The sequence below is a fragment of the Brevibacillus sp. FSL K6-2834 genome, assembly GCF_038592925.1.
Taxonomy (GTDB): Bacteria; Bacillota; Bacilli; order Brevibacillales; family Brevibacillaceae; genus Brevibacillus; species Brevibacillus borstelensis.
In genome coordinates, this window is the sequence record NZ_CP151945.1 from 1,192,384 (window position 1) to 1,248,940 (window position 56,557).

Here is a 56,557-nt window from a genome sequence, read left to right on the forward strand (position 1 = left end):
TATACCTTTAGGAAATTTGTGTAATTTTGAATGTGCAACTAGGAATAAAAGGCACGCTCTTTTTAACTTAACATCGTTACATCAACCAGGTCGATTATGGTCAGATACCACTATAATTGACCTGGTTTTGTTATATTAACTTTTCTTATTTTATCTCGGTCCAGACCGTGAAAAACACGGCACCCGTCCGGGCAATCGCAGGGTTCACGCGAAAAGCAGGCACGCAAATCAGCCAGGGCTTCCGGCAAATCGGCAGTGCGATCTCGCGGAGCTTGGCAACGACGGTCCTGCGGAGCAAAACGGCGGGGGCTGGCGAAGGCTTTGCGGTTAGCGTGATGGATGACCGGGCGCGCGGGGAAAAGGTGAATTACCGCAAAGCCGTGATTGCTGCGGCCATCGGGGCGCTGCTGGTGACCGGCGGATCGATTGGACTAAACAAAGCGTATTCTACCGGGCAGGAAACGGTACAGGCTGTGGTGAAGAGTGGTGCTGAGCAGGTCGAGGATAGTCTGAAGGCTGTGCTGCGAGGTGAGGGAACGGGCGACCCTTACGATCTTCTGAGACAACATGGCGTACCGACGACCCTGACGGATGAAGAGATTGCGGCGGCAAAAGCTGTGGATTTGCGGATGGAGATGAAGGGAGAAAAATCCCCCAACGTAGGCACTGTAACACTTTGTAAATTAGAAAAAAGGTCCAACTCGCTTGCCAAATTAGAAAAAAGGTCCAACTCGCTTGCCATCAAGCGGGCTGGACCTTTTGAACTGATTAGCGGGAAGTCTGTAACGGCTCTCCCTGATACAGGTCGACTTGCAACGGGGCTGAGAGAAATTCCTGGGCTTTAGCTGTGAAGGCTTTGAAGTGATCGCTTTGATTGTGGGAAGCGACCGCGTCAGGGCTCTTCCAGACTTCGGCCATCAAGAAGGTATTCTCTTTTTCCGCGGATTGATAAAGGTTGTACGAGATGTTTCCAGCTTCCGCTCGGGAGGCTTCGATCAGCGGCTGGATTTCCTGCAAAAATGTCTCGGTCTTCTCCGGATTTACGTGCATGGTGGCGTGAATGATGATCATGGTGCGTTCATCCTCTCAGCGTGTCGTTTATTCGTTACTTCCAGGTTGCGACCTTGTCCACCGGTAAACGGTAGGACGGGTGACCGCTATCGGCCGCTTTCCCGATGGAGATCAGCATGACGGGGAAGTAGCGCTTCGGATCGAGCCCGAAAGCTTCGGCAATCTTGTCTTTTTCGTATCCGCCGATCGGGTTCGTGTCATATCCGTGGGCGCGGGCGACCAGCATCAGCTGCATGGATACCAGGCCGCAGTCAATCAGGACGGTCTGCAGATTGACCTCGGGAGTCATGTTGGCGTAATACTGGGTGATGGATTCCATCAGTCTTTCTTTGACATCAGCCGGCATGTAGCCAAGCTCCACGGCTTTTCCGTAAATCTCCTCGGCATAGGCAAAGCTGTCGAGATCTCCAAAGACGGCAATCACGGCAGATGATGTTTCTACCTGGGTCTGGTTGAACCGGGCGAGGGGAGCAAGCTTCGCCTTCCCTTCAGGGCTGTCAATCACCAGGAAACGCCAAGGCTGCAAATTGACAGAGGAAGGAGCCATGTTGGCTTTCCTGAGAATTTCCGTCATTTCTTCGCGGCTGATTTTGACGGTGGGATCGTATCTTTTAATGGAACGGCGTCCGGTGACGATTTCTTGAAAATCGTTATTGAGTACTGAAGTGTTCATCTGTCATTCCCCTTCTGTGTAGTTTCGTATGTTGGATTGCATGCGCGCAAGCATCCGGGAAAGCTGCTGCTGTTCTTCCATGCTGAAATCCTGGAGCATTTGCGCCAGGAAACGCTCCATTTCCTTTCGGTAAAGGACGATTTCCTCCCGCCCATGATCCGTGAGGCGGACCAAAGTGACCCGGTTGTCGCTCGGGTTCATCCGGCGAGCGACAATGCCGTCGGCTTCCAGTTGCTTCAGATGCCGGGTAATTGCCGCACTGTCGATCTGCAATTCCTTTTGCAGAGCAGCCTGGCTGATTTCATCGGCATGGTAGAGCTGTTGAAGCAGCCGAAACCGGGACGGGCTGACACCTGTGCAATTTCCAAATTGGGCGCTTAGCAGGAGGTAGAGATTTTGAAGTTTATCAATAATGGAAGTTTCTTTTGAATCCGTCAACAAAACACCTCCCCCGTGAACACGTGCAGCCAATCGTTGACCATGTCAATAGTTGACGCATCAAATAATAGTGCAGGCATAAATATTTGTCAACGGCAGAACGTGCCAGATTTCCCTAATCTGGATAAATCGGTGTTGTATAAGATGGTTACTTGCTGTCACAGAAAATAAAGTGCGTGGCTGCTTCGGCTGATCTGTTGCATTTGTTGCAAAGAAAATCTGTTCCCATGGCATTATTTTCACCGAACAGCTCACAGGAGATTACGGAAATCCAAAATAAAAACGACCATGATAGACCAAGGTCGTTTTTATTTTGTGCAATTCCCTGTTTAGCGTACCCATTGCGCAACTTCTTCGATGGGCCTGCGTGTTTTTTCGCGTGGTTCCTGGACACGGTAGCCGAAAGCCACCATGCATGCGATTCCAAAATGGCCGTCTTCCATGACGCCGATTTCACGCAGAACCTGCTCGACCTTATCCTTATCGAAGCCTTCAATCGGGCAGGAGTCGATGCCGATCTGAGCGGCGGCTGTCATCATATTGCCGAGAGCGATGTAGCACTGTCTGGAGGCCCACTCGAACATAGCCCTTTCATTATCGAGGAGATGGAAGTCATGCTCCAGGAAATTGTGATAAATCTCCCCTTTGCGCTGAACAACTTCCGGAGGCAGCTGCTGCACGTCCTTCATGATATGCTGGATGTATGGTGAATCCGCCAGCAGATCCTCCTTCGTCCGTCCCAGGATAATGACAAAATGGCTCGCTGTTGGAAGCGACCGCTGTGCTCCCCAGGTGACCGGCAGCAGCTTTTCACGTATGTCTTGGTTTTGCAGCACGACGAATTTCCAGGGCTCAAAACCGAAAGAGCTCGGAGACAAGCGTCCTGTTTCCAGTACAAAAGCGAAATCTTCCTCGGAAATTTTCCGTCCGGGATCGAACTCTTTGCAGGCGTGCCGGAAGCGATACGCCTCCAAAATCTGTTCTTTATTCATGCGATCATCCACTCCATTTCTGTTGAATATCCATCTTTTCACAGTCGATTATAAGAGTTATATTGGGTCTACGTAAGTACGCACATTTTTGATAGGTAGTATCAATTTTTATACCAGGGAGGAAGCAGGATGGGGAAGATGTCTATCGGATTAGGTCCTTCCAGCCAAGGATGTCCCGTTGAATTTACATTGAGCGTCATTGGGGGCAAGTGGAAAGGAATCCTGTTATATCATTTGATTGACGGGCCCAAACGATTCAATGAGTTTCGGCGAATCTGCCCGAATATCACCCAGCGGATGCTTACGCTGCAGCTTCGCGAGCTTGAAGAGGATGGCATCATTCACCGGGAGGTCTATCAGCAGGTGCCTCCCAAGGTGGAATATTCCTTAACCGACTTAGGTCAAACGTTGACGCCGATCATTCTCCAGATGAAGCAGTGGGGGGAGCAAAACCGGGGGGCTGTAGCGGCTGAAAAGTGACAACTACAGCACTCCACATGTATGGAGGTTACAGGGAGTATCGTGTTAGAAAAGAGGAATGATATCGGCTCAAAGAAAACTTATCTTGCCTGACCATGCTTGTCAGTGAAGCTGGTTTACTATTAAGTTGCACAAAACTTTACCAAGGAGGGAATCACTTTGAAGGAAGTGTTGATTTTTATAACGGATGGTTTTGCTGATTGGGAGGCAAGCTACGTCAGTTCAGAGCTGAACAAGCCAGAAACAGGATATCGTGTAAAGACGATCGCGATTGATCGGGAGCCCAAGGTTTCGATGGGGGGATTAACAGTCCTTCCTGATTACAGCGTAGGCGAATTCAATCCGAATCTCGATATCGCAATGTTGATCATCCCTGGTGGAACGGGATGGAGAGAAGCAAAGAATCAGCAAGCAAAAGTAATCGTTGACTATTGTGTGAGCAAGGATATTCCTGTCGCGGCGATCTGCGATGCGACCACTTTCTTGGGAAACCACGGATATTTGGATAATCATAAACATACAGGCAATACGTTGCCTTATTTGAAGCAAGGAGCTCCGAACTACAGAGGGGATCAGCATTATGTAGATGCGCAGTCTGTCCGTGACGAGAATCTCATCACTGCGAATGGGAGCGGTGCATTGGAGTTTTCAAGGCATATCCTGGAGAGATTGGGTGTATTAGAAGGCGATGAATTGAATGAATGGTACGAAATATTTAAAAAGGGCTACTTCCCCTCATAATATTTACGTATGATAGGAAAGCACGAGAGCGTACACGGCTGAAGTGCTTTCCTATTTTTCAGCTCTCAAATCAGGCAAGCCTCACAGATGCCTCTACATGGCTTGAGTGTCGGTCACTGTAAATGAAGCCGAAAGAAGAGGGTAGGGGTGAATTTATGATGAATGTTCACCGAGCCATCAGCTTTATTGAGAGTGGTTCTGCATACTGCTTTCGGTTGCAAAAAACACTTCACCAAACTTACCCGTAAAGTTGTTAAGAACTAGGTCACTTCGTCATGGAGTTACTGCTGCAAGATTTGAATCAGGTTGCCGCATGTATCGTCGAAGACAGCTATTGTGACTTCGCCCATTTTTGTCGGTTCCATTGTAAACGTTACGCCTTTGGCGATTAATCGTTCGTACTCTTTTTGAATATCGGCAACGCCAAACATCGTTGCTGGAATGCCATCGGCTAATAACCTCTGTTGATACTCTTTGGCGGCAGGGTGGTTGTTCGGTTCGAGTACAAGCTCGGTACCGTCTTGTTCTTCGGCAGAAACAAGCGTTATCCATCTAAATTCTCCTGCGGGAACGTCATGCTTTTTTACAAAGCCCAGCTTTTCAGTATAAAACTCGAGTGCCTTGTCTTGGTCGTCTACGAATATGCTGGTGACAATGATTTTCATCATGTTTTGCCTCCTTTGATATTTTGACGCTGGTTCCCCCTCTGCATTTTCCCGCCGATCCATCTCCCATTTTCTTGTTCTTTCTCACCAACAGCGATACCGCCTCCACATGCGCCGTATGCGGAAACATATCCACCGGCTGCACCTGCACCAGCTCATACTCGGCCAACAGCTTGGCAATATCCTTCGCCAGCGTAGACGGATTGCAGGATACATAAACAAGCTTCTTCGGCTGTACCTCCAGCAGCGAACGGATCAAAGCGTCGTCCAGCCCCGTTCGAGGCGGGTCCACCACGACGACGTCCGGCTTTATCCCTTGCTTGGCCCACTTGGGCATCAGCACCTCGGCGCGGCCTACATGAAACTGTACGTTCTGGGCCCGGTTGCGCTCGGCGTTTGTCCGGGCATCCTCCACCGCCTCGGGGATCAGCTCAATACCCCGAACCTCACGTGCATACGGGGCCAGCCAAAGCGAGATCGTTCCCGTCCCGCAGTATAAATCCAGCAAAAGCTCGCTGCCGGTCAGTCCGGCGGCTTTTTTTACTTCGTCGTACAGCTTGCGGGTCTGCTCCGGATTCAGCTGAAAAAAGGCCCGGGCCGACAGGTCAAACGAAAGCTCGCCCAGCTTTTCGGCGATGGACGGCCACCCCCACAGCTCGCGGGTCGTATCGCCAAAGATGACCGAAGTCTTTTTCGGATTGACGTTCTGCACGATGCTGACCAGCTCAGGCAGGCGCGTCCGCAGCTCGAGGATGAGCTCCTTGACTCGCGGAATGTCAGGTGTGGCCGTCACAAGCGTCAGCTGCGTTTCACCGGTGGCAAACGCCACACGTGCCACCACCGTCCGGATCACGCCCGTCCGCTTCCGTTCATCGTAGACGGGGATTCCCAGTTCCTCGATGACCTTTTTTGCCGTGCGAACAATGGTCGTAGTAGCTTCGTGCTGCACCTGGCAGGTCTCCAGGTCCACAAGCTGATGAGACCCGGTCTGATACAGTCCGGCCACCAGCTTTCCGTCCTGTCTGCCGACCTGAAACTGTGCCTTGTTGCGGTAGCCCCAAGGGTTGTCCATACCGATTGTCGGGGCTACCGGGGGATTTTCCAGACGGGCGTACTTTCGCAGCGATTCGATGACCAGCTCCTGTTTGGAGGCGAGCTGTGCCTGATAGTCCATATGCTGGAGGCTGCATCCGCCGCACTGTTCATACACGGGACAGGGCGGTTCGACGCGAGCCGGCGATTTTTCTACGACACGCAGCAGCTTGGCGACTGCGTATTTTTCCTTTACCTCGGTTACCTCTGCATGGACTACCTCACCTGGCAGCGCCTTTTCTACGAACACAATTTTTCGCTTGAAATAGCCGATGCCTTCTCCGTTGATGCCCAGACTTTTGATCGTCAGGGTCATCTGCTGGCCGACCGCGAGTTTTGCGTCCGGTTGTTTATCATTTCTGGGACGAGTGTTATTCTGATGCTTGCCAGGTGACTTCATGGGGTGCAGCTCTCCTTACTTTGTGATGATTCTATTATACCTTGTCTCAGCCCTCTGACCCAAGCTTGGCAAGCAGGCAGGGCAAGAATGGCTTTTTCCTCGGGAGGGAGGAAGCTGTTTCGTACTCATTTGATCCATTGCAGAAAAAAATGATGGAAATAGGGAGAAAGATAATGCCGGTTTATCCGTTATAGCTGATGAACAGACAAAAAGGCTAAAAACTGCGCAGTCACCTTTTTGGATGGGAGGATACCACATGCAGGAGGAATGGGAGCTGATCGAACAGCTTCGAAGGGGAAACAAACAGGCGTACACAGAGATTGTCGAGCGCTATAAAGGGAAAATCTACGCATTTCTGTACAGAATGATCGGCCACTCGCAGGATGCTCAGGACTTGACGCAGGAGGTATTTATCAAGGCGTATTGCAAAATTGGCGATTATCGGCCGGACTTCCGCTTTTCTGCCTGGCTGTTTCGGATTGCCGCCAATCATTGTCTGGATGAGCTGCGAAAGCGAAAGCGCCTGCCTGCGACAACAGCGGAAGAAAGCGAACTGGTTCATGAGAATACACCTGAACGAATTTTGCTGGCCAAAGAGCAACATGAAGTGCTGCACGAGAAACTGCTGGCACTGGAGGACGATCATCGGGTCATTTTGCTCCTTCGTTATGTAGAGCAGCTAAGCTACAAGGAAATTGCAGAAGTCCTGTCCATTCCGGTAACGACGGTGCAGATGCGGATTTTTCGGGCACATAAAAAATTGCGACAGTATATGATTCCCGTGAAAGGTGGTGGTCCTGTTGAGGTGCGTGAAGTCTAATCAACTGAAGGCATATCTGAGCGACGACCTGCCTCACTCGGAGAGCCTGCTGGTAGAACGTCATGTTGAAGAATGCAGCTATTGCCAAAGCGAGTTGGAAAAGATCGGAGGAGAACTGCGAGAGATCCGGGTTTTGGGGGACATCCCGCCGTTGCCGGATGCGTTCACGGAGGAAGTGGCAAACAAGCTTGCGCATCTTCCATTTCCCTTTCAGGCGCAGGATGAACGAATGCAGGTTGCCTTAAATAAACCAATCAATTGGAAGAAAAGGAGCATGGATATTATGAAGAAGACAGCGATTACCGTAGCCGGTCTTGCGGCTGCCGTTACATTCGGAACGATGGTTTCACCGACGTTTGCCAATTACGTAAACAGTTTGTTCAATACCGTAAATCAAGCGGACGGCGGCATGAAAAATGCGGCGGCCGAAGGCTACGTACAGGAAGTAGGCAAGAAAGTGACAGACAAAGGCATCACTGTAACTGTCAAGGAAGTGCTCGCCGATCCGACGCGTATCGCTTTGATCTTTGAAATGGTCGATAAAGATGGAAAGAAGCTTGACTTTAAGGCAGGCGAATACGGTGGGGAATTTACGCTTACGGACAAGGCCGGGAAAGACCTGAATCCCGAGGGAGATGGCTGGAGATGGGGAAAATACGGGGATTACATGCTTATTAGCAAAAACCTGCGTGATGTATTCGACAGTGCAGAGAAGGTACCTGACGAGCTTACGGTTGGATTTGCGTTCAATAAAATCCGGGGCACCGAAGGATCATGGAAGCTGGATATCCCTATTGATATGAAGAAGGCAAAAGAAGTGGCAAAAACGATAGAGATCAATCAGGAGTACACATCCCCGCAGGGAGTCGTCATCAAGCTGGACAACATCATGACCGTGCCCAGCGCCAGTCTGCTCAGCCTGGAGACGCATTGGAACGAGCAGAGAAACAAGGAGTATTGGAAGCTGATCGAGGAGAAAGGCTGGAATGATGCGCCAGAGGAGCCAAGGAAGGAAATGCGGTTAACCCCTGGAGAGATTATGCAAGACTTTTTGACTAGCTATAATCTGGCGTATGAAATTCTCGACGAAAAGGGAAATCGGATCGCCGGTCGGGATGATACGTTTTTCAAGACTTTGAACGGTATTGAAAAAAATAGCGTACACAGCATAAGTTCAGGAAGAGGAGAGGGCGATAGCCAAACAATGGAGTGGTGGCACGGATTTACACCGTTTACAGGCTATGAAAAGCTGACCTTCAAGCTCCATTCGATCTATCTGAATGAACCGGCTTCCTTCGAGGCCAAGATTGCCCTCGATGAATTGAACAAGCAGCCGGTGACGGTTGAAAACAGCGGAAGCACCTTTACCTTTAGCAAATTCCACCTGAAGACAACGGAAGCAGAGGAAAAGATCGGAGGGTACAAGTCGGAGGGGAAAGGCGGGATCATCGAGTTTGAGGCAACCCTGCCAAAGGACATCGTCTACATCACCGATTGGAAAGCAAAAGACGAGGCAGGCAACGTATACAGTGTGAGCATGGACCACAGCGACGGTGAGTACATCCGCGGCAAAGACGGACGCGTGCAGTTTAAAAGCGCTCTGTTCATAGACGGCTTGGAAAAGCAGCCGAAGGAGTTGACGATCAGCTACGGAATTCAGGAACACCAGTACCGCGACGTCAACTGGGAAGTACCCATCCAGCTTGACAAGTAAGGCAAGCTTTCGCTCTCTTTTTGCAAGAATAGGGCAGCGAAATTGCGGGGGGAGTTGTAAAATTTCTCCCCTCCCGCGTGAATATCAAATTTCGACGAAAAAGAGGGCGTGATGTCCCTCTTTTTTTGTTATTGTCTTTCCGCACCGGCAAGCGAACTGCCTCCACCTGCTGTAATCCTCCTACTCCCCCCTAACGTTAAAACATCAGAAAGCATACTCGTTCAAGAGCCTCCCTAAAAATTTCCCTAAGATTTGAAAGAAAAGGATGAAAACGTTCGTTATACTTCATGAACACAGCCAAACAGTCTGCCAGTATCAGCCGCATGCCTGAGGAGCGGCGACGATAACCTGGATGCAAAAAGGGATCAGCCAATTTGGTTATCGGAAGCCAGCGGGACAATGGCGTCTGGAACAGCGGCATTTCCGTTAGGGAAAATTTGCAGACCTGTTTTGGCAAAAAGGCAATCGCTGCGCAGCAAGCCTTTTGCATAGGAGGAAAAGAAAAACATGCAGGACGATAACGAGCTCGTTCGTCTGGTGCTAGGGGGAAACCAGCAAGCCTATGCACGACTTGTCGACAAGTATAAAGGAAAAATATTTGCCTACCTGTACCGGATGATTGGACAGAAGCAGGATGCCCAGGATTTGGCCCAGGAGGTTTTTACGAAGGCGTATTTCCAACTAGGCAAGTTTCAACAGGACCGCAATTTTTCAGCGTGGCTCTACCGTGTTGCTGCCAACCACTGTCTGGATGAACTCAGACGGCGGAAGCGCACCGTTAAAACCACTGGCGAAGAAGTGGAACTGATCGAAATGGAGACGCCGGAGGAAGCTTTCTTGCAAAAAGAGCAGAAACAGGTGCTTCTCCGCCGGATTATGGACTTGGAAGAGGAATACCGGTCAGTGTTCGTGCTGCGCTACATCGACCAGCTCAGCTACAAGGAGATCAGCGAGGCGCTGGCGCTTCCGATGACGACTGTCCAGATGCGGATTCACCGGGCGAAGAAGAAGCTGCGGGAGAGCTTGGAGAAAGGGGGGACTTCCTTGTATGAAATGTCACAAATCTGACCAGTTGAAGCCGTATTTCGACGGGAAGCTCTCCCCGCTGGAATCAGCCAGGCTGGAGCAGCATGTCGATCTATGCATCCCTTGTCAGGAAGAATTGGCTCACATCATGGAGGGTACGCCAGAAGCGGAAGAACTGCTGGCAGAGGAGCTGCTCTCTCCTCGCTTTACAGAGCTGGTCATGGAGGATATTGCCAGACAAGAGAAAAGCAGGAACAAAAGAAAAACGTGGAAGAAAAGGAGCATGGATATTATGAAGAAGACAGCGATTGCCGTAGCCGGTCTTACGGCTGCCGTTACATTCGGAACGATGGTTTCGCCGACGTTTGCCAATTACGTAAACAGTTTGTTCAATACTGTTAAAGATGTGGACGGGGGCTTGAAACAAGCAGCGGTCGAGGGCTACGCCCAGCAAATCAACAAGCAGGTAACGGATAAAGGCTACACCGTGACCGTCAAGGAAGTGCTCGCCGATCCGACGCGCATAGCCCTGATCTTTGAGATTGTCGATAAGGATGGAAAGAAGCTGGATTTCAAGGCGGGCAATTACGAAGAGAGCTTTACGCTTACAGACAAGGCCGGCAACGACCTGAATCCCGAGGGAGATGGCTGGGCACGTGGGAAATACGGGGATTACATGCTTGTCAGACAGGATTTGTATGACATATTTGACTCAGTAGAGAAAGTGCCAGACGAGCTTAGGGTCGGCGTTGAGTTCAATAAAATCATGGACACCGAAGGCTCGTGGAAGCTCGATATTCCCATCGATATGAAAAAGGCAAAAGAAGTGGCGAAAACGGTAGTGATCAATCAGGAGTATACTTCGCCGCAGGGGGTCGTCATCAAGCTGGATAACATCATGACCGTTCCCAGCGCCAGTCTGCTTACCCTAGAGACGGCTTGGAACGAACAGAAAAACAAGGAGTATAGGAAGCTGATCGAGGAGAAAGGCTGGAATGATGCGCCTGAGGGGCCCAGGAAGGAAATGCGGCTAACTCCTGGAGAACTGATGCAGTACTACTTGACTGATTACGGTCTGGCCTATGAAATTCTTGACGAAAAGGGGAATCTGATCGCAGGTCGGGATGATACCATGTTCGAAACCTTGAACGGCATTAGAAAAAATGAGGTGCGCAACACCAGCAAAGGCAAAGGAAAAGGCGAAGGACAAGGAAGGGTGTGGTGGGACGGTTTTGCACCGTTTACAGGCCATGAAAAGCTGACCTTCAAGCTTCACTCGATTTATCTGAATGAACCGGCGTCCTTTGAGGCCAAGATTTCTCTCGATGAATTAAGCAAACAGCCGGTGACGGTTAAAAACAGCGGAAGCACCTTTACATTCAGCAAATTCCACCTGAAGACAACGGAAGAAAAGGAGAGGTTCGGAAGGCACGAGTCTCGTGGCAAAGGCGGAATCATCGAGTTTGAAGCAACCCTGCCGAATGACATCGTATATATTACCGATTGGAAGGCAACAGACGACAAAGGCAACGTATACCGTATGAGCATGGACAACGGCGACGGAGAGTATACCCGCGACAAAGACGGACGCGTGCAAATCAAGAGTGCTCTATTCATAAGCGGCCTCGAGAAGCAGCCGAAGGAGCTGACCATCACCTACGGCATTCAGGAACGTCAGTACCGCGACCTCAATTGGGAAGTTCCCATCCAGCTTGACAAGTAATGCCAGCTTTCGTGCGCTCTCTCTTTTTGCTATAATAGGGCAGAGAAAATTGAGGGAGTTGTGACGGAGGATGCAAGAGCTGTTTGACAAAATGAAGGAATACTTAAATATGGACACGGAAATTTCCTTTGAAGAGTTTGACGGTTACTATAAAAAGGTGACAGCGTTCCTGAACGACAACTGGACCGGCCTGGGCGAGGACGACACCATGCATATGCTGTTCATCCTAGACAACCTGAAGTCCAACGGGGAAGACCGTTCCAAGCGCAAGACCAAGGAAGCCAAGAAGTACGCCAAAATGGCACAGCGCTGCGAAATCTGGGCGACCGCTCTGATCAATCGTCTGCGTGAAGCAGGCCTGACCGACGAAGAAATCGGCAAGCGCTACGAAACGATTTACGAAGCCGTATAAGCAAATTGTGAAGCCGCATAAGCAAATTGCGAAGCGGTGTAAGCAAGATGCAAAGCAGTGTAAGCAAATAGCAAGGCAGTGTAAGCAAACCGAGGGGAAACCCCGGAAGCAACTGAGCGCACAAGAAGGCGGAGGATGCGGCAAGCATTCTCCGCTTTTTATAAAAAGCTGGTTGCGACCTCTAAGTTGAGCCTTTTAAGTTGAGCCCTTTTGAGTGGCTCCCTTTTGCTCGGACTCATGATAGACCTGTTCCCTTGAAATAAGCACATCCTATTGACAAAGAGCAGACAAAAATCTATAATTTTTAACTAATTTAAAATATTACGTAAGGACGAAAAGAAGCGTAGAAAAGGAAGAGTAGGAGCAAAGGCGACGCGCAGAGAGCCATCCCCCTGTGCTGAAAGGATGGACGTCAGCTTGCTGTGAAAATCACCTTGGAGCTGTGTTCTTGAAAGTTTCGCGGATGCGATTCGAGTAAAGGACAACGGAAGCCGCCACCGTTATCCGGCGGAGTCTCTAGATTTCACCGGAGACTCTCAAAGTCTGTTTTTCGCAAGGAAACAGAGAAGCTGAGTGGTACCGCGATGCCCTCGCCTCAGCCAGTCGTGCGCAATTTTTGCACAGCTGGCCGACGGCGGGGGCTTTCTTCTTTTCGAAAAAGAAACAGGGTGTGCACCAGGAGAGGAGCAAGACCATGAAAACAGTAAGTATGGAAGATATCATCGTTGCCAATCACGTACTGAAGGATGTGATCGCAAAAACGCCGCTGCAGCTAAACAAGCGGCTGTCGGAACGGTACGGCTGTCATGTGTATCTGAAACGAGAGGATTTGCAGGTAGTCCGTTCCTTCAAAATCAGAGGGGCGTACAATCTCATCCGCAATTTGTCCGACGAAGAACGCCAAAGGGGTGTCGTTTGCGCCAGCGCAGGCAACCATGCGCAGGGTGTGGCCTATTCCTGCCAACTGCTGCAGATTCGCGGCACGATTTTCATGCCGGCCACGACGCCCAGGCAGAAGGTAACACAGGTCAAGCTGTTTGGCGGAGACTACGTGGATGTTGTCTTGGGCGGAGACACGTTTGACGACTCGTTTGCGGAAGCCATGACATTTTGTCTGCAGGAAAACATGACCTTCGTCCACCCGTTTGACGATCCGTACGTAGTGGCCGGACAGGGGACGGTAGGGGCAGAGATCATGAACGACATGGACGAGCCTGTCGATTATGTCTTCATGAGCATCGGCGGCGGAGGGCTTGCCGCAGGTGTGGGAACGTATGTAAAAGGAATCAGCCCGTCCTCGCGGATCATCGGCGTGGAGCCTGCGGGAGCGGCTTCCATGACAGAAGCGCTGGCCCACGATGATGTGGTTACGCTTGACGAAATCGACAAGTTCGTGGATGGAGCGGCGGTCAAGCAGGTGGGACAGCTTACGCGGGAAATATGCAAGGAAGTGCTGGACGACATCGTGCTTGTTCCGGAGGGGAAGGTCTGCACGTCTATTTTGGAGATGTACAATGAAAATGCCATCGTCGTGGAACCAGCCGGAGCCCTGCCGATTGCGGCTCTTGATCTGTACCGGGAGCAAATCGCAGGGAAAAACGTCGTCTGCATCATCAGCGGCGGCAACAACGATATCGACCGGATGCAGGAGATCAAGGAACGCTCGCTGTTGTATGAGGGGCTGAAGCACTACTTCATCATCAACTTCCCGCAGCGTGCCGGAGCCTTGCGCGAGTTCATCGACGGGGTACTGGGGCCGCATGACGATATCACCCGGTTTGAGTACACAAAAAAGAACAACAAGGACAACGGCCCTGCACTGGTCGGGATCGAACTGAAGTCTCAGGAGGATTACGAGCCCTTGATCGATCGGATGAAAAAGCACGGCATCCGCTATGTGGAAATTACCCATGATCCGTATCTGTTTAATCTGCTGATCTAGGCCCGGGATGCCTGAAATTATTGTACAAACAATTGTTGTAATACAGTAAGGAATAGTCAAAAAAGTGCTAATACAGAGAAAACAGGAGCAAACAGAAGCGAGAGCGAGCAAGTCTGTGATAATACAGCATAATGTTTTATAACAAAGTTTTATAAAACAAGTGCTGTTATAATACAATAACCTCAACGAACAAAATCGGGGGGTTATGGTCATGACGCCAATCACGACGTTCTTTCGCAATCTCGAATCGAAATGCTGCGCAGCTTGCGGCCAAACGATGGTCGAGCAGGCCGAGTCTTATATGACAGAGTGCTTTGCTTGCCAGGAAAAGGCCACACACGATGCATACCTGTATTATCACACAAAGAAATAGGCAGCCCCGCGATAGCATATGAGGAGCAACTGCCATGTATATAGAAAGAATTCAGCGCTTGCAAAGAAATGGATAGAGCAGCAGAGAAATGTCTCTGTCGACTCTATCCATCTTTTTTTCAAATCGGTTTGGGGAAGACAAGTCTTCTCGTTTTCGCTACCTTTTGTTCAAAACGACTTTTTCTGCCTGTTCCTTGACGTAATCGATCAAGCCGAGCTGAAAACCGCGATTTTCGAGCAGCCGTTTTGCTTCATACGTTCCCGAGTAATAAGCGAGTACGTGAGGATCAGTTTCCAGCACGTGGCGGCACGCTTCATCCTGCCACAGCTCCTGGTACCAGTCAGCCTGCTTGATCTTTTCGATAAGCTCTTCGTAGGGCGGCTCCGGCTTTTTCCACGGATTCAACCGGTGGAAAATTTCTGCCACGATCGCGACTACGACCAATATTCCGATTAAAAACATGCTAGAAGGCCCAGTTGCCGCCGCGGAACAGAGGCTCTCTCGTACCGTCGGCAGCAATACCGTCGATGTCCATTTCATCTGATCCAATCATGAAATCGACATGAGCCAGGCTGGTGTTGATGCCTCGCCTGTCCAGCTCCTCAGGCGACAGGCTGGTTCCTCCCTCGATGCAGACGGGGTAGGCATTCCCGATCGCGAGGTGGTTGGAGGCGTTTTCGTCAAAGAGCGTGGAGAAGAAGATCATATTTGACTGGGAAATCGGAGACTGATGCGGAACCAAGGCGACTTCCCCGAGATAATGGGAGCCTTCGTCCATCTCGATCAGCTGCTGCAATACTTCATAGCCCGTTTCCGCAGAGAAATCGACAATCCGACCGTTTTCAAAGGTGAGCGAAAAATTCTCGATCAGATTTCCGTTGTAGCTGAGCGGCTTCGTGCTGCGTACGACACCGGAAACGCCCGTCTTCTTCGGAGCGGTGAAAACCTCTTCTGTCGGCATATTGGCCATGAAGGGGACCCCTTTGGCGTTTACGCCGCCTCCGCCGATCCAGATGTGAGATGTCGGCAGTTCGATCGTCAGGTCGGTACCCGGCGCCTTGTAGTGCAGGGCGTGGTACTGCTTCGCATTGAGATATTCGACTCTTTGGTTCAGATTCTCCTGATGTTCTCTCCAGGCCTGAACCGGATCGTCCTGATCGACGCGGGTAGCGCGGAAAATGGCCTGCCAGAGCGCCACGATTCGCTGCTGCTCGGGAAGGTCGGGGAAGACCATCGCCGCCCAGGCAGGGTTCGGTGCGGCGATCACGGACCAGCTCACCTGATCGCTCATCGTATAGCTGCGGAATTTGTTTAACGCTTGACCGGCTGACTTTTTCGCGGCAGCCAGACGCTCGGGGTGAACGCCCTTCAACAGATTCGGATCGGAATCGATGATGCTGAGAAAGGCCGCCCCTTCTTCTGCCATCGTTTCCATCCCTTTTGCTTTCCACAGCGGATACTCATGAAAGGCCTCGTCCGGTGCGAGATCGTACTTCATCCGTGTCAGCTCGTCATCGCGCCATTCCATATGTACGTCTTTTGCCCCTGCTTCGTACGCTTTTCGTGCAATTTTTCGCACCAGATCGGCGGAGGAAAGGGAAGCGGTGATCACCAGAGTCTGTCCAGGCTGCACATTTACGCCGACTTTTACCGCCAATGACGCATACCGGTCCAGCATGGTATCGAATGCATTCATGAAAAAACCTCCTCACAACAACGGATTCTCTTTTTCAGGGATCGCAGTGATGAATGAGCTTATTATAACAGAGCGTAAAGCTGGCATGCTCTTGAACTTGAGACTTCGCTTGCAATGAAAAGAATTTAGGGGCACTCTATGGAGAAAGAGGTGCAAGGGAAAAGGAGGAGCGGACATGTTTCACCCGCTTGTTTTTGACAATATCAAAGTGGTGCTGGAAGGAGCCGTGTACGACAGGGACTTTGAAGGCAGCATCACGATTATCGGGCGTTCGGACGCCATGGATCTGGCGACGTTCCACAGGCAGTTTCAGATCGATTTTCGGCTGGCAGACGAATTCGGGGAGGCAAAGGGTGTCTTCGCCCAGATGCAGCTGCGTACGTCGCTTGCCGATATTGCGGCCGAACAGCTGGAGCAGCCTTTGACAGAGCATATCGGCTGTACGATCTGCATCCATTTTTTCATGACAGTCACCGATGTGCAGCGGGAGACAGAAGCCGTGGCGCAGATGCTGAATGATATCTGGGGGAATCGGCCGTACATAACGCAAACCATTAAAGCCAAGCTGGACGAGTATCAGCTCCACTGGCCGCCCAAACAGTACGAAAACCAGATCACACTCGACTTTCATCGCAAAATCGACGAGGGCAACATCGAGGATCTCCGCGGCTTGGTGGATCATACAATCGCATCGCTCACACAACTGCATGCCGTCCTTGCGAAAAGATCGTGAAGTAACTGTTTACAAGCAGAAAAACAGGCAGTATCATTTTGTTAACGCACTTTATTTTTAAGTTGACAAAATGGAGGCTATCATGAGAAACGAACGATTGAAATGGCTGGTGCTTTCGGCCATCTTTGCCGCTGTAACGGCTGTCTTTTCGCAAATTACGATTCCGCTGCCGCTTATTCCGATTACGGGTCAGACGCTGGCTGTCGGCTTTACCGCGACGATTCTGGGGAGCAGGTGGGGGACCGTAGCGATTCTCATCTACGTCCTGCTGGGTGCAGTAGGCCTTCCTGTATTCTCAGGTGCTAGCGGTGGACCACAGGTATTGGTAGACAAAACCGGCGGTTACATTTTTGGCTTTATTTTTACGGCTTTTGCCACTGGTCTCATTCTCGAAAAAACGCGTTTTACCTTTACATGGGCTCTGGTCGCCAATATTGTCGGCATGATTATTACGCTCATCTTCGGGTCGGTCCAGCTCAAGTACGTTCTGGACATTCCGTGGGACAAGGCTTTTGCCGGAGGAGCCGTACCATTCCTGCTGGTAGGTGTCGTCAAAGCCGTCCTGGCTGCCTGGATCGGCATCAAGGTGCGCGAGCGGCTCGTATCCTCAAATCTGCTTCAGGCACACAGCAGACCGCTATCCTGAAACAATCCAAATCGCTCGCCGAGTTCGGGCGATTTTTTTTATTGCCCGAATCCTTGTACCCACATTTTGATGGTTTACGGCAGTTCAGTCCATTGTCCGTGTCCTCGGTGGTTGCGAGACCTCCTCCGACAGCAGCATCGACAGTCATTTCTCTCAGACATGGCACTCATGGTATAAACGGCCAGACTGGTTGGATACTACAAACAGTATTGGGAAAAACACGACTGAGAATGGGGGAATGATCGTGAATATAACCACCATACCTGGCCCAAAAGGACTGCCGATCTCGGGCAACCTGCTCGCCTTTCGCCGGGACCCGCTCCGCTTCCTGCGCGAAGCTGCGAAAGAACACGGCGATGTGGCCCACTTTCGCTTTGGCCCCTCGCGGCATGTGTATTTGATCAGCAATCCGGACATGATCAAGGAAATTCTGGTGAGCAAGCAGGCCCATTTTCGCAAAGGAAAAGGCTTGCAGGTCGCCCGGGCGGTCGTCGGTGACGGCATCCTCACCAGCGAAGGACAGAAGCACATACGCCAGCGCAGGCTGATGCAGCCGGCATTCCACCGCGAGCGGATCGCGACCTACGGCGAGTCCATGGTCCAGCAGGCGATAAGCTTGATGGATGACTGGAAAGCAGGAGATGTACGCGATGTGCATGAAGACATGATGAAAGTGACGCTGGCGATTATCACAGAGACGATGTTTGGCAAAGGTCTCAAGGAAGGCGCCGACCAGATCGCCAGGGCCATCGATGTGGGCCTGAAATACGTCTCGACGAAAGCGTCGTCCTTCATCGACATTCCGCTCACCGTTCCGACCTCAAGCAACCGGCAGTTCCGCGAGTCAGCCGAGCTGCTCGACAAGACGATTTACAACATCATCGAAGAGCGCCGCCGTGAAGGAGATCAGGGGCGCACTGACCTATTGGCGATGCTGCTGGCGGCAAGAGATGAGGATGACGGCAAAGGAATGACGGATGAGCAGGTAAGAGACGAAGTCATGACCATCTTTGTCGCAGGCCATGAGACGACAGCCAACACGATGTCCTGGATCTGGTATCTGCTGGCGACCAACCCTGAGGCGGAAAAAAAGCTCTGGGCCGAGCTGGACGCGGTGTTGGGAGGACGGCTGCCCACGGTAGAGGATATTCCGAATCTGAAGTATGTAAACCAGATTATCAGCGAAACGCTGCGCTTGTACCCGGCGGCTTGGACGATCAACCGGGAAGTCGCCGAAGAAGTGGAGATCGGGGGGCATACGTACAAGCCCGGAGATACGCTCATGATGAGCCAGTACGTCATGCATAGAAGCGAGAAGTACTACGACAGGCCGGAGGATTTCATCCCGGAACGGTTTGAGGGGGACTTGCTGAAGCGTATCCCGCAATACGCCTACTTTCCGTTTGGCGGAGGTCCGCGCATCTGTATCGGGAACAACTTTGCCCTGATGGAAGCCGCGCTGCTGCTCGCTACGTTCGCACAGAAGTATCGCTTTCAGCTCGCCGACCCGGGCAAGCCCGTGGAAGCGGAGCCGCTTGTCACCCTTCGCCCGAAAGGCGGTCTGATGATGAGGCTGGAGGCGCGGTCGCAATAACGAAAGGGCACAGAAAAAGACACGGACCATTGACGGTTCGTGTCTTTTTGCATAAAAAAAAGGCATCTGCCCACCATTTTTGCAATTTCCGCTAAGGTGTTAGATACCGAACTGGGGTTATTTATCACTGAAAGCAACATGCTATACAAGATAATCTACCAGACAATTATAAAGGATATATTAACTGAGAATAAATCTATATAAATTAAGATTGGAAAAAGGGGATCGTAAAGGAAAAAGAGCTCCCCCTCCCCAGCTCGCTGCTGACGGAAATCGAACCGCCGTGACGCTGGACGATGCTTTGGCAGATCGTCAGGCCCAGGCCGGTTCCGCCATTGTTGCGATTGCGCGATTTTTCCGCGCGGTAAAACTTGGTGAAGATTTTGGTCAAATCCTCCTGCGAGATGCCTTCACCCTTGTCGATCACGGAAAAGAGCACATGCCCCTCCCGCTGGTCGCAGGTGAGCAGGATCGATCCGTTCGGCTTGTTGTAGTAAATGGCGTTGTTTAACAGATTTTCCAGTACGCGGCGGAGCTTGGTCTCGTCCGCCTCGATGTACAGATCATTGGAGATGCGCAGCTTCCACTGGAGTGTTAGTCCCGATTCCTTGATCTTGACCAGGTAGTCCTCAATGATTCCTTTTGCAAAGCTCTTGACGTGGATGCGGCTCAGGTTCAGCTTCAGCTCCGTACTTTGCTGGGTAAAGTCCTGCAGTTCGTCGAGCAGCTTGTCGAGATCGTCCGTCTTCTGTTCGATCTTTTTCATCTGCTTCTTGATCCGTTCCAGATCGGTTACCCGTCCTGAGGCGATGTAGGAGGCGTATCCTTTGATTGTTGTCAGCGGTGTCCGGAAATCGTGAGCGATCGCGGAAATCAGCTCGGATTGACGCTCTTCGGAAAACCGGAGCTGATCGACCATGTCGGAGAAGTAGCGAAACAGACGGCCAAATTCGTCTTCTGAATGGTACGTAAACGAAACCAGCCGTTTTCCTTCGCGAATTTCCTGCGTTACGCGGGACAGCTCGTTTACCGGCCGGTGAATCCAGCGGACGAAGAAGCCGAGCAGGACAAGTCCGACCAGGGCAATGCTCCCGTAGATGTACCAGAGCATCATGCTGACCCCTTTTGTTGCCATAATATCGGAGTCATCTGTGTAGAAGTAGATGATGGTTTCGCCTTTTTTCGGCGGTTCGTGTTGAAAATGGTATTCCGCCACAACCTTCAGATCGGTATTTTCCTTTTTTATTTTCCTCGGCGGATTTTTCAAATTGTATGCCTGGGATGTCTTGATGAAGATCGTGTTGCCGTTGGCGTCCTTGACTAACATTTTGTATACCAAATCCTCCGGCAACTGCTTTTCCAACTCGCTGCGGTCTGTCGGGTCCTTGAAATTGCTGGCGCTGAGCAGCTGATTGACGCGAACCTTTTCAGCCGTTTCCTTTTCATAGCGATATTGATTGTGGCGATCCGTTTTCAGTTGAACGACAATAATATCCTCGAAGACAAACTTGAAAACGAACAGGTTCAGCGCAATCAGTGCGAAGAACGAGAGGAACAGCTTGTTGCGGATGCTCATCTACACCTTCTCCCCGATGAAAACGTAACCCGTCCCCCACTGCGTTTTGATGTACTGCCGCTCCCGTTCCAGCTTTTCCCGCAAATTTTTGATATGAACCGTCACAGTATTGAGGGAGCCGTAGCCGTATCCCCATACCCGGTCGTAAATTTGTTCGCGGGTAAACACAATGCCGGCATTTTCGGCCAGAAAGGTGAGCAACTGAAATTCTTTGGTGGAAAGGTCAATTTTTTCTTCATTTACATACACCGAGTACGTTTCCTTGTGGATTTCCAGTCCTTTAAATTTCAAAACGGTAATGGAGGAGCCGGATGGGTCCTTTTCGCTGTGCTCTTCGGTATGCTTGCGAATCCGCTCGTACCTTCTCAGATGCGCCCGGATGCGGGCGAGCAGCTCTTCCGTGTCGAATGGCTTCGTGATATAGTCATCGGCGCCGATTTCAAAACCGACGACTTTGTCGACCGCTTTTCCTTTCGCACTGAGAAACAGGATCGGCAGGTCCGATTCGCGGCGAATTTGCGAGCACAGCTCATAGCCGCTCATATTCGGCATCATGATGTCCAAAAGAATCAAATTGGGCTTCAAGCCTTGCTTCAACAAAGTAAGGGCATGCTCCCCGCTCTCTGAAAAAGTGACCTCATACCCTTCGTTTTCCAAAATATCTTCAAGAAGCTCTATGATTTCCTGATTGTCGTCTACAAGCAAAATATGGTCTTTCACAGGTACTCCCCCAGTAACCTCAAATCTCCTGAATATTTGTATTCTCTCCTATCATAACACGGTTTGACTGGTGAAGGACAAAGAAACCAAACGTTACCAGCGTGTTCCGGCAGGAAAAAGGACATATAATGAAGAATAGCGGGTGTTACTTCCTATTGACACCAGGTACTAAATTTCGTCAGAAAAAGCCAGAGACCTAACGTCCCTGGCTTTCATTTTTGTGCTTGCACTTACTTGCTAGGCTGCGCTTCCGGCTGTTGTTCCGGCTGTGGCACTGTATGTGTCTCAACTGGTGTCTCAGCTGCAGCTGCTGCCTGCTGCCCAGGCTGTTGCTCTGGTTGAGCTGCCTCGGGCGCTTTCGCTTGTTGTTCTGGTTGTGCTTCAGGCAAGGAAGCCGCTTGTACCGCTTTCTTGGCTGGAGGAGTGTCGGTGGCTTTCGCCTGGAGTGCCGGAGCAGCGATTCGCTTGGCTCCTACATAGCGTTTGCTCCAGTAGTAGGGGTCGCTCAATTTGGTATTGACGACGCCTCTGCCAGATTCCGAGTGCACAAACGTGTCATTGCCGATGTAGATTCCTACGTGGGAAATGCTTCTTCCATTCGTCTTGAAGAAGACGAGGTCGCCGGGCTGCAAATCTTTGCGGCTAACCGGTTGGCCGACTTGATACTGAGAAGAAGAATTGTGAGGCAAATCTACACCTAGCGCATCAAACACATAGCGTGTAAAACCGGAGCAGTCAAAGCCTTTTTTCGTGGTTCCGGAAGACTTGTAAGGGACACCGTACAGATCATTGACGACAGTCATCAGGGGGGTTCCCTCCTGAGCATGCGCCGCACCGGTACCCATTGCAAGCAATCCGGCAATAAGCAAAGAAACTACTGTCTTGCGCAAAAGATACTGCTCCTCTCCTGAGCCTACGAGGTTAGCTGAAGGGTTCGGTCGAAAGGAATGCCCTAGACTGCGAGAGCGCAGCCATTCACCCCAAAGATAGTGGGTCCCCCGTTTCCGCATAGCGGAACTCGGCTATTTTTCGATATTTTTTTACACGCACCTCCACACAATTCAACACTTGTCCCACTTTTCCTTTTTCTACCCTTGTTTGTTCACGATTTCGTCACAATATTTTGTCATAAGCTGTAACGTTTCGTCAGTACCGTGCAAACGACATTTTTCTTCTATATGTAATGGAAACCATGTGTCGGACTTTTCTTCTCCATGACGGCTCGCCCTGCGCCGGAAAAGGGCTGAATCCAATCAAGAGGGATCCTTGTCCGATTGGGGGACGACACTTTATCCGTCCAGGGACGGAGGCAAAAACCAACCGCTCGCCCGTTATGTCGAACACTCGCCCCGTCTAGAATAAAGGCATAAGGTTGACACACCAACAAATAGTCGATTGGAGGGAAGCATTTCATGAGTGAGCGGTCTGGCAAGGTGCTCCTTGGACTCGCATTGCTGCTGACCGGAGGGTTTGTCTTATTGGACCAACTCGGTATCGACGGCGGCGATTTCCTCGGTGTGCTGATCCCCGGGCTGATCATGTTATACGGAGCCCGTAAAGTGATTGGCAGCTCCGGTTCCCGCTTCTGGGGGATACTGGTCTTTCTGTTCGGGCTGTTAATGTTGATCGGCAAGCTGCATTTACTGTTCAATGTCGTACTGGCTATCGGAGTGATTTACCTCGGGTACCGCTTTATCCGCCGCAGTGACAAGACGCATGATTCCATGCCGACAGTATGGGAGCGGCAGTGGGCAAGGCAGGTATTGAAAGAGGATGCTCTGGACGGCTGGGAGCACAGAATGGCCAAGAAGCAACAACCTTGATATCGATGACAAGTGATGAAACAAACCTGAAAAGTGCAAGGTACATGACAATCAAATTTCTTGTGATATGATAAGGAGGACTAAAAAATGGGTATTTTTAAACGACTGCGTGACTTGACGGTGGCTTCTGTGAATGACGCTTTGGATTCAATGGAAGATCCGGTGGTTATGCTCAATCAGTACATGCGTGACATGGAAGTGGAGATCGGACAAGTAGAAGTGGCAGTAGCCAAGCAAGTGGCCCTGGAGAAGAAATTCCACCAGCAATGGGAAGAGGCAGTGGCGCTTGCGGAAAAACGCGATCGTCAGGTGAAGCTGGCGCTGACCGAAGGGGAAGACCTGCTCGCGCGCCGGGCTTTGGCCGACAAGAAGCAATACGAGCTGCGTGCCCAGGAATACGAAGCCCTTTATCTGACAGCATCGGAAGCCGCTCAGCAAATGCGCGAGAAGCTGACCGAGCTGAAAGAAGAATTTTATAAAATGAGAGCGAAAAAATTCACTCTGATGGCAAGAGCGCAAGTAGCGAAAACGCAAAAACAAGTGAACCATGCAATTGTCGGCATGGGCAATCAATCTGCCGGCAAAGGCTTTTCCCGGATGGAAGAAAAAGTGCTGCGGATGGAAGCGGAAGCCAATCTGAGCGGCCAGTGGCGCCAGACCAGCGCTGGTTTGGAGCAAGCTCTCGAGTCCCTTGAAAAGAATGATCTGGATGAGGAGCTGGCCCAAATCAAAGCGTCTTTGCAAAGCAAAAAGGATGCCGAGCCTGCGAAAGTTCAGGAGTAACGACAGGAATCAGGCATCTCGTGTAGAATAGGAAGTGGCAACCAGGCAGCCTGTCCAAGCAGGCTGCTTTTCCCCTAGGAGGTTCTATCCTTGGCAGACTTTATGGTCTTTTTACGTCGATTTTTTGCGGAGCCAGGACGTGTAGGAAGCATCATTCCCAGCTCTCGTTTTTTATGCGAAAAGATGCTGTGCAGCGTGGACTGGAATCAGTCTGACGTGATTATAGAACTGGGGCCTGGAACAGGCGCCTTTACGGAAAGCATTCTAAAGAAAAAAAGGCTCGATACCAAATACATTTTGGTGGAGAGAGATCCGTTGTTTCGCGAAATGCTGACTCGCCGATTTCCCGGCATCACGATGTGGGATGAGGCACTGAAGCTGCAAGAGTACATGAGTAAGGCCGGGATTGGCAAGGCTGATGCCATTATCTCCGGACTTCCGTTTGCCAACTTTCCCGCGGAATTGCGGACGGGGATCTTGGATGAAGTCCAGTCTGCCCTTGCTCCGGGTGGCCTGTTCATCACGTTTCAATACTCCCTCCAACTGAAAGCTGAGCTGCAGACGCGCTTTCAGCGGGTAGAAACCACATTTACGCCGTTGAATATTCCGCCTGCGTTTATTTATACTTGCCGTGACGGAAGTGTAGGAAATTAGCCGACATGGGGCGTAAGAGAGGAGACCTTTGTGAAATTGTCCCGCTTACAAAAAATGACGGTCGGTGTCTTGATCATTTTGACAGGAATTGGCCTTTTTCTTGACAGCTTGCATATAATCACGTTTGGCCTCTTTGATTTGTGGCCGATGGTTCTCGTGTATTTCGGCGTACAGATGTGGGGAAATCACAAGCGTGTTCGGGGAGGCCTGCTGGCCGGGCTCGGCATCATGATTGCTTTGGACATGTGGCTTCATATCGGCATGGATGATCTGTTCCAGCTTGTAATCCCGCTTTTGTTCATTTACTTTGGATTTCGGCTGATCCGTGGGCGTTCGGCTGACAAAGGAATCCGGCCGACAATACCGGAGGCTGCCGAAGCAGCCGATGCTGATCCGAATTTTGCTTCAGCGGAAGATACGGCAACAGGCAAACAATCAGGGCATTGGAGACAGAAAGCGGGATACCGCAATCCATTTGGAACGGAAAGAAGCAGATGGACTGCTTCATCCGCGGGCCCTGGCAGCATTTTGTCGCCCAAAGATTCCCGCAGTTCGCTGATCGGTGATTTTCACTTGACATCCGGCCGCTTTGAGCTAAGCCAGTTGCATATCTGGCACGGAGTCGGGAATGTTGTCATAGATCTGTCCCGGGCGATGCTGATGGATGATGAAGCGTTTCTGATAGTCGACGGTTGGGTGGGGGACGTCACTATTTACGTTCCGGTAGACATGCCAGTAGCCGTATCTGCGGAGGTGCGCATCGGCGATCTGGAAGTGTTTGGCCATAGGCAGGGGGGCATCAATCGCAGCGTGATGATCCGCTCCGAACAGTACGAACAGGAAGCGCAAAAAATCCATGTACAGATTTCGCTGCTCGTCGGCGATGTTAAAGTCAAGTACATCTAGGGGGTACTGACAAATGCGACGACAGCGGTTGGCAAGTATCCAATGGCAGTACGTGCGCTACGGTTTGCTGCTGGCCGTAGGAGCGGTTACCGCCTCCTTTTTGTGCAGTTTGATTCTGTATTTCGTGGTGGCCGGGGACCCGGACGTCACGAGATGGCTTGCGACCTACCTGCATCTCTATTTGCCGGAGAAGCTGGATTGGAAAACACAACTGGCCTCGTTTGCATTCGCGATCCTGACAGCAAGTGTCGTCGGGTTGGTCGGAGGCTACATTTTCGGGAATTTGCTGAAAAAGAGACTGCAGGTGCTTTGGGAGGCAGCCACCAGCCTGGGGCGCGGCATATTGTCTTCGCGCGTCCCTGAGCTGGGCGAGGACGAGATCGGTGAACTGGGCTGGCAGCTGAACCGTCTGGCGGCCCAGTGGGAAGAACAGGTCGCTTCCCTGCAACGGCTGTCCAATCACAACGCCGCTTTGGCGGAACAATTGAAGCATACAGCGGTCACCGAAGAGCGGCAGCGACTGGCCCGCGAGCTGCACGACGCGGTCAGCCAGCAGTTGTTTGCCATCGCGATGACCACTGCAGCCTTAAAAAGACTGATCGAAAAAAATCCGCAGCGAGCTGCCCAGCAGATCGAGCTGGTGGAAGAAATGGCCGCGGCTGCGCAGGCGGAGATGAGGGCGCTCCTGCTGCACCTCCGCCCGGCGACTTTGCAGAACAAGGCACTGAAGGAAGCCATTGAAGATCTGCTGGAAGAGCTGACCCGCAAAAATGCGATGGAAATTAGCTGGGAGATCGAAGAAGTGGACAACCTGCCGAGCGGAATCGAGGACCATCTGTTCCGCATTTTGCAGGAATCACTCTCCAACACGCTCCGGCATGCCCGTGCCAAACACATCGCGGTCAAGCTGTTTACGCTGAAGGGGCAAGTCAGGCTGCGCATCGTAGACGATGGCGTCGGCTTTGATCCGGAGGGAGAGAAGCTGACTTCGTACGGATTGAGAAGCATGCGGGAGCGGGTGGCAGAGCTCGGCGGCTCGCTGGATATTTACTCGGCAGTCGGAAAAGGGACGCAGATCGAGGTGCGCATCCCGATCATGCTGCAAGCGGAAATGGAAGGGAGAGAGCTGACATGATACGCGTATTGCTCGTGGACGATCATGAAATGGTGCGAATGGGATTGGCTGCTTATCTGTCTACTGAAGACGACATTGAAGTAGTAGCCGAAGCATCCAGCGGTGAAGAAGGAGTGAAGCTGGCTGTCGAGCTGCAGCCGGACGTGGTTTTGATGGACCTCGTGATGGAGGGGATCGGCGGCGTGGAAGCGACCAGGCGGGTACGTGAAACCTGCCCCGCTAGCAAAGTCATCGTCTTGACCAGCTTCATTGATGATGAAAAGGTATATCCCGTCATTGAGGCAGGAGCGTTCAGTTATCTCTTGAAAACCTCGCGTGCAGCCGAAATTGCCCGGGCGATCCGGGCGGCAGCCGCAGGCGAGCCGGTCCTGGAGTCTCGCGTCGCCGGCAAAATCATGGCCCGCTTCCGTCATGGACAAGAAGCGCAGCCGCATGAACAGTTGACGCCGCGCGAGCTGGAAGTATTGAAGCTGATCGGCCAAGGCAAGTCCAACCAGGAGATTGCGGACGAACTGATCATCGGCATCAAGACCGTGAAGACCCACGTCAGCAACATCCTGTCCAAGCTGGGCGTCGAGGACCGCACACAGGCGGCCATCTACGTACATACGCATCATCTGGATTAGTTGCTTGCCCTTCTCCTCTATTTCCATAGGCTATCCCGTTTTCCGCTAATTCGGACTCACCCCCTTGGGTGAGTTTTTTTGCTTGAATTTGGCAATCATAGAATGTAGATGATGCGGAAAGGAGAACGGGCTATGAGGCACAAACCGCGTACACGCTCCAGGGTGATGGCTGCCGATCAGGGTGTCGACATTGTCGGCGATGTCCATGCTTGTTACGACGAGTTTATGGAACTCTTGCAGCGCTTGGGATATGAACGTTGTCACGACGGGACCCACCGGCATCCTGAGGGCCGGAAGCTCCTTTCTCTCGGAGACATTACAAGCCGCGGGCCACAATCGATCAAGATGCTGCAGTTTTTCATCCGGCATGTGGCAGCGGGCCTGGCGGAGATGGTGGACAGCAACCACGGGTGGAAAATTGCCCGCTGGCTGGATGGACGCCCTGTCATGCTGGCGCATGGTGACGAGAAGGTAGCTGACGAGTTTCAAATATTCGAACGGGAGTACGGGGCCAGGAGGGCCGATCAATTAAAGGAGCAGAGCAGGAGACTCCTGTTTTCCTCCCCTTCGCACATGATGGTGCACTATCAGGGACGGCTAGTCCTCGTTGCGGTTCACGCGGGGATACGCGATGATTACATCGGAAAAGAATCTCCTTCCATCCAGAGCTATTGTCGGTACGGAGATGTAGCCGGGACAGGGGCCGACGGGAGACCGATCCGCAGGGATTGGGCAGCCGAACGGGTAAAAGCCGAGCCGCTTATCGTCTGGGGACATGATCCTCGTCCCGAGCCGGAAAGAAAGAATGGCACGCTCAATATCGACCAGGGATGCGTGTTTGGAGGGATGCTTACCGCCTATCGCTTCCCGGAGGACGAGATTGTGAGCGTACCAGCACGTGAAAACTACTCAGGCTTGGCAGAAACGCCGTTGACACGCTATTTGGCCGAGTTTGGATGAGTCACACTCTCCAATCGGCTGAAGTTGACCCGGGTGAGGCGGCTGTCTCCCCCTGCTCCTTTGCCGGGGGGCTGCTTTGACCGTTTCGCTTGCGGAGCAAGGTGACCTGCTGCATCGTATTTTTGGCAGTCGAGTGGATGCCGACAGCGGCCAGAGCAGCCGTCCCGCCTTCCAGCAAGGCAATTCGCCAGTCGAATCCCGTGCTGTAGATCCATTGATTGACCATGTAAAGACCGAGGATGAGCACCATGGCGACCCAACCGCGCAGCTTTTTTGGTATGCGGAGAAAATCCGACATGCTTGCAGCGGCGGCCAAAGCCAGCGCAATGATCAGACCGAGGTCAAAACCCATCAGAATCCCTCCTTGCTCAAGGTGTGCGCAATTTTTCGAACAGCCGTTTCAGGATGACCGCTTCCGCCCACAGAGGCAGCGGTTTATCCGGCTCATGGCGCCAATCTTCGTTTGTAAGCAAGCCTTCTTTAAACATCCAATCTATCGCTTCTTGCTTCCATTCAGGCACGTTTGCTCCTCCTCCGTCTCCTGGATTTGTCTGGGTTGGCGGCTTGTATGGACGGTTGGTGTATTCGCAAAAGGAACGGACCACGCCCTCTGCGAGCTCTCGCCAATCCCGGTCCAATTTTTCCGCATCCAGCGGATTGTCGGCGAAGCCGTATTCGATAATCACTGTCTCCACACTGCCGGTCTCCCGGTGCATGAAGTAGTAGTCTTTGCTCGGGTTGTTGGGGAGTGTGCGGGTAAAGATGCGGCGGCCCGGCATCCCTTCTGCTTCCAGGTCATCGAGGATCAGACGGGGAAATGTAGGGGAGGAGTAAATCGAGTAAATAACCTCCGCACCCCGTCCTCCACCGGCATTGACGTGGTTGGAGATACAATAGCGGGCACCGCTGTTTCTGACCAGAGTGGCGCGATCATCGCTCGTCAGGGTGGTATCGCCGGTTCGGGTGATGGCAACAGGAATGTTCAGGGTCTGAAATCTCGAGTATTGGTAAAGGGAAATCTGCAAATTTTTCTCTTTTTCTGTAAAGAGCTGATTGGAGCCGCCGCCCGGATCGATCCCGCCATGCCCCGGGTCTATCACCAAAATGGGGGTCATATAAAGTCACCTCCTGTTTCAGCATATGCGAAAAGGTGCGAACATGCCGAAGGACAGTTCGCTCATTTTCCCCGGGCGGCGATGTACAGAGCACGCAGTTGTGGTACAATAGGAGAGATTTAATTCCCAAAAGAGGATGGTAATGTATTGATGGCTTGGTACAACTGGGTAATCCCGATCGTGACATTGATTATCGGCCTTGCCGGAGGATTTTTCGGCGGCACGTACTATCTGCGCAAGCAGGTGGAAAATATGCAGATGGATGACAAACAATTACAAGCGATGGCTCGTTCCATGGGCGTTAACCTGAATCAAAAACAACTGAAGCAAATGAGCCGCAACATGAAAAACATGAAGATGCCTAAAAAGTTTGGCAAGTAATTGGCAAAGGGGATGTCGACATGGGTCCGACCCGTCTGCGTTATACGATGATCGGCTTCATTGTCGGCGTCGTCGTTGTTTATTTAAAAGGGCTTCCGATCAGTGAAGGAGTTCGCTTTGCTTTTCCTTTTTACGGAGCGGGGCTTGGTTTGTTGATTGACGGCATCATCTTGCGCCTAAAGCAGCGCAAGGGGAAAAATGAGTAGCCGTAAAAGAGCTGACAGGAGCATACGCAGTACAAAAAATGGATAGAGCAGCCAGAGATTTCTCGGCTGCCCTATCCATTTTTCAGCTTGTAAAGAACAACTCATAGACCATCTTGGTAATCAAGGTGATGGACACCAGCAAAAACAAGGGACGAACGTAGCGCACACCTGTTTTGATCGCAACACGGGCACCCAGCGTGGCCCCCAGGAGCATCGCCACACCCATGGTCAGCCCGGTAATGAAAATCACTTTGCCCTCCAGCATAAAGACCAGCAGAGCCGCGATGTTGCTGGCCAGGTTCAGGATGCGCCCATTGCCGGCGGCTATGACAAAATCATAGCCAAAGAGAAGAACCATCAGAAAGACGAAAAACGATCCGGTGCCGGGTCCGAAAAAGCCGTCGTAAAAGCCGATCAAAAACGTGACCGGAATCCCCAGACCGAGCGTAAACTTGGTGTATCCCTTAAACGTGGTGTTTTCGCCAAACCGCTTGTTCAGCAGGGTATAGACAAAAATTGCGGCCATCATGATGATGACCAGCACCTTGAGAAATTCTTGCGGGACAAACAGTACTGTTTTCGCCCCGAAATAGGCGCCCACAAGCGAAACGGGGAACAGGATCGCCATCAGTTTCTTGTCAAATTTACCCATGCGAATAAAGGTGACGGAGCTGGTGGCCGAGGAGATGGTGCCTGCCAGCTTGTTTGTTCCCAAAGCCAAATACGGCGGAATGCCAAGCCCAAGCAGTGCAGGGAGCGAAATTAAGCCTCCACCGCCCACGGTACTGTCGATAAAGGCAGCGACAAAACCAAAAAAGGCAAGAAACAGAATCGTTGATAAGTCCAAGTCCATAGAAGATCACCTTGCTTGTTGAATTGGGTTCATGAATAATCCAAGTCTAGCACGGCTTTTGTACATTGCAAGATACTATTTACTGATATAGGGGGATTTTGAAGATTACGATACTTAGCATACCGATTTGTTGTAAAAGTGAGCGGTTTGCATTATAATAAAAAGCGAGCTTGAACTACATACCATTGAGGAGGAATGTTATCATGGCACATCAACTTCCTGAACTGCCTTACGCACACAATGCGTTGGAGCCTCACATCGACGCGCAAACCATGGAGATCCACCACGGACGCCACCATGCTACTTATGTAAACAACCTGAACGCTGCATTGGAAGGCCACGCTGACCTGCAAGCGAAATCTGTAGAAGAGCTGATCAGCAACCTGGATGCATTGCCAGAAGCGATCCGCACTGCTGTACGCAACAACGGCGGCGGTCATGCGAACCACGCTCTGTTCTGGCAAATCCTGAGCCCGAACGGCGGCGGAGCACCTGCTGGAGCACTGGCAGATGCGATCAACGCAGCATTCGGCAGCTTTGACAACTTCAAAGCTGAATTCGCGAAAGCGGCAACTACCCGTTTCGGTTCCGGTTGGGCATGGCTGATCGTAGATGGCGGCAAATTGGCCATCACCTCCACTCCAAACCAAGACAGCCCGATCATGGAAGGCAAAACGCCAATCCTCGGTCTGGACGTTTGGGAGCATGCTTACTACCTGAAGTATCAAAACAAACGCCCTGACTACATCGGTGCATTCTGGAACGTTGTAAACTGGGACGAAGTCAGCAAGCGCTTTGAAGCTGCCCGCTAAGCGGAAATCAACGCGATAGCATTGCTGCTTACGAACAAAAGGCATGTCGGACAAACCGGCATGCCTTTTTTGTTTGTTTCCTCGCCTTCGCAACGAAACGTCAACTGCCATCGTCTTAGCCATAGGAATAGAAAAAATAAGCGAAAAGGGTGGTTGATCACCGTGGATAAAATGTTGAAGCAGGTAGGGATTGCGCTGGGGCTATTGCTGGTGGTGGTGGGTTCAGTGGTTGCTGCGGGCAAAATGCTGCCAGGCGAGTCGCCGCAGGCAGAAAAGCAAATCGACATCGCAGGAACCGTCACCGCTGTCATCACCGGACCGATCGGGGGGCAGCCGGATCAATCAGCAGATCCGAGCGCGTCTGTATCGAGCAAGGACACTCCCAATGGTATCGATCCGGCTCAGCCGACCGGGATTGTCGCGATCATGGTTGAGGCGGATTCCCAAAGCGGCAAAACGCCCTATGATAAAGCCTCTGTCTCTCTCCGAAAGTCGCCGGAGCTGCTGAAAAAGCAAGGGGATTCGCTCGTGCCGGCGACATTGGATGACTTGCGGGAGGGAACCAGGGTGGAGGTTTCTTTCGACGGGCCTGTCGCCGAATCCTACCCCGTACAGGCGACCGCAGGGATGATCGTCATCGTGGAATAGAAAAGCAAATCAAACATGCCGGGACAGTTGATCGATTTGACACTTGGTCTCTGTCGGAGAGCGGCCTGCAAAGGAAAGGATAGAAAGTATGGAAGGAATGAGATATAATACTTACTAAAGGTAATTAAGTGTACAAAAGGAAGGTGTCTTGCACCATGAAAATGCCATCGCTTTTCCTCGCTCATGGAGCGCCGCTGCTTGCGATTGAGCGGAATCAATATACGGAAGCACTGAAGCAACTGGGGGAGGAACTGCCTCGTCCGAGGGCCATCCTGATTTTTTCCGCCCACTGGGAGAGCCGCGTTCAGGCTGTCGGGACGACAAAGCTCAACGCTACCATCCACGATTTTGGCGGCTTTCCTCGTGAGCTGTATGAAATTCAGTACCCGGCCAAAGGCGATCCCGCTCTGGCTGCCGAGGCATTGCGCATTTTCGCAGAGGCAAACATTCCGGCAACGGCCGAGCCGGTCCGCGGGCTGGATCACGGGGCATGGGTCGTCTTGCGGATGATGTACCCGGAAGCAGATATTCCAGTCGTCTCGCTCTCGGTCAATCCGCAGCTTTCAGCGGAAGAGCAGTATGCGATTGGCAAAGCCCTGCAAGCTTTCCGCGAGGACGGTGTCTTGATCATCGGCAGCGGAGGAACGGTACACAATTTTGCCTACATGAGTATGCGCTCCGATACGGAGGAGGGAGACGAGTGGGCCGTTGCGTTTGAAGAATGGCTGCGGGACAGGATCGAGGCTTGGGATCTGGAGTCCTTGTTCCGCTACGATACGCTTGCTCCGTATGCCCGGCAGGCTGTTCCTTTGCACGGAAGCGAGCATTTTGTTCCCCTGCTCTATGCGATGGGCGCTGCCGATGAAGACCGAACGGCAGCCAGGGAGCATATCAGCTTTCGCTATGGCAGCCTCAGCCATGTCATCTGGAAATTTGGGGCGAAATAAAAAAATCTCGAAAAACCGGTCACAAACTCGAGGGGTTTCTCGTTTCAAGTACGAACGAGAAATCACAAGAGAGAGGATCGATGGCAATGAAACCGAGAATGGAATATCGCAAGGCAAATCCCCAGGCTTTCCAAACAATGCTGCAAATGGAGAAATTCGTCCGCAGCAGCGGGTTGGACCACAAGCTTCTGGAGCTGGTGAAAACGCGGGCGTCCCAGTTGAACGGCTGCGCATACTGCCTTGACATGCACACTCGTGAAGCGAGAGAAAACGGCGAGACTGAGCAGCGCCTCTATCTGCTCAATGCCTGGAGAGAAGCGGATGTGTACACCGAAGCAGAGCGGGCGGCACTGGCTCTGACGGAAGCCGTTACGCTGATCGCAAAAGAGGGCGTTCCGGAAGCGGTGTTCCAGAACGTACAGAAGCATTTCAGCGAGGAGGAAACCGTCTCCCTGCTGATGGCTATCAACACGATCAACTCCTGGAACCGGTTGGCGATTGCTACCGGAATGAGCGCCCCTGCTGACTTGCCGGTACGGTAATGGATGAATCGCCCTACGCGATAGATGTTTATGAATGACAAAAAAGACACGCTGTCCTGCAGTGTGCGGCGACCGAGCTTACAGGTCGCGGCCCGCGGGGATCAGACGTGTCTTTTTGATGTAGAGGTGTTGTTTACACATCCATCTGCCGGGTACGGCCGGGATAAAAGGCATTCTTCTCCGGCAGCGGATTTCCTTTCGCGGTGATCGCATCGGGTTTGATCCGAAAAACGGCTGCGACGCTTCCCATCGAAGAGCGGTACTTCACTACATGCTGCAAGGAAAGCGGCTCCGGGTAGTAGCCGGGAACGTATTTGTCCAGCATGGCTTGCAGGGCATCGCGCATTTCTTCCGGCTCCTCGACCCGCTCCACCTTGCCGAAAACCATGGCACTCATGTAGGCTGTGTCGGTGAGAGCCGGCACCGGATCAGCGATCGTTCCGTATTCGTCGCAAACGCTAAAACAGACGCGGGCGTTTTTGGCGATCATCTCGACTTTTCTGCCGGAATCTGCTCCGTGAAAGTAGATATTGCCGTTTAGCCAGCTAAAATTCAGCGGAACGACATAAGGCTCTTCTCCGTCAGTCAGACCGAGGTGGCCGATCCTGGCTTGCGTGAGAAAGGCATCGATTTGGTCTTGATCAGTAACTGTGCGTTTGGAATAGCGGATGGGAAACAAAGGATCTCCTCCGTTCGATGTAGGATGTACGTCCATGATAGGAGGATTCTGACCTTTCGGAAAGGGTCAATTTATTCTTTTTGCATCGGGTCAGATTGGGCAAATAAAAAGCGCCTGCCCGAGAGCAAGCGCTTTGCTTGACGATTATCCCATTTGAATTTCTTTGTCCGGATCGAGCTTTTTGGCAAGCTGCTCTTCCCCGCGGTGAATCCAGCCCACGAACGAGTCGCGGATATTCATATCGTTATCCAAATAGACCACGGCTACGAACATATAATGGCTTTTTCCGGAATACCTGGCCCGATAACGCAGATCAAACCATCTTACTTCGTAGCCAAACGGCTGCTTTCTGGTCTCGACATGCGCATGACGCACAAAGGAAAGAAACGCCTGTACCTTCTTGTCAGTCTTGGCGACGGCAATCAGTTCATTCTCCGGCTTGATGGTGAAAACATCCAGGATACTGACCTCGCCGCCGTGGACTTCCCCGACGTACCAATGCTGATTTGTCTGGACGACAAACGTCCACTGATTCCAGGAGAGCGTAGGAATGACTGTGTAGGTTCCCGCTTTGCCGATGTATGCGCGAACCGCTTCGGTCGTTCGTTTGTTCACTTGCCAGCGCCAGAAGTAATACGGAATAAGCGACAGATACACCCATAAGAAAACATGTCCCGGATCAGCCCCCGCGCCCCACAGCATCAGGCCGGTCACATGGGCGGCGAAGATAAACGGATCGAAAATAAAAATGACATTCCAGGCGATCCACTTGTTGTGAAACGGATACAACCCTTTTGTTCCGTAGGCGTTAAACAGATCGACGAATACGTGGAGACAGACAGCGACAAAAATCCAGCCGAGCAGGTGCAGCCAATGAACTTGCGGGGAAATGGCCTGCACGAGGGCGAAGACCGCGGCTGTCCAGATAGACAGCGCCGGAATGGAGTGAGAGACTCCACGGTGGTGGCGGATGTAAGCGGCACTTCCTCGAATACGGGTGAATCCATCCAAGTCAGGTGCTTGTGAACCGATGACGGTTCCGATCATGACCGCCTCTGCCAATCCCGGTGTCGAAGCCACGACAGGATCAAGATGGGCGAGACCGGCCAAGCCGAAGCCCATTGCAAAGTGCGTTGCAGTATCCATGAGGTGCGGATGCTCCCTCCTTTTCGTTCGGGCAAAAATATGTTGCCGCATCAAACGCGGTAGCGCATCTTGAGAGTGCCTCCATTGAGGTTTCTTATCAGTTATTATAGCGTGTTAGATGGGAAAATTCCCTTTTCGGCTGAAAAAAAGTATCCTTGTTCCTTTGGAAATGGGCAGGTATGATGAAAGGGACCGGAAAGGAGAGGGACAACGTGCTCATCGTTTTCATCGAATACAAAATCGAAGAATCCATGCGCGACCAGTATCTTCGCCTGTTGGCAGAAATGCCGGACAGAATCGGCGAGAAGGGAGCGCGTGAATACCGCTGCTGGGAAGGTTATGACCAGCCCGGTTTGTACGTCGAAGCCTTTCATGTAGAGAGTGTCGAACAATACGAAGCGATAAAAGCATGGCGACTTGCCGATCAGGACTTCTGCGCCTGTATAGCGGGAGGGGCAGCCAAATTGCACGTATGGGCGTTTCAGCCTGTCCAATTGGCGTGAGAAAAGGAGTTTGTGCAGACAAGTATGGCAGGAAAGCAAAAAAAAGCATTGACGTATACACTACCCGAGGAATTTCATGTTTTTGGATTCTCACGCGATCTGTTGGCCTGGTACGACGGCCAGAAGCGTGATCTCCCCTGGCGAATCAATCGGGACCCGTACCGGATCTGGGTTTCGGAAATCATGCTGCAGCAAACGAGAGTCGAAACGGTAAAACCGTATTACCAAAACTTTATGGAAAAGTTCCCGACCGTAGAGGCTTTGGCCGACGCACCTGAGGAAGAGGTGCTGAAGGCATGGGAAGGGCTGGGGTATTACTCGCGTGCCCGCAATTTGCAAAGCGCTGCCCGGGAGGTCAAGACCCGCTACGGCGGCGTCGTGCCGGACAAGCCCGAAGAAATCGCGACACTGAAAGGAATCGGTCCGTATACGGCGGGCGCGATTCTCAGTATCGCCTACGAAAAACCGGAGCCGGCCGTGGACGGCAATGTCATGCGCGTTTTTTCGCGTCTGCTGCTCATGACCGATGACATTGCCAAACCGGCAACGCGGATAAAAGTCGAGCATCTCGTCAGACAGGTCATACCCGAAGGCAGAGCGGGAGATTTCAATCAGGCGCTAATGGAGCTGGGCGCGCTTGTGTGTGTGCCGAGGACTCCGCAGTGCTTGACGTGCCCGGTGTTTGATTACTGTCTGGCCCGTCGCGAAGGCGTCCAGGAAGAACTGCCGGTAAAAGGCAAGGCGAAACCGCCGCGCCCCGTCAATCTGCAGGTAGCCGTTGTCCGGCACGGGGATCGCGTATTGATGAACAGGCGGCCGGAGCAGGGGCTGCTTGCCGGGATGTGGCAGTTTCCGATGGTGGAAACCGATGCAGACGCGCCGTCAGTCAAGCAGCAAACACTGCTGGATGGCTTGAGCAGCCGTTTTGGCCAGGATGCGGAGGTGCTTGAGCCATTGATGGAGGTGCAGCATACGTTCTCGCATCTGCATTGGAACATGGAGGTATGGCTTTGCGACTGGATTGACGGAGGGGAGCTCCCTTCCGATGCCCGTTTTGTTACCCTGGAAGAGATCTCGTCCCTCGCGCTCCCTGTTGCCCATCAAAAAATTGTGGAAAAGCTAAAAAGCGACCGCTGATGGTCGCTTTTTTTCGCTATTTATGGCTTACCAGCGGCAGTATTCAGGGAACTGGGCCGCCTGAAGCAAGCGCTTCTCTTCCCATTCCCGGATGAATTGCTCCTGCTGGTAACGCGCCTCGACTTCCTCTGGAGACAATACACGCTTCTCGATGATAATGCTGAAGAAAATCATTGGAATATACATGGTGCTACCCCTCCTACAGGGACGAATATAGTCAGTCAGCCGCCTTCTATCGATTTGACTCCTGTGAATCTCATTTTCTGACGGCGAATTTTATTTCTCATCTGACATCCCTCCTTGATTATCCTTTCAAAGTCTTACCCGCGAATCGCAAAATCAGGGTACTGGGCAGCTTGCATCGCTTGCGCGTCTGCGCGTTCTTGCAAGTAGCGTTCACAGTTGTACTCAGCCATGCGCTGTGCAGCGTTGTTACGCTCGATTTTGATCGTGAAGAACAAAAAGTTGACTACCATCTCGAATCACCTCCTCTCAAGGGGAAAATGGATATAAAAAGACCGCGGGCCAGGGCCTACGGTCTTTGTAACGAAGAAAACGGGAATCAAAAAGACCACAAGCTACAACGCCTGCGGTCTGGTATGCAACGAATAGGATATGAGTAAGAAACGCAGTTCTTACAATGCTACGATTCGTTCGTCCAGGAGGCGCTGTCATATGAAGTTTTGGAAACCAATGCTAGATCGAGTGCTGCGATAGTTACCATCATCATGTTGTTTGCCTCCTTCCTTAAAATGGTTGATAAAAATCGTACTCTTAGAATATGGCAAATTTTTCTCATTGTAAAGGACTTTTTGCCAAAAAAATAAAAGAAAATAAATTCTGACAACAAATTCAGCAATTTCAGTCAGATCAAATTTTTTATATATGCTTACAAAATATATGGAGGTAATTAGTATTTTTATCCAGTTTTTCATTTCAACGAAAAGGGTAGATAGAAGAGGACAAAAGAGACAAAGGGGCGTTCGCCATTGCGGAAGAGGAAGACATCGGTCAGAACGAAATTGATAGCGACATTTGCAGCGATACTGATGATCCCGACACTCGTACTGGGACTGCTATCGTATCAGAGCGCAAAGGAACAGCTCGCAGAGCAGCTGCTGAGCGCAGCTCACGAAAACGTGCGGCTGGTTGACGAGCTGCTTGAGCGAATGCTTACGGCACAAGAGCAGTCGATTCATTTCTTTGCCGAGACAACAGGGGAAAGTCAACTGGCACCCGGCCAGCTTGCCGCTCTGAAGCAACGATTAAAAAGCTTTCTTTCCACCCATAAGGAGGTGGGCGAGATATACATCGGGACAAAGACCGGCATTATGCTGATGGGATCGGATACGAAGCTGCCGGATGGATACGATCCGCGAACGAGGCCCTGGTATCAGGCGGCCATGGCAAATCCGAATGAGCCGATTATCATCGATCCGTATGTAGATGCGGCATCAGGCAGCATCGTCGTCGGTATTGCACAGGCTCTGACAGACCGCTCGGGTGTAATCGGGATGGATTTGCACCTCGGTACTTTGGAGGAGACTGTCAAGCAAGCGAAGATCGGCGAGACGGGATACGTCGCCATTTATGACAAAGCCCGCCGCATTCTCGTCCATCCTTCACTCAAGCCAGAGGAGGAAAACAAGGAGCCGTGGATGGACTCCTTGTATGCGGAAGAGACGGGGCGGTTTGATCTTGCCGACGCTGGGGAGTCGGCAGGTGCTGTTTATGTGACGAACCGTCAAACTGGCTGGAAGCTGATGGGGCTGATGTATCAGGCAGAGGCCGATCGGGTAGCCAGCCCGATTTTTCAGAAGACGCTGTGGATTACGGCAATGGCGCTGGCTCTCGGGAGCGTGCTCGTCTTTGTCATTTTAAGAAGGATGCTTGGCGCACTCAAGCGCTTGACTGCAGCAGCAGAACGCATGGGTCAGGGAGACATTTCCCAGCAGGTAACCGTTGAAGCCGAAGACGAATTCGGCAAGCTTGGCCACAGTTTTAACCACATGGCGCAATCGTTGCGAACATTGCTTGCCACGATCAAACATTCGGTAGAGCAATTGGCTTCGTCTGCAGAGGAGCTGTCAGCCAGTGCAGACCAGACGAGCAAGGCAACGGAGCAGATCGCCACGACAATCCAGGAGATGGCCGTCGGAGGGGACCAGCAGGTGCAGCACACACAGAAAAGCTCGGAAGCTTCGGAGCAGCTTGCACAAGGGATCGACCAAATTGCCAGCTATGCGAGCCAGGTGTTCTCTGCCGCCCGGCAAACAGCCCGGCTTGCCAGCGAGGGCGATCAATCGGTTCAGGAAGCTGTTCTGCAGATGAAAGCCTCCAATCAAAGCATTCAGGACTTGGCTGAAGTGATACAGAGCTTGGGCGGCCGTTCCCAGGCAATCGGCAGCATCGTGGAGCTGATCGCCAATATTGCCAAGCAAACGAACCTGCTCGCCTTGAACGCTGCGATTGAGGCGGCACGGGCAGGCGAGTCTGGACGCGGTTTTTCCGTCGTGGCTGATGAGGTCCGCAAACTGGCGGAACAGTCCTCGGATTCCGCCCAGCAAATCGCCATGCTGATCCAGTCAATCCAGTCAGAGACGCAAACAGCCGTCGAAGTGATGAAGCGAAGCCGTGAAGAGGTGACTGCCGGGATCGAGAAGGTTTCCATTGCTGGACAGTCCTTTGACCAAATCCGTATATCTGTCGGGGAAGTGGCAAAACAAATCGGCGAGGTTTCCGAAGCGACCCAGCGCATGTCCGCCCGTACCCGTCAGGTAAGCGAATCCATTCGCAGTATAGCGGAGCTGTCTCTGCTCAGCTCGGAGGGTACACAAAGCGTGTCTGCAGCAGCGGAGGAACAGCTCGCATCCATGGAGGAAATCGCCTCGTCTGCGGTGGAACTGGAGAAAATGGCGGCTCATCTGCAGGAGCAGGTCGCCCGCTTTCAGACATAAAAAAGATGCAGGGCCGGGGATTCCTCGGCCTTTTCTGCTTGCTGCCAGCCGAAAAGCTTTAGCTGCTGCACGGGCGCCAGGTTTAGACCCAAAACATGAAAATCAAGCCGATCATTGCCGCGAGACTGAAAGCGACGATCGCAATAATGGCGCCGAGCTGTCGGTTCCTGGTTTTCACTGAAACTGACCTCCCTTCGTTTAGTCGTAAATGGGGGCAGAAGAATGATCCCAGCCTCCGCCGTCTCCGCCGACAGGACCTCGGGATTCCAGCTCTTTGATGATTTTGGCGTGCATGGAGGTTCCTTCTGCGTTCAGATAGGCAGCCAACTGCGACATCGAGTGGTGGTAGTAAAGCAATTCATTCAACTCCCAGTCGTCCAGCGATGTCATCGTTAATTCGGACAAATCTCGGCCAATATACATAGAAATACAGTCCCCTTTCCGCTCAAACCGTTCTTATCGTAGTATGGCTGACCTGACTCGTTTCCATCCCGGACGGAGCGGGCTTCTGTCGTTATGTCTTTTGACGGGTGGCAATTGCCAAAGCGGAGATGTATAATAAGTACGAAATATTTAGTACCTGATATTAATAGTTGGTGTAGCAGGAGGGTAACCTTATGAATACAACAAAAAAGGTGGCACTGGTGACAGGGGGAACGCGCGGGATCGGCAAAGCGATTGCATTGCAGCTCGCCGAACAGGGCTATGATCTCGTCTTGAACTATTTGCGGAACCGTTCCGCCGCCCGGGAAGCGGCAGCAGAGCTGGAGGCAAAAGGGGTTCGCGTCCATTTGGTCAAAGCCAATGTCGGGGATGTAGAAAAAATCAAAGAGCTGTTTGCGGAAATCGACCGTGAATTTGGCCGTCTCGATGTATTTGTGAACAATGCAGCCTCCGGGGTGCTGCGTCCTTTGATGGAGCTGGAGGAGAGCCACTGGGACTGGACGATGGATATCAACAGCAAAGCGCTTCTGTTCTGCGCCCAGGAAGCGGCGAAATTGATGATCAAGACCGGCGAAGGCGGAAAGATCGTCAGCCTTTCCAGCCTGGGTTCGATCCGCGTTCTGGACAATTATACTTCGGTGGGCGTATCCAAAGCGGCTGTCGAGGCGCTCACCCGCTATCTCGCAGTAGAATTGGCGCCGCACAACATTGTCGTAAACGCAGTGTCGGGCGGTGCGGTTGATACGGACGCGCTGCGCCATTTCCCTAACCGGGAGGAACTTCTCGCGGATTCTGCAAAGCGCACGCCTGCGGGACGGATCGTGGAACCGGAGGACCTGGCCAATGCGGTCATGTTCCTTCTTTCCGACAAAGCATCGATGGTTCGGGGACAAACCCTGATTGTCGATGGAGGCATTTCTCTGCTGACATAATTCAAAAAAAGCCAGAGGGGATCGGAAGGCAAGCAAGCCTCCACCCCTCTTTTGCATCTTCATACGGAGACAAACTTGTCCTTTTTGGTGTACAATAGAAAAAGAAGGCATCGAAGGAGGCAACTTATGCTGATTCGTCCGTTTCGGCTCGGTGACTATTCCGCAATTACTCGCATTTGGCAAGAAACCGGTTTGGAGGAACAAGAAACAGAGTCGCTGAATGATCTGGCCAAGCAGCTTGCATGGGACAGCGATCTGGTAATGGTAGCAGAAAAAGAGGGTGAAGTGGTCGGTGTGGTTGTCGGTACCATTGACGGGACACGGGCTTATTTTTACCGTTTGGCAGTTCTCCCCCGCTTGCAGGGTGCAGGTATAGGCCGGAAACTGGTGGAGGCGATCGAGAAGCGCTTCAAACAGCGTGGGGTCAATCGCGTCCTGATTATGGTGAATCAAGGCAATCCTGAAGTACTTCCTTTTTATCATTCACTTGGCTATGAGATGCAAAAATATGTTACACTTTCCAAAAAGCTCTCTTCCTAAGGGAGGCTGTCCCCATTCAGATAGAGAAGAGAAGAAAGGGGAGGGTCATGTCGCCAGCTCCGGGCTCCATTATCCGCATTGAAAGCTATAAACACGACCACTCCCTGCATCGCATCTGGGATAAGACGACACTAATCCACACCAGTGATGCAGTAGTGATTGGCGGCAACGATCGAGTAAAAGTGACAGAGTCTGACGGCCGGGAGTGGCGTACACGTGAGCCGGCAATCTGCACGTTTGGTCGCGGGCAGTGGTTTAATACCATCGCCATGATTCGGGACGATGGGATTTACTACTATTGCAACATCGGTTCCCCGTTTAGCCTGAAGGGGAATCTCTTGAGCTACATCGATTACGATCTGGACGTAAAGGTGTTTCCCGATATGACGTACACGATTCTCGACGAAGAGGAGTTTCTCTTGCACGGCAAGCAGATGAATTATCCGCCTGTAGTCGTTGAGCGCGTACAAAGCGCATTGCGGGAGGTGCTGGAATGGGTGCGTCTGAGACGAGGCCCTTTTCAAAACGGATTTGTCCAACGCTGGTATGAGCGCTACCTTTTGGTGCGTGAGGACGAGGAATAATCCCTTTCCCGATTGACGGGGGAGGGATTTCCTTGTTTGGCGGCCTGCTTTCGGGTTTTCTATGAATGGCAAAAATAAAATCCGGCAGGTTTTCGATTAGACGGAGCATGTAAAAGGAGGAACGGGCTTTGAGTATCCGTCGCTACATGAAGTATGTAAAGCCGTATGCCAAGCAAATTATCGGGACGATTTTTATCGGCATCATCAAGTTTTCCATACCGTTGCTCCTGCCGCTGATCATCAAGTATGTAATCGACGATCTATTGCCCAGTCCGATGCCCCAGTCGGAAAAGCTGACACATCTGTTTTGGCTGATGGCAGGAGCGTTTCTCGTTTTTACTGTAATCCGCGCCCCTGTGGAATACTATCGTCAGTACTTTGCCCAATGGGTGTCCAGCCGCATTTTGTTTGACATCCGCAACCAGCTGTTTGATCACCTGCAGCGACTGTCGATGCGCTATTACAACAATCACAAGACGGGCGAGGTCATTTCGCGGGTCATAAACGACGTCGAGTCGACGAAGAGCTTTATCGATACGGGCTTGATGAATCTGTGGCTGGATCTGATCACCATCGGGATGACGCTCGGGGTGATGATTTACATGGACGCGGAGTTGACGGTAGTGTCCATCCTCGTTTTCCCGCTGTACGGATTTTCCGTCAAGTATTTCTACAAAAGGCTGCGTCAGTTGACGCGGGAAAGATCGGCAGCGCTGGCTCATCTGCAAGGCCATCTGCACGAGCGGATCAACGGGATGTCGATGATTCGGAGCTTTGCTCTCGAAGAGCATGAAAACAAACAGTTTGCCAAAGAGAACGATCATTTTCTGAAGAAGGCGCTGGCGCTGACACGCTGGAATGCAAATACGTTTGCCGTTGTCAACACGATTACGGATATCGCCCCGCTGCTCGTCATTTCTTATGCGGGCTATCAGGTCATCAACGGCACGATGTCGATCGGGACACTGGTCGCTTTTTACGCATACCTGGACCGTCTCTATACACCGCTGCGCCGTCTCGTGAACTCCTCGACGACATTGACGCAAGCCGTGGCTTCGATGGACCGGATGTTTGAATTTATTGATGAATCCTATGATATTACAGACAAACCCGATGCTGGCGTACTCCCCGTCAATCCGGAGACAGGCAGAATTCGCGGGGAGGTTCGCTTTGAAGACGTTTCGTTTCGCTATCGGGATGAAGGGCCGCTGGTGCTGGAAAAGATAAACCTGACGATTCGGCCTGGCGAAACAGTAGCCATCGTCGGGATGTCGGGGGGAGGCAAGTCTTCCTTGATCAGCCTGCTGCCCCGCTTCTGGGATGTGACGGAAGGGCGCATTACCGTTGACGGCGTCGACATTCGGGACGTCAAGCAGCAAAACCTGCGCAGCCATATCGGCATGGTGCTGCAGGACAATATTTTGTTCAGCGAATCGGCACGCATAAATATCATGATGGGCAATCCGGATGCAACGGAGGAAGCCGTGATCGAAGCGGCCAAGGCTGCCAATGCGCATGACTTTATCATGGACCTGCCGGAGGGCTATGACACGGAGCTTGGCGAGCGTGGTGTAAAGCTGTCCGGGGGGCAAAAGCAGCGGATCGCGATAGCCCGCGTCTTTTTGCGGGACCCGGGCATTCTCATCCTGGATGAAGCGACTTCGGCGCTCGATCTGGAGTCGGAGCATATGATCCAGGAGTCGCTCGCCCGCCTGACTAATGGACGGACGACAATCATTGTGGCGCACAGATTGTCGACGATCACCCACGCGGACAAGATCGTCGTGATGAAAGAAGGACGAATTGTGGAACAGGGTCGCCACGAAGAGCTGCTGGAGCAAAAAGGCGTGTATCACAATCTGTGGCACGTGCAGGATCTGGGCACTCCCGGCGAGCAGCAGCCGGCCTTGTAAGAAGGAGGGGGGAAGCGCCAATGGAATCTTGGCGACGCAACTTATACGTACTGTGCGGGGCTCTTTTTGTCGTGATGATGGGAATGAGCATGATCATGCCGTTTTTGCCGTTGTACATCCAACAGGATTTTGGCGTCGAAGACCCTCATGAAGTGACTGCCTGGGCAGGAGTCATTTTTGGCGCCAACTTTTTGACGGCTGGTCTCGTTTCTCCGATCTGGGGCAATCTGGCTGACAAGTACGGGCGCAAAATCATGATTTTGCGCTCCGGCTATTTCATGTCCATCATTATCGCAGCGACTGGCTTTGCCAACTCCCTGTGGATGCTGCTTGGCCTCAGGCTGTTGAACGGGATGGTTGGCGGTATTATCCCGGCGAGTACCGCCCTCGTCGCTTCTTCAACGCCGAAGGAGCAGATTGGCTGGGCTCAGGGACTTCTGCAATCCTTTATTACAGCAGGGTCCATCATGGGTCCGCTGTTTGGCGGGCTTTTGGAACCACGTATCGGGTTTCGGATGATATTTGTCGTTACAGGCTCCCTGCTTTTACTGGCTACACTCGTGATCACCTTTACGGTAAAAGAGACGTTCGTTCCGCCGGAAGAAAAGGAGCGGACCAGTCTGCGCGATGATTTTCGCATGATTTTTTCATCCAAGAAGCTCCCTGTTCTGTTTTTTGTGACGGTCATGATTCAGTTTGCTCTCTTTAGCATCATCCCCATCCTGCCAGTCTACATCGGTATTCTCTTGGGCAGTGCGGGCAACGTAGCCCTCTGGGCGGGGATCGTCCAAGCCGCGATGGGAACGGCAAATGTGCTGGCAGCTCCTCGTTTGGGCCGTTTTGGCGACCGATTCGGCTCGCAAAAAGTGCTGCTCGGCTGCTTGCTGGTTGCCGGACTGTTGTTCATCCCTCAAGGCTTTGTCACCGCCGTATGGCAATTGGTGCTGCTGCGCTTCCTTTTGGGCTTGTCGCTCGGAGGACTGCTCCCATCGGTCAATGCCTTGCTCCGCCGTGCCACCCCGACTCATATGGTCAGCCGGGTCTACGGATACAATAACAGCTTTGTCAGCATCGGAAGCATGCTGGGGCCGATGATCGGCGGCTTTATGGCGGGCTACGTGAGCATCAACGGCGTTTTCTGGATGACCAGTGCGTTTTTGCTCATCAATGCAGGCTGGGTATACTTCAGCTTTTTCCGGAAAAAGGAAGTCTTGCAGGAAGGGACCTGATCAAGTAAGATTGATTTACATAACACTGTTCGTGAAAGGAGTATTCCTCCATTGTAAACCTCTTGTCGGCTTGTTCACCCAAACAGAAGCTATCAAAAGCATAATTTGTTTGGAAGACCGACAGGAGGTTTATTTGTCATGTTCACAAAACGGTATTGGCTGCTGTTTTCCGGGCAGTCTTTGGCCAATCTTGGCGATGTATTTTACGTGGTGGCAGTCGTATCAGCCGTGTACGTCTCGACCCAATCGGCTCTTTACACGGGGGCTGTCCCGATTCTCTTTGTCGCGGCACAAACGCTCAGCGGATTGCTCGCGCCGCTGCTCTTCAGGCGGGTCACGCTGGCTGGGGCCTTGCTTGCTTCGCAAGGGTTGAAAACGATACTGCTCGGCCTGCTCGCGTTGTTTCTCAGTTATGCAAGTGCGGCGGACCAGCAGCTCGGTACGGGAAAATTGCTCCTTGTTTTTGGCTTTGTCTTTGCCAACGCCTTTTTGGACGGCTGGGCTTCCCCTGCGCGAAATGCCATGGTTCCGTCATTGGTGCCGCGCGACGGCCTGGTAAGGGCGAATGGACTGATGGCGACCTCTGACCAGACGCTGCAGTTTGCCGGTTGGGCGGCTGGCGGATTGCTGGTGGCTATGCTCGGATATGCGCATGTGCTGTGGGGAACGTTTTTTGCCTATGTGGCAGCTACGCTTGCGGTTTGGCCGCTTGGAAAAAGCGTCGACAAATCCACCGCCACCACACCCGACAACCCCGACAAAGCGTTGAAAGGCGCTGTGCAAGAGCATGATAACGCAGCCCAGTCCTGGACGACTGGCTGGCGTCTGATCACAAATCAGCGGCCGCTGCGGCTGCTCGTGCAGATGGAAGTGCTGGAAGGCTTGGCAGGAGCCGTCTGGATGGCCGCCATCCTGCTTCCTTACGTTCATACGGTACTTGGGAGAGGCGAAGAGTGGTGGGGATACATCAATGCTGCCTACATGCTGGGCTCGGTCGCTGGCGGAGCTGTAGTGCTGGCTTGCGCTGATCGCATGCGCACCCGGCTCCTGGCTGCTGTTCTGACAGGCACGCTGTTCTCCGGGCTGATCACGCTTTTGTTCGGTCTTGGCACATGGGCGTGGAGTGCGCTTCTTTTGTCCTTTGCCCTCGGCCCTTTTTACCAGCTCCAGCAGGTAGCCAAGCAAACGATGCTGCAGGAAGCGTCTCCGCCTGCTTCCCTGCCGCTCGTACTGTCAGCCAAGGGAACATTGGACTCGGTTACGTTTGGTTTATCCGTACTGATCATGGGGGGACTTGCCGATTTGGCCGGTGTCCGCTCCGTATATATACTCGCCTTTGTCCTGCTCGGCACATCGGCTGTTGTCGGAATAAAGCTGCGAAGAAATGGAGCATTTTCCGCTCAAGCCGAATGGAGTGAAAAATAGAAAAAGCTGAGGTGTTTGCCCCAGCTTTTTTTTAAGGGAGTGAGTCTGGATGACGGGAAAGACCAAAATACATGAGAGTCAGCCTGCAGGCAATCCCCCGATAGCTGATCAGCCTGTCAATCCGCTGCTGGAACAGGCCCAGGCAGCAGAAGGAGGGGGACCGCCAAAGCCAGTGGATATGCGCTCCATGCCGAAATGGCTGAGAGTCTTTGGCTATTCCTTTCTCGCTGCATTCTTTCTCCTTGTTCTCCTGCTACTTGTCTCCAGCGTGTTGACTTGATGGAACCGTTGCTAGTTGGCCCTTGTTTAATAGGCCCTTGTCCTAAAGGGCCTTTTCTTGGTGCGCCCAGCATGGGCGATAGCTATAGGGTGAAAGTCCCGAACGGGGGTTGGCTGTACCAACCGTTAGCTCAAGGCAAGGGTGTCGACCGCGAGGTCGAATCTGAAGGAAGCCGGCGGCAAAATCCCGACCTGAGGTACACGAACCCAATTTGAGGCTGTTGTATCCGGGCGAGTCTGCCAAACAAGACAAAGCCCCATACAGCCAAGGGATACAGTAGTAAACTTGGGCAGGTACATGGGATGAAAGTTATCGTTCTTACCTGGGGAGGTCTGCATGAAACGCCTTCAACTGTTGGTAACCGTCTCCGTAAGGAGACGCTGAACATGCAGAAGTCAGCAGAGGCCATAGTACCCGAGTAGAGGACGCTTGAATGGGGAAGGGCCGAACATCAAGTCAGCATGCGATCCATGTCTTTTGATACGGTACGTCGAAGCAGAATTCTGTCAAGGAACTACTTTTGAAGAGCAGGGGTGAAGCCCCGAGGGTACAAAAGAGGGCTGAGTATCGTACAGCAAGCACGGAGTCCGCATGTGCGAAGGAAGGAACATCATTATGGATTTGCTGGAAAAAGTCTTATCACGGGAAAACTTACGGATGGCACTCCAACGAGTGGAGGAAAACAAAGGTGTCGGTGGAGTCGATGGTGTTTCAACCGAACAACTACGCGATTATCTACGTGAACACTGGCAAGCCATCCGCGAGAAGATGGAAAGGGGAACCTATAGACCTTCACCTGTTCGCAGAGTCGAAATCCCGAAACCTGACGGTGGTGTAAGGTTATTAGGCATTCCCACCGTGGTAGACCGCTTTATTCAGCAGGCCATCCTCCAAGTGTTAACGCCGATCTTCGACCCCACCTTCTCGGAATCTAGCTATGGGTTCCGTCCAAAACGTAGCGCTCACATGGCAGTAAGGAAAGCGCAAGCGTATATCTCCGAAGGATATCGTTTCGTGGTGGACATCGATCTAGAGAAATTCTTTGATCGCGTAAATCATGATATTCTAATGAGCCGTGTGGCTCGAAAAGTTCAGGACAAGAGAATTTTAAGACTGATTCGTTCCTACTTGAATGCGGGGATCATGATAAATGGCGTCTGTACAACATCAAGTGAAGGAACACCGCAAGGTGGGCCGTTAAGCCCACTTTTGGCAAATATCCTACTTGATGATTTGGACAAGGAACTCGAAAAGAGAGGCCACCGTTTCTGCCGCTACGCAGACGATTGTAATATCTACGTGAAAACAAAACGGGCAGGGGAACGAGTAAAGAAGAGTATTCAAAACCACTTGGAGAAGGTACTAAGGCTAAAAGTAAATGAGGAGAAAAGCGCGATAGACCGACCATGGAAACGAAAATTCTTGGGCTTTAGTTTTACCTTTGCAAAACAGACAAGGATTCGCATCCACCCCAAATCCCTCCTCAAGCTAAAAGAGAAAATCCGCACGATCACGAATCCGGTGTGGAGCATCTCGATGGAGAAGCGGATTGAAAGAATAAATCAGTACCTCATGGGCTGGATTGGATATTTCGCCCTTGCAGACGCGAAGGGCATTCTACAATCCATTGAGGAATGGACAAGGCGCAGGCTCCGTCTTTGTTTGTGGATGCAGTGGAAACGCGTGAGAACCAGATATCGAGAACTTCGTTCTCTTGGCATATCTCACGTAAAAGCCATTGAAATTGCAAATACCCGCAAGGGTGCATGGCGTACCACAAAATCTCCGCATATACACAAAGCCCTCGGCATTGCCTACTGGCAACAACAAGGGCTGAAAAGCTTAGTGCAACGATATTCTCAAATTCGTCAAGCTTGGTGAACCGCCGTATACCGAACGGTACGTACGGTGGTGTGAGAGGACGGGGGTTAGTCGCCCCCTCCTACTCGATTTTCTCCGGATCGAGAAAACGGAGGATCGCCATCAGATCGAGATCCCCCATGCCTTCCTCCAGTGCGGTCCGGTAGCTGGCTGCAACAGACTCTGCCAGAGGGGAAGAGACTCCCGCCTCGCGTGCCAGGCGCAAATCTTTGGCCATGTGCTTCAAAGCGAAAGCAGCCGGATAGTCATCGGCCAAAATGGAAGCGGCCTTCCCGCGTATGAGCGGCGTTCCGACAGCGCTCTCGGAGATGATCGTCAGCATCTGTTCGGTAGTGATGCCCATTCCACGTGCGAACAGCAGCGTTTCCGCCACGCCCTGCACAGTAATGCCAAGCAGCAGATTGATCGCCAGCTTGGCCGAGGTTCCGGCTCCGTTCGGTCCGAGGTGAAGAGCCGTTTTTCCCAGCTTGTCCAGCATAGGCTTCGCTTGCTCAAAATCCTGCTGCTCTCCTCCTGCCATGATGACGAGCTTTCCTTCCTTTGCTGGCCCCACACTGCCGGAAACGGGTGCATCGAGAAAACGCAGACCGGCTTCCCGGCATTTCTGTGCGAGAAAACGGGAGGTCTCCGGCGAAACGGTGCTCATGTCCACAGCCAGCTTGCCCCGGACAGCGGCAGACAGCAATCCGCCAGCTCCTGTATAAATGGATCGAACGGCATCGTCGTCACTTACCATCGTAAAAATGATGTCGCAATTCTCTACTAATTTCTCCATCGACTCGGCGATGACAGCCCCAAGGCTCACAAGCGGCTTTGCCTTTGCGGGAGTCCGGTTCCATACACAAACGTCATACCCGGCCGTCAGCAGATTGCTCGCCATCGGAATGCCCATGTTGCCAAGTCCAATCCATCCGACTTTCATCACTGTTCTCCTTTGCGATCGATAATTTGTGCCTGTACTTTCTGTTTTAACAAGGCGTGCTTCTCGCTTGTCATTGCAAAAAGGTCGTCAAAAGCTTGCGGCAGCGTCCGCCCCAAAACAGCGAGACCTTCCTCGGTAATGCCGCCTTTTGTAGCGACTCTCTCAATGAGCTGGTCAAATCCAAGCTCCTGGCCTTTCAGCAACAGAGAGGTGCCGGCCAGTGTTTCTGTCAGCATCCGCCGTGCGGTATCAATCCCAAGCTCAGGGGATGTCCTCACCGCGGCTTGTGCGAAGGCTTCCAGTATGCCCGCGATCAGCCCGGGAGCGCTGCTTGTCAGGATTGTCGCGGTCTCGATGCTTTCCTCGGAAACCTCTTTAGCCGTGCCGAGTGCGTCGAGCAGGAGCCGCAGGCTATCTCGCTGCGTATCGTTCACCAGGCGGTTGCTTGCAAACAGGGACACCCCGCGGAGCTCTTCCGAGGTGACAGTCGGGATTACCTTGCTGACAGGGCCGCTATGTACCGTCTCCAGGTCTTGCAGGCTGACGCCGGCAGCTACGGAGACGAGATGCAGCCTTGCAGGGAGAGTCAGCTCCCGCAGGACGGGCAGCACATCGAGAGGCTTGGTACAAATGAACAGCATGTCTGCCTTGTCTGCTGTCTCCTGGGCGGTAGCGGCGAGCTCAAACGGATAAAGCCGCTGCAATTCCGCGGCCTTATCCCGGCTGCGGTTAAAGACGATCATATCGCTGGGGGAGACAACCCGGCTCCTGGACAGACCTTTGACGAGCATTTGCCCAATGTTTCCTAATCCGATAATTCCGATGACCATTTTGCTTCCCTTCCTTCCAATCCTATCCTAACAAATCGGGAATGAAAAAGGTACAGTCCCGAAAAAGGGAGCTGTACCTTGAGTGAATGATCGCAACGGTCAAAGCCTAACGCGTCATAGGCGTCAAGTCAAAGCGCTGGTTATTCCTCTCTCGTGTTGGTAAAGATCATGACGTACTTGACCAGTTCCAGAACAGAGATCAGAGCTGCCGCCACATAAGTGAGGGCTGCGGCACCGAGGACCTTGTTTACGCCGCTTTCTTCGTTGTTGCGGATGAAGCCCATTTTCACCATCATCGTTTTCGCGCGGCTGCTGGCGTTGAATTCCACCGGCAGTGTGATCAGCTGGAAGGCTACTGCTGCGGAGAAGAACAAAATCCCCAGAAGCAGCAGATTGGCAGCCTTGAAAAAGAAGCCGGCCAACAGCAGCAGAGGCGCAACGCCGGATACCAGGTTGACGACAGGGAAAATGCGATGGCGGGCAACCAGCATCGGATAGGACACCTTATGTTGGACCGCATGGCCTACCTCGTGGCAGGCGACCGAGATAGCGGATATCGAATTGCCCATATATACCGGATCGGACAGACGAACGACACGGGAAATCGGGTCGTAATGGTCGGTAAGCGTACCGGGAATGTGTTCGACAGGGACATTGGTCAAGCCGTTTTCGTCCAGCATTCGGCGGGCAGCCTCGGCCCCAGTCAGACCAGAGGATGCGGGCACATCCGCAAAGCGGTTGAAGGTCCCCTTCACGCGGAACTGGGCCCACAGCGAAAGACCAAAGGCAATGAAAATCAGGAAATCCATGGGGTGAAACAACAGCATGAAGTGATCACTCCTCATTTTCTCATAATGAATTTTTCCATGAATAAAAGCATCCATCTATTGTGCCCATTACCTACATCTACGATTATGGCGGGCGCTAGTTTCATTTTTCTGTGCAAAACATCCCTGCTTCTCCCGGGAGCGTGTTTCCCTGGCCGAGGCGAATGCCATTAGCTGCCTGACTGTCGGAAAATTGCTGTTGACCCTTGAAACATGCAAGACATGATCAGTTCATGATCGCATCTTTCCTTCTATTGTACAATCTCTGACTATCTTTGACAATATAAATGGACGTTTATATGTGCAAAAAAGAAAAACTCCTCCCTGGCAGGGGAAGAGTTGGGAATAAAGGGTTTGGCGGAGCGTCACTCGGTCGAGACAGACGGATCGGCCTGCTCTTTCTTTGGCGAAATCATCAGGAAGTTGTCCGCCGGATTCTCGATCAGCTTTTGGATGCGGCTGGCTGTTTCATATTGCTCGGTAGCGAGCAGCTCTTCCTTGTAAGCGGAAAGCAGCTCTTGAACATCGCTCGTCCCTTTGTCGTCGAGCTGATACAAAAACACTTTGGCTCCTTTGGCGATTCGGCGCTCCAATGCGTCGCGGCCAAAGCCGAGATCCGGCTGAAGCCGCACGTAGACGACGCCTCCGGTCATCCCGGCGCAGATCCACGGCCCTGGATCACCGAGCACCACAGCACGGCCGTTTGTCATGTATTCAAAGGCAAAGCCTTTCAGGTTGGCGCGAGCCCCGATGCCTCCAAGCTGGTCGCTGATCGGCTGGGTGATTTCGCCGCCAAAGACCACGTCGGCGCCAGAAAGGCGGATGCAGGCGCGGGAGTCGGCGTTGCCCTGGACGATAAAGAGCCCTTTTTGTGCCCCGTAGCAAAAGCTTTTGCCCACTGAGCCGTTGATGTAAGCGCCGTTCAATCCCTTTGCCTTGAGGATCGAGACGCGGCCGCCAAAGCTGGTTTTGCCTACCCCGTCCTGTGCGCCGCCCTGGACGCGGATGTTGACGCCCTGCGCATTGTAGGCAGCCAGACCGTTGCCCGGAACGCTGCCGTGGGTGAAGTGAAGCGACACCTCCGGCAGGGAGGCATAGCTTCCGTCCAGATGGTCTTTCACCCGTGCCCCCGACCAGCGGCTGCCGAGGACCCGCTGCCCGGAGAGAACGCTGCTGAAGGTTTCCTGGATGGGCCTATCCGCCTGATAATAGCGCCCCTGCGCCTCTCCTGCGTGGGCACCGGCAGCTACGAGCACACGGCTTTCCTCTTGTTCCGCTTCAACGCTTTCGGCAGTGCCAAACTGCGGGTGGAGCGCAAGCAAAGACGAAAGGTCGATCTTCTCCAGCAGACGGCTTTGCACCAATAGATCGGAGCGTCCGACCAGATCCTGTGTACGGCTAAAGCCGAGTGCGGCTGTAATCCGCCGGACCTCTTCGCCGAACAGGGTAAAGAAGTTTTTCAGGCCCTCCACCGCCATATCAAACTGGCGGGGAACAAAGCGGCGCAGACCTTTTTCATGCGCTTCTTCGAGCGAGTCAATCTGCGTGGCGATCCCGACATGGCATGTATCGAGGTGGCAGCCGCGGCAGGTTGTGCAGCCGACTGCGATCATAGCCAGTGTGCCGAATCCGATGCGGTTTGCCCCCAGCAGCATCAGCTTGACGACGTCAGCGGCGCTTTTCACGCCGCCGTCCGCCCACAGCTCCACCTTGTGGCGCAATCCCGCCTCCAGCAGTGCGTTGTGAGCGGCTTTGACGCCGATTTCCGCAGGGAGTCCCACGTGCTGCAAGGCGTGGACGCGGGCCGCTCCCGTACCACCGTCAAAACCGGAAAGCGTGATGAAATCTGCACCTGCTTTGGCGATCCCGACGGCAATCGTGCCGATATTGGGGACGATTGGCACTTTCACGCATACTTTTGCTTCGTGATTGGCTGTTTTCAGCTCGGTGATCATCTGCGCCAAATCTTCGATGGAGTAAATGTCATGGTTGTTGGACGGAGAGATCAAGTCAGAGCCGATCGTCGCATTGCGGGCAGCGGCGATTTTGGCTGTTACCTTGGAGCCGGGAAGGTGTCCCCCTTCGCCTGGCTTGGCGCCTTGGCCGATCTTGATCTCCAGGATGTCTGCCGCATTTGCCAGCTCGATATTGATGCCGAAACGGCCCGAAGCAACCTGGATTCCGCGTGTTTTCCGGTAGCGGCCGAGCATGTCTTTGATCTCGCCGCCTTCCCCGTTCATGCTGATCATATTCAGTTGTTCCGCTGCCTCGGCATAGGCGCGGAATGCCGTCTCGTTCTGTGAACCAAAGGACATGGAGGAGATCAGGAACGGCAGGGAATGGCTGCCTACGCTGAGATCCACCTGTTCCGCTTCGACCCTGCCCTGCTCCTGTCGAGCGTTCTTGTCAAAGGCGAAGTCGGTTGTATGGCGAATAGCGATCGGATTCTCCCGCTCGTTTTCCTCCAGCTTTTGCGCGTAGTCGGCGTAGGGAATGTCTCCCGCCGCGACCTGTCCGATCAGCTTCCACAGGCGCGGGAAGATGTGGAAGGTCTTGGCTTCACGGGCCGTCTCGCTTGCGTAATCGCGCGAGCGCTGGATACTGTCCGCTTCCAGGTCGGCAAAGGAAAGCCCCGACTCGGCCGATCCGCAGAAATTGATGATGGACAGGGCGGAAGCAAGCTCCTGGCGCAGACCGATAGAAGAAAACAATCGTCCGTATCCGCGCAGCTCGTGAATGCCGATGGTGGAAATTACTTTTTCCAGCCCTTTGTTCAACGCGCTGTACAAGTTTGTTGCCGATGTCACCCCATCCTTGGCAAAGGCTGTGGCGAACATCAAATACGGCGACACCGCGTCCGCACCGAAGCCGACTGCCAGAGCGAGATCGTGCAGCGAGCGGATCGAGCCGGAGCGCAGCACGAGAGAGGCGCGGCGGCGCAAATTGTCTCCGTCTTCGAGAAAAACGGCTTTCAGCGCCTGGTCAGAGGCTGCCACCGCCAGCAGCGGATCGATCCAGAACTTGTCGCTGCGATGCGTTTCCGTATCGTCCAGAACGACCAGCACTGCACCGTCCTGCACAGCTTGCACAACCGTCTGCTTTATTCGCTTCAGACCGCCTTCCAGCCCTTCCTCTTTGGAAAAAGAAGTGGACACCAGCGAAATGCTGGACGGGTGGTTATTCAAATAGTGGAGGACCTGCTCCAAGGAGAAGGTGCCCTGCTGCGCAGCGGCGGCCTGCAGCGACTGGCCTTCAAACAGTACGGGAGAAGGCAGCTCCAGGCGCAATCCGGGAACCGGCTTTGCCGAGAGCGGGACGCGCGAGCCGACGACGACGCGGGTAGAGAAGTGCTCCATTTCCCGGTCGCGGTCTATCGCCGGATTGGTGACGACTGCAACGCTCTCCTTGAGGTAATCGGCCAGGTTTTGCCGCTCCTTGGACAGAGCTCCGAGGGGGCCGTCATGTCCGAGGGAACGGATCGGCTCGACGCCGTTGGCAGACATCTGCTCGACCAACTGGATTTGCTCCCGGTCCCAGCCGAATGCGCTGTACACCGACGAGGCAGGGGGTTCTGCATCCGGCTCGGAGACGAGCGCATTTGCCTCATATGCGAAATAGAGATGCTGCCGCCAGCCATCCGTCTTGACCTTGCTCGTGAAACGGTCATGGACCAGTTGCTGCAGGCTGTGGTGAGGCACGACTTCCGCTTCCCGATCCGGGTGCAGAAGGACGCCCACCTTTTCGCCAGGGGCCAGGGACTTCGGCTCGGCCGTCATCTGGTGGACAGGGATGACTCCCTGCTCCGAGGAGAAGTAGTAGGAGGTTGCGCTTTCCACCATCCACAGCGGCCGCAGGCCAAGCGCGTCGACGCTGAACAGGCACTCATTTCCGTAGCGCGACACGATGCCGGCCGGACCTTGGGCAAAATGTCCCCAGGCCTGGCGCAGATAGGCATACAGGTCCTGCAGATGGACAGGCAGGTTTTTCATTTCGTGATGGATCGGAGGGAAGACAATTTCCATCGCTTCAAACAGGCTGAGTTCATAACGGTGGATGAAGGTTTCGACTGTCCGGTTGACATTTTGCGAATCGCTTCCACCGTCTACGAGCGGAACGCCGAGCAGGAGCGCCTCCTCCTCCAGCTTGCTGATGGTGTTGATCTCTCCGTTGTGGCCAAGCAGCGAAAACGGCTGGACACGGAAGAAGTTGGACAGGGTGTTGGTCGAGTAGCGATTGTGTCCGATCGTCACGGACGACGCGAAGCGATCATCAGCCAGATCGCGGAAATAGCGGGGCAGGATGGAGGCGGCGCCCATTACCTTGTACGCGGCAGTGTACGGACTGAGCGAAGCGACATGAACATGGTGAGCCGTCTCGATGGCGATCTGCAATTCAAACAGCCGCTGGGCA

59 protein-coding genes, 1 pseudogene, 1 riboswitch and 1 other annotated feature (1 of these 62 cut by a window edge) are annotated in these 56,557 nt (G+C 52.6%); of the genes and pseudogenes, 37 read left to right on the forward strand and 23 right to left on the reverse strand.

The features are described from left to right. Window positions 1-167: 167 nt before the first annotated feature. Window positions 168-845, forward strand: a complete 678-nt coding sequence (locus NST96_RS06010) for a hypothetical protein (RefSeq protein ID WP_148040228.1) — start codon at window positions 168-170, stop codon at window positions 843-845. Here NST96_RS06010 and NST96_RS06015 read toward each other — a convergent pair. From NST96_RS06015 to NST96_RS06030, 4 genes are all read right to left on the reverse strand, one after another. Then, window positions 769-1,071 (reverse strand): putative quinol monooxygenase, encoded by a 303-nt coding sequence (locus tag NST96_RS06015; RefSeq protein WP_081924438.1) that lies wholly within the window; start codon window positions 1,069-1,071, stop codon window positions 769-771. The genes NST96_RS06010 and NST96_RS06015 overlap by 77 nt on opposite strands. Before the next feature lie 34 nt (window positions 1,072-1,105). Continuing rightward, a complete protein-coding gene (locus tag NST96_RS06020; protein ID WP_003391476.1) occupies window positions 1,106-1,744 on the reverse strand; it encodes a nitroreductase family protein in 639 nt (212 codons plus the stop codon). Window positions 1,745-1,747: 3 nt separating this feature from the next. Continuing rightward, window positions 1,748-2,182, reverse strand: a complete 435-nt coding sequence (locus NST96_RS06025; RefSeq protein WP_003391478.1) for a MarR family transcriptional regulator — start codon at window positions 2,180-2,182, stop codon at window positions 1,748-1,750. A gap of 329 nt (window positions 2,183-2,511) precedes the next feature. Then, complete coding sequence (locus tag NST96_RS06030; protein ID WP_003391483.1) at window positions 2,512-3,174, reverse strand: NAD(P)H-dependent oxidoreductase; 663 nt, start codon at window positions 3,172-3,174, stop codon at window positions 2,512-2,514. Window positions 3,175-3,312: 138 nt separating this feature from the next. Between NST96_RS06030 and NST96_RS06035 the strand changes: the two genes are divergently transcribed. Both NST96_RS06035 and NST96_RS06040 read left to right on the forward strand, forming a co-directional pair. Next, a complete protein-coding gene (locus NST96_RS06035) occupies window positions 3,313-3,654 on the forward strand; it encodes a helix-turn-helix domain-containing protein (protein ID WP_031933154.1) in 342 nt (113 codons plus the stop codon). Between the two features lie 159 nt (window positions 3,655-3,813). Then, window positions 3,814-4,395 (forward strand): type 1 glutamine amidotransferase family protein, encoded by a 582-nt coding sequence (locus NST96_RS06040; protein WP_003391486.1) that lies wholly within the window; start codon window positions 3,814-3,816, stop codon window positions 4,393-4,395. Between the two features lie 281 nt (window positions 4,396-4,676). Here the strand turns inward: NST96_RS06040 and NST96_RS06045 are convergent, their stop codons facing one another. Further along, window positions 4,677-5,060 (reverse strand): VOC family protein, encoded by a 384-nt coding sequence (locus NST96_RS06045; protein ID WP_003391488.1) that lies wholly within the window; start codon window positions 5,058-5,060, stop codon window positions 4,677-4,679. Continuing rightward, window positions 4,996-6,552 carry a 23S rRNA (uracil(1939)-C(5))-methyltransferase RlmD gene (rlmD, locus tag NST96_RS06050; RefSeq protein ID WP_342405768.1) on the reverse strand — a complete coding sequence of 519 codons (1,557 nt, stop codon included), beginning with the start codon at window positions 6,550-6,552 and terminating at the stop codon, window positions 4,996-4,998. Before rlmD ends, NST96_RS06045 begins: the two co-directional genes overlap by 65 nt. 256 nt (window positions 6,553-6,808) lie before the next feature. Here rlmD and NST96_RS06055 point away from each other — a divergent pair, with 256 nt between their 5' ends. The 7 genes from NST96_RS06055 (at window position 6,809) to yhfH (ending at window position 14,562) form a co-directional block, all read left to right on the forward strand. Next, window positions 6,809-7,372 (forward strand): sigma-70 family RNA polymerase sigma factor, encoded by a 564-nt coding sequence (locus NST96_RS06055; RefSeq protein ID WP_003391496.1) that lies wholly within the window; start codon window positions 6,809-6,811, stop codon window positions 7,370-7,372. After that, complete coding sequence (locus NST96_RS06060; RefSeq protein ID WP_339167415.1) at window positions 7,362-9,086, forward strand: DUF4179 domain-containing protein; 1,725 nt, start codon at window positions 7,362-7,364, stop codon at window positions 9,084-9,086. The genes NST96_RS06055 and NST96_RS06060 overlap by 11 nt, the downstream gene beginning before the upstream one ends. A 507-nt stretch (window positions 9,087-9,593) precedes the next feature. Beyond that, entirely contained in the window at window positions 9,594-10,154 is a 561-nt protein-coding gene (locus NST96_RS06065; protein ID WP_024984713.1) for a sigma-70 family RNA polymerase sigma factor, read from the forward strand. Then, the gene (locus tag NST96_RS06070; RefSeq protein WP_024984712.1) at window positions 10,135-11,835 is read left to right on the forward strand and encodes a DUF4179 domain-containing protein; all 1,701 of its coding nucleotides are present in this window, start codon (window positions 10,135-10,137) and stop codon (window positions 11,833-11,835) included. Before NST96_RS06065 ends, NST96_RS06070 begins: the two co-directional genes overlap by 20 nt. Before the next feature lie 70 nt (window positions 11,836-11,905). Then, complete coding sequence (locus NST96_RS06075) at window positions 11,906-12,247, forward strand: hypothetical protein (RefSeq protein ID WP_003391505.1); 342 nt, start codon at window positions 11,906-11,908, stop codon at window positions 12,245-12,247. Window positions 12,248-12,582: 335 nt separating this feature from the next. Continuing rightward, window positions 12,583-12,848: a binding site (T-box leader), on the forward strand. A 93-nt stretch (window positions 12,849-12,941) separates the two neighbouring features. Beyond that, window positions 12,942-14,189, forward strand: a complete 1,248-nt coding sequence (gene ilvA / locus NST96_RS06080) for a threonine ammonia-lyase IlvA (RefSeq protein ID WP_003391507.1) — start codon at window positions 12,942-12,944, stop codon at window positions 14,187-14,189. Window positions 14,190-14,400: 211 nt separating this feature from the next. After that, window positions 14,401-14,562, forward strand: coding sequence for a protein YhfH (gene yhfH, locus NST96_RS06085; protein ID WP_003391510.1), 162 nt, complete (start codon window positions 14,401-14,403; stop codon window positions 14,560-14,562). Window positions 14,563-14,718: 156 nt separating this feature from the next. Here the strand turns inward: yhfH and NST96_RS06090 are convergent, their stop codons facing one another. Next, the gene (locus tag NST96_RS06090) at window positions 14,719-15,024 is read right to left on the reverse strand and encodes a hypothetical protein (protein WP_003391512.1); all 306 of its coding nucleotides are present in this window, start codon (window positions 15,022-15,024) and stop codon (window positions 14,719-14,721) included. Between the two features lies 1 nt (window position 15,025). Continuing rightward, on the reverse strand, window positions 15,026-16,258 hold the full coding sequence (locus NST96_RS06095; protein ID WP_003391515.1) for an aminopeptidase: 1,233 nt from the start codon (window positions 16,256-16,258) through the stop codon (window positions 15,026-15,028). 175 nt (window positions 16,259-16,433) lie between these two features. Between NST96_RS06095 and NST96_RS06100 the strand changes: the two genes are divergently transcribed. The 3 genes from NST96_RS06100 (at window position 16,434) to NST96_RS06110 (ending at window position 19,231) form a co-directional block, all read left to right on the forward strand. Beyond that, window positions 16,434-16,991, forward strand: a complete 558-nt coding sequence (locus tag NST96_RS06100; RefSeq protein ID WP_031933160.1) for a hypothetical protein — start codon at window positions 16,434-16,436, stop codon at window positions 16,989-16,991. A gap of 82 nt (window positions 16,992-17,073) precedes the next feature. After that, window positions 17,074-17,637: a biotin transporter BioY gene (locus NST96_RS06105; protein WP_003391520.1), complete on the forward strand. Its 564-nt coding sequence runs from the start codon at window positions 17,074-17,076 to the stop codon at window positions 17,635-17,637. A gap of 238 nt (window positions 17,638-17,875) precedes the next feature. Then, a complete protein-coding gene (locus NST96_RS06110) occupies window positions 17,876-19,231 on the forward strand; it encodes a cytochrome P450 (protein ID WP_003391522.1) in 1,356 nt (451 codons plus the stop codon). A 205-nt stretch (window positions 19,232-19,436) separates the two neighbouring features. Here the strand turns inward: NST96_RS06110 and NST96_RS06115 are convergent, their stop codons facing one another. The 3 genes and pseudogenes from NST96_RS06115 to NST96_RS06125 form a co-directional block, all read right to left on the reverse strand. Further along, window positions 19,437-20,807 carry a HAMP domain-containing sensor histidine kinase gene (locus tag NST96_RS06115; RefSeq protein WP_003391524.1) on the reverse strand — a complete coding sequence of 457 codons (1,371 nt, stop codon included), beginning with the start codon at window positions 20,805-20,807 and terminating at the stop codon, window positions 19,437-19,439. Continuing rightward, entirely contained in the window at window positions 20,808-21,527 is a 720-nt protein-coding gene (locus NST96_RS06120) for a response regulator transcription factor (RefSeq protein WP_024984708.1), read from the reverse strand. Window positions 21,528-21,889: 362 nt separating this feature from the next. After that, window positions 21,890-22,417, reverse strand: a pseudogene (locus NST96_RS06125) (C40 family peptidase); the annotation flags it as partial. 5 nt (window positions 22,418-22,422) lie between these two features. Further along, window positions 22,423-22,561: riboswitch (cyclic di-AMP (ydaO/yuaA leader) on the reverse strand. A 378-nt stretch (window positions 22,562-22,939) separates the two neighbouring features. On the opposite strand from NST96_RS06125, the gene NST96_RS06130 reads away from it, so the two are divergent. The 7 genes from NST96_RS06130 to NST96_RS06160 all read left to right on the forward strand — a co-directional run bounded on the left by NST96_RS06130 (window position 22,940) and on the right by NST96_RS06160 (window position 28,414). Next, a complete protein-coding gene (locus NST96_RS06130) occupies window positions 22,940-23,350 on the forward strand; it encodes a hypothetical protein (RefSeq protein ID WP_003391529.1) in 411 nt (136 codons plus the stop codon). Window positions 23,351-23,437: 87 nt separating this feature from the next. Beyond that, window positions 23,438-24,133: a PspA/IM30 family protein gene (locus NST96_RS06135; RefSeq protein WP_338462307.1), complete on the forward strand. Its 696-nt coding sequence runs from the start codon at window positions 23,438-23,440 to the stop codon at window positions 24,131-24,133. Between the two features lie 90 nt (window positions 24,134-24,223). After that, on the forward strand, window positions 24,224-24,787 hold the full coding sequence (locus NST96_RS06140; RefSeq protein WP_024984705.1) for an rRNA adenine N-6-methyltransferase family protein: 564 nt from the start codon (window positions 24,224-24,226) through the stop codon (window positions 24,785-24,787). A gap of 30 nt (window positions 24,788-24,817) precedes the next feature. After that, window positions 24,818-25,693: a cell wall-active antibiotics response protein LiaF gene (liaF, locus tag NST96_RS06145; protein WP_024984704.1), complete on the forward strand. Its 876-nt coding sequence runs from the start codon at window positions 24,818-24,820 to the stop codon at window positions 25,691-25,693. Between the two features lie 13 nt (window positions 25,694-25,706). Further along, the gene (locus tag NST96_RS06150) at window positions 25,707-26,828 is read left to right on the forward strand and encodes a sensor histidine kinase (protein ID WP_243014770.1); all 1,122 of its coding nucleotides are present in this window, start codon (window positions 25,707-25,709) and stop codon (window positions 26,826-26,828) included. Beyond that, window positions 26,825-27,454: a response regulator transcription factor gene (locus tag NST96_RS06155; protein ID WP_003391540.1), complete on the forward strand. Its 630-nt coding sequence runs from the start codon at window positions 26,825-26,827 to the stop codon at window positions 27,452-27,454. The genes NST96_RS06150 and NST96_RS06155 overlap by 4 nt, the downstream gene beginning before the upstream one ends. A gap of 132 nt (window positions 27,455-27,586) precedes the next feature. Next, window positions 27,587-28,414, forward strand: coding sequence for a metallophosphoesterase (locus tag NST96_RS06160; RefSeq protein ID WP_172920810.1), 828 nt, complete (start codon window positions 27,587-27,589; stop codon window positions 28,412-28,414). 1 nt (window position 28,415) lies between these two features. On the opposite strand, the gene NST96_RS06165 is transcribed toward NST96_RS06160, so the two are convergent. Together NST96_RS06165 and NST96_RS06170 are read right to left on the reverse strand one after the other, a co-directional pair. After that, entirely contained in the window at window positions 28,416-28,766 is a 351-nt protein-coding gene (locus tag NST96_RS06165) for a hypothetical protein (RefSeq protein WP_122957793.1), read from the reverse strand. A 16-nt stretch (window positions 28,767-28,782) separates the two neighbouring features. Further along, a complete protein-coding gene (locus tag NST96_RS06170; protein WP_122957792.1) occupies window positions 28,783-29,529 on the reverse strand; it encodes an N-acetylmuramoyl-L-alanine amidase in 747 nt (248 codons plus the stop codon). Window positions 29,530-29,679: 150 nt separating this feature from the next. On the opposite strand from NST96_RS06170, the gene NST96_RS06175 reads away from it, so the two are divergent. Together NST96_RS06175 and NST96_RS06180 are read left to right on the forward strand one after the other, a co-directional pair. Beyond that, complete coding sequence (locus NST96_RS06175; protein ID WP_003391547.1) at window positions 29,680-29,910, forward strand: YneF family protein; 231 nt, start codon at window positions 29,680-29,682, stop codon at window positions 29,908-29,910. 20 nt (window positions 29,911-29,930) lie between these two features. After that, window positions 29,931-30,116: a hypothetical protein gene (locus NST96_RS06180; protein ID WP_003391551.1), complete on the forward strand. Its 186-nt coding sequence runs from the start codon at window positions 29,931-29,933 to the stop codon at window positions 30,114-30,116. An 82-nt stretch (window positions 30,117-30,198) separates the two neighbouring features. Here the strand turns inward: NST96_RS06180 and NST96_RS06185 are convergent, their stop codons facing one another. Beyond that, window positions 30,199-30,969: a TSUP family transporter gene (locus tag NST96_RS06185; protein ID WP_003391553.1), complete on the reverse strand. Its 771-nt coding sequence runs from the start codon at window positions 30,967-30,969 to the stop codon at window positions 30,199-30,201. A gap of 203 nt (window positions 30,970-31,172) precedes the next feature. Between NST96_RS06185 and NST96_RS06190 the strand changes: the two genes are divergently transcribed. From NST96_RS06190 to NST96_RS06205, 4 genes are all read left to right on the forward strand, one after another. Beyond that, window positions 31,173-31,781: a superoxide dismutase gene (locus NST96_RS06190; protein WP_003391556.1), complete on the forward strand. Its 609-nt coding sequence runs from the start codon at window positions 31,173-31,175 to the stop codon at window positions 31,779-31,781. Between the two features lie 171 nt (window positions 31,782-31,952). Then, entirely contained in the window at window positions 31,953-32,429 is a 477-nt protein-coding gene (locus tag NST96_RS06195) for a DUF3221 domain-containing protein (protein ID WP_227278023.1), read from the forward strand. Window positions 32,430-32,584: 155 nt separating this feature from the next. Further along, the gene (locus tag NST96_RS06200) at window positions 32,585-33,376 is read left to right on the forward strand and encodes a class III extradiol ring-cleavage dioxygenase (protein WP_327985803.1); all 792 of its coding nucleotides are present in this window, start codon (window positions 32,585-32,587) and stop codon (window positions 33,374-33,376) included. Between the two features lie 86 nt (window positions 33,377-33,462). After that, window positions 33,463-33,918 (forward strand): carboxymuconolactone decarboxylase family protein, encoded by a 456-nt coding sequence (locus tag NST96_RS06205; RefSeq protein ID WP_024984703.1) that lies wholly within the window; start codon window positions 33,463-33,465, stop codon window positions 33,916-33,918. A gap of 133 nt (window positions 33,919-34,051) precedes the next feature. Here NST96_RS06205 and NST96_RS06210 read toward each other — a convergent pair whose 3' ends face one another. Continuing rightward, window positions 34,052-34,597, reverse strand: coding sequence for a pyridoxamine 5'-phosphate oxidase family protein (locus NST96_RS06210; RefSeq protein WP_003391564.1), 546 nt, complete (start codon window positions 34,595-34,597; stop codon window positions 34,052-34,054). A 144-nt stretch (window positions 34,598-34,741) separates the two neighbouring features. Then, a complete protein-coding gene (locus NST96_RS06215) occupies window positions 34,742-35,743 on the reverse strand; it encodes a metal-dependent hydrolase (RefSeq protein WP_003391566.1) in 1,002 nt (333 codons plus the stop codon). Window positions 35,744-35,955: 212 nt separating this feature from the next. Between NST96_RS06215 and NST96_RS06220 the strand changes: the two genes are divergently transcribed. Both NST96_RS06220 and mutY read left to right on the forward strand, forming a co-directional pair. Next, entirely contained in the window at window positions 35,956-36,246 is a 291-nt protein-coding gene (locus NST96_RS06220) for an MFS transporter (protein ID WP_024984702.1), read from the forward strand. A 24-nt stretch (window positions 36,247-36,270) separates the two neighbouring features. Continuing rightward, a complete protein-coding gene (gene mutY / locus NST96_RS06225; RefSeq protein ID WP_024984701.1) occupies window positions 36,271-37,383 on the forward strand; it encodes an A/G-specific adenine glycosylase in 1,113 nt (370 codons plus the stop codon). 27 nt (window positions 37,384-37,410) lie between these two features. Here the strand turns inward: mutY and NST96_RS06230 are convergent, their stop codons facing one another. Then, the gene (locus NST96_RS06230) at window positions 37,411-37,569 is read right to left on the reverse strand and encodes a YrzI family small protein (protein ID WP_003391572.1); all 159 of its coding nucleotides are present in this window, start codon (window positions 37,567-37,569) and stop codon (window positions 37,411-37,413) included. Between the two features lie 134 nt (window positions 37,570-37,703). Next, window positions 37,704-37,859 (reverse strand): hypothetical protein, encoded by a 156-nt coding sequence (locus NST96_RS06235; RefSeq protein WP_170208397.1) that lies wholly within the window; start codon window positions 37,857-37,859, stop codon window positions 37,704-37,706. 513 nt (window positions 37,860-38,372) lie between these two features. Here NST96_RS06235 and NST96_RS06240 point away from each other — a divergent pair. Then, window positions 38,373-40,340 (forward strand): methyl-accepting chemotaxis protein, encoded by a 1,968-nt coding sequence (locus NST96_RS06240; protein ID WP_342405791.1) that lies wholly within the window; start codon window positions 38,373-38,375, stop codon window positions 40,338-40,340. A 198-nt stretch (window positions 40,341-40,538) separates the two neighbouring features. Here NST96_RS06240 and NST96_RS06245 read toward each other — a convergent pair whose 3' ends face one another. Next, window positions 40,539-40,763: a hypothetical protein gene (locus tag NST96_RS06245; protein ID WP_003391578.1), complete on the reverse strand. Its 225-nt coding sequence runs from the start codon at window positions 40,761-40,763 to the stop codon at window positions 40,539-40,541. Window positions 40,764-40,957: 194 nt separating this feature from the next. On the opposite strand from NST96_RS06245, the gene fabL reads away from it, so the two are divergent. From fabL to ltrA, 8 genes are all read left to right on the forward strand, one after another. Further along, complete coding sequence (gene fabL, locus NST96_RS06250; protein WP_024984700.1) at window positions 40,958-41,716, forward strand: enoyl-[acyl-carrier-protein] reductase FabL; 759 nt, start codon at window positions 40,958-40,960, stop codon at window positions 41,714-41,716. Window positions 41,717-41,842: 126 nt separating this feature from the next. Continuing rightward, window positions 41,843-42,256, forward strand: a complete 414-nt coding sequence (locus tag NST96_RS06255) for a GNAT family N-acetyltransferase (protein WP_251247237.1) — start codon at window positions 41,843-41,845, stop codon at window positions 42,254-42,256. 47 nt (window positions 42,257-42,303) lie between these two features. Further along, entirely contained in the window at window positions 42,304-42,840 is a 537-nt protein-coding gene (locus NST96_RS06260) for a DUF402 domain-containing protein (protein ID WP_003391584.1), read from the forward strand. A gap of 128 nt (window positions 42,841-42,968) precedes the next feature. Then, window positions 42,969-44,753: an ABC transporter ATP-binding protein gene (locus tag NST96_RS06265; protein WP_024984698.1), complete on the forward strand. Its 1,785-nt coding sequence runs from the start codon at window positions 42,969-42,971 to the stop codon at window positions 44,751-44,753. A 20-nt stretch (window positions 44,754-44,773) separates the two neighbouring features. Continuing rightward, window positions 44,774-45,982, forward strand: a complete 1,209-nt coding sequence (locus NST96_RS06270; protein WP_003391587.1) for an MFS transporter — start codon at window positions 44,774-44,776, stop codon at window positions 45,980-45,982. Window positions 45,983-46,120: 138 nt separating this feature from the next. Then, on the forward strand, window positions 46,121-47,407 hold the full coding sequence (locus NST96_RS06275) for an MFS transporter (protein ID WP_024984697.1): 1,287 nt from the start codon (window positions 46,121-46,123) through the stop codon (window positions 47,405-47,407). Between the two features lie 49 nt (window positions 47,408-47,456). Further along, window positions 47,457-47,687, forward strand: a complete 231-nt coding sequence (locus NST96_RS06280; protein ID WP_003391591.1) for a hypothetical protein — start codon at window positions 47,457-47,459, stop codon at window positions 47,685-47,687. Between the two features lie 615 nt (window positions 47,688-48,302). Further along, a complete protein-coding gene (gene ltrA, locus NST96_RS06285; RefSeq protein WP_024985202.1) occupies window positions 48,303-49,568 on the forward strand; it encodes a group II intron reverse transcriptase/maturase in 1,266 nt (421 codons plus the stop codon). 61 nt (window positions 49,569-49,629) lie between these two features. Here the strand turns inward: ltrA and NST96_RS06290 are convergent, their stop codons facing one another. The 4 genes from NST96_RS06290 to NST96_RS06305 form a co-directional block, all read right to left on the reverse strand. After that, complete coding sequence (locus NST96_RS06290; protein ID WP_251256009.1) at window positions 49,630-50,490, reverse strand: NAD(P)-dependent oxidoreductase; 861 nt, start codon at window positions 50,488-50,490, stop codon at window positions 49,630-49,632. Next, entirely contained in the window at window positions 50,490-51,320 is an 831-nt protein-coding gene (locus NST96_RS06295) for a pyrroline-5-carboxylate reductase dimerization domain-containing protein (protein WP_227278020.1), read from the reverse strand. The genes NST96_RS06290 and NST96_RS06295 overlap by 1 nt, the downstream gene beginning before the upstream one ends. Window positions 51,321-51,460: 140 nt before the next feature. Beyond that, window positions 51,461-52,144, reverse strand: a complete 684-nt coding sequence (locus tag NST96_RS06300) for a zinc metallopeptidase (RefSeq protein WP_024984694.1) — start codon at window positions 52,142-52,144, stop codon at window positions 51,461-51,463. Between the two features lie 368 nt (window positions 52,145-52,512). Then, window positions 52,513-56,557, reverse strand: the 3' portion of a protein-coding gene (locus NST96_RS06305) for a glutamate synthase-related protein (RefSeq protein WP_327956952.1). Its footprint extends 500 nt past the window's final position; the window shows 4,045 of its 4,545 coding nt (coding positions 501-4,545); its start codon lies beyond the right edge, outside the window; the stop codon is at window positions 52,513-52,515.

Coding starts and splice junctions, on each gene's coding strand:
- NST96_RS06135 (WP_338462307.1), top strand. CDS start 23,438: ATGGGTATTTTTAAACGACTGCGTGACTTGACGGTGGCTTCTGTGAAT.
- mutY (WP_024984701.1), top strand. CDS start 36,271: ATGGCAGGAAAGCAAAAAAAAGCATTGACGTATACACTACCCGAGGAA.
- NST96_RS06115 (WP_003391524.1), bottom strand. CDS start 20,807: ATGAGCATCCGCAACAAGCTGTTCCTCTCGTTCTTCGCACTGATTGCG.
- NST96_RS06155 (WP_003391540.1), top strand. CDS start 26,825: ATGATACGCGTATTGCTCGTGGACGATCATGAAATGGTGCGAATGGGA.
- NST96_RS06295 (WP_227278020.1), bottom strand. CDS start 51,320: ATGGTCATCGGAATTATCGGATTAGGAAACATTGGGCAAATGCTCGTC.
- NST96_RS06170 (WP_122957792.1), bottom strand. CDS start 29,529: ATGACCCCCATTTTGGTGATAGACCCGGGGCATGGCGGGATCGATCCG.
- NST96_RS06095 (WP_003391515.1), bottom strand. CDS start 16,258: ATGAATGCATTCGATACCATGCTGGACCGGTATGCGTCATTGGCGGTA.
- NST96_RS06065 (WP_024984713.1), top strand. CDS start 9,594: ATGCAGGACGATAACGAGCTCGTTCGTCTGGTGCTAGGGGGAAACCAG.
- NST96_RS06195 (WP_227278023.1), top strand. CDS start 31,953: ATGTTGAAGCAGGTAGGGATTGCGCTGGGGCTATTGCTGGTGGTGGTG.
- NST96_RS06175 (WP_003391547.1), top strand. CDS start 29,680: ATGGCTTGGTACAACTGGGTAATCCCGATCGTGACATTGATTATCGGC.
- NST96_RS06280 (WP_003391591.1), top strand. CDS start 47,457: ATGACGGGAAAGACCAAAATACATGAGAGTCAGCCTGCAGGCAATCCC.
- NST96_RS06015 (WP_081924438.1), bottom strand. CDS start 1,071: ATGATCATCATTCACGCCACCATGCACGTAAATCCGGAGAAGACCGAG.
- NST96_RS06165 (WP_122957793.1), bottom strand. CDS start 28,766: ATGGGTTTTGACCTCGGTCTGATCATTGCGCTGGCTTTGGCCGCCGCT.
- NST96_RS06180 (WP_003391551.1), top strand. CDS start 29,931: ATGGGTCCGACCCGTCTGCGTTATACGATGATCGGCTTCATTGTCGGC.
- yhfH (WP_003391510.1), top strand. CDS start 14,401: ATGACGCCAATCACGACGTTCTTTCGCAATCTCGAATCGAAATGCTGC.
- NST96_RS06235 (WP_170208397.1), bottom strand. CDS start 37,859: ATGGTAGTCAACTTTTTGTTCTTCACGATCAAAATCGAGCGTAACAAC.
- NST96_RS06045 (WP_003391488.1), bottom strand. CDS start 5,060: ATGAAAATCATTGTCACCAGCATATTCGTAGACGACCAAGACAAGGCA.
- NST96_RS06070 (WP_024984712.1), top strand. CDS start 10,135: ATGAAATGTCACAAATCTGACCAGTTGAAGCCGTATTTCGACGGGAAG.
- NST96_RS06200 (WP_327985803.1), top strand. CDS start 32,585: ATGAAAATGCCATCGCTTTTCCTCGCTCATGGAGCGCCGCTGCTTGCG.
- NST96_RS06190 (WP_003391556.1), top strand. CDS start 31,173: ATGGCACATCAACTTCCTGAACTGCCTTACGCACACAATGCGTTGGAG.
- NST96_RS06160 (WP_172920810.1), top strand. CDS start 27,587: ATGAGGCACAAACCGCGTACACGCTCCAGGGTGATGGCTGCCGATCAG.
- rlmD (WP_342405768.1), bottom strand. CDS start 6,552: ATGAAGTCACCTGGCAAGCATCAGAATAACACTCGTCCCAGAAATGAT.
- NST96_RS06215 (WP_003391566.1), bottom strand. CDS start 35,743: ATGGATACTGCAACGCACTTTGCAATGGGCTTCGGCTTGGCCGGTCTC.
- NST96_RS06245 (WP_003391578.1), bottom strand. CDS start 40,763: ATGTATATTGGCCGAGATTTGTCCGAATTAACGATGACATCGCTGGAC.
- NST96_RS06100 (WP_031933160.1), top strand. CDS start 16,434: ATGTTTCACCCGCTTGTTTTTGACAATATCAAAGTGGTGCTGGAAGGA.
- NST96_RS06030 (WP_003391483.1), bottom strand. CDS start 3,174: ATGAATAAAGAACAGATTTTGGAGGCGTATCGCTTCCGGCACGCCTGC.
- NST96_RS06130 (WP_003391529.1), top strand. CDS start 22,940: ATGAGTGAGCGGTCTGGCAAGGTGCTCCTTGGACTCGCATTGCTGCTG.
- NST96_RS06150 (WP_243014770.1), top strand. CDS start 25,707: ATGCGACGACAGCGGTTGGCAAGTATCCAATGGCAGTACGTGCGCTAC.
- NST96_RS06075 (WP_003391505.1), top strand. CDS start 11,906: ATGCAAGAGCTGTTTGACAAAATGAAGGAATACTTAAATATGGACACG.
- fabL (WP_024984700.1), top strand. CDS start 40,958: ATGAATACAACAAAAAAGGTGGCACTGGTGACAGGGGGAACGCGCGGG.
- NST96_RS06255 (WP_251247237.1), top strand. CDS start 41,843: ATGCTGATTCGTCCGTTTCGGCTCGGTGACTATTCCGCAATTACTCGC.
- NST96_RS06205 (WP_024984703.1), top strand. CDS start 33,463: ATGAAACCGAGAATGGAATATCGCAAGGCAAATCCCCAGGCTTTCCAA.
- NST96_RS06230 (WP_003391572.1), bottom strand. CDS start 37,569: ATGTATATTCCAATGATTTTCTTCAGCATTATCATCGAGAAGCGTGTA.
- NST96_RS06035 (WP_031933154.1), top strand. CDS start 3,313: ATGTCTATCGGATTAGGTCCTTCCAGCCAAGGATGTCCCGTTGAATTT.
- ltrA (WP_024985202.1), top strand. CDS start 48,303: ATGGATTTGCTGGAAAAAGTCTTATCACGGGAAAACTTACGGATGGCA.
- ilvA (WP_003391507.1), top strand. CDS start 12,942: ATGAAAACAGTAAGTATGGAAGATATCATCGTTGCCAATCACGTACTG.
- NST96_RS06290 (WP_251256009.1), bottom strand. CDS start 50,490: ATGAAAGTCGGATGGATTGGACTTGGCAACATGGGCATTCCGATGGCG.
- NST96_RS06090 (WP_003391512.1), bottom strand. CDS start 15,024: ATGTTTTTAATCGGAATATTGGTCGTAGTCGCGATCGTGGCAGAAATT.
- NST96_RS06270 (WP_003391587.1), top strand. CDS start 44,774: ATGGAATCTTGGCGACGCAACTTATACGTACTGTGCGGGGCTCTTTTT.
- NST96_RS06110 (WP_003391522.1), top strand. CDS start 17,876: ATGATCGTGAATATAACCACCATACCTGGCCCAAAAGGACTGCCGATC.
- NST96_RS06260 (WP_003391584.1), top strand. CDS start 42,304: ATGTCGCCAGCTCCGGGCTCCATTATCCGCATTGAAAGCTATAAACAC.
- NST96_RS06185 (WP_003391553.1), bottom strand. CDS start 30,969: ATGGACTTGGACTTATCAACGATTCTGTTTCTTGCCTTTTTTGGTTTT.
- NST96_RS06055 (WP_003391496.1), top strand. CDS start 6,809: ATGCAGGAGGAATGGGAGCTGATCGAACAGCTTCGAAGGGGAAACAAA.
- NST96_RS06105 (WP_003391520.1), top strand. CDS start 17,074: ATGAGAAACGAACGATTGAAATGGCTGGTGCTTTCGGCCATCTTTGCC.
- NST96_RS06275 (WP_024984697.1), top strand. CDS start 46,121: ATGTTCACAAAACGGTATTGGCTGCTGTTTTCCGGGCAGTCTTTGGCC.
- NST96_RS06020 (WP_003391476.1), bottom strand. CDS start 1,744: ATGAACACTTCAGTACTCAATAACGATTTTCAAGAAATCGTCACCGGA.